General features: G+C 67.0%; 50 protein-coding genes and 1 tRNA gene (2 of these 51 running past the window's edge). 21 read left to right on the top strand and 30 right to left on the bottom strand.

Annotated features, from left to right (window positions below):
* The 12 genes from ACFOPO_RS09810 to ACFOPO_RS09755 form a co-directional block, all read right to left on the bottom strand.
* Positions 1–691: the beginning of a pyridoxal phosphate-dependent decarboxylase family protein gene (locus ACFOPO_RS09810; RefSeq protein WP_386703019.1), read on the bottom strand. It extends 728 nt beyond the left edge of the window; 691 of the gene's 1419 nt are visible here — the first part of the coding sequence; it begins with the start codon at positions 689–691; its stop codon lies off the left edge, out of view.
* Positions 692–750: 59 nt separating this feature from the next.
* Positions 751–1548, bottom strand: a complete 798-nt coding sequence (locus ACFOPO_RS09805) for an SDR family oxidoreductase (RefSeq protein ID WP_386703018.1) — start codon at positions 1546–1548, stop codon at positions 751–753.
* Between the two features lie 111 nt (positions 1549–1659).
* On the bottom strand, positions 1660–2589 hold the full coding sequence (locus ACFOPO_RS09800) for a dienelactone hydrolase family protein (RefSeq protein ID WP_386703017.1): 930 nt from the start codon (positions 2587–2589) through the stop codon (positions 1660–1662).
* A gap of 93 nt (positions 2590–2682) precedes the next feature.
* Entirely contained in the window at positions 2683–4539 is a 1857-nt protein-coding gene (locus ACFOPO_RS09795; RefSeq protein ID WP_386703016.1) for a CocE/NonD family hydrolase, read from the bottom strand.
* A gap of 141 nt (positions 4540–4680) precedes the next feature.
* A complete protein-coding gene (locus ACFOPO_RS09790) occupies positions 4681–5316 on the bottom strand; it encodes a DUF4124 domain-containing protein (protein WP_386703015.1) in 636 nt (211 codons plus the stop codon).
* Between the two features lie 38 nt (positions 5317–5354).
* On the bottom strand, positions 5355–6056 hold the full coding sequence (locus ACFOPO_RS09785) for a DUF4124 domain-containing protein (RefSeq protein ID WP_386703014.1): 702 nt from the start codon (positions 6054–6056) through the stop codon (positions 5355–5357).
* A gap of 107 nt (positions 6057–6163) precedes the next feature.
* Entirely contained in the window at positions 6164–6772 is a 609-nt protein-coding gene (locus ACFOPO_RS09780; RefSeq protein WP_386703013.1) for a DUF1579 domain-containing protein, read from the bottom strand.
* 101 nt (positions 6773–6873) lie between these two features.
* Entirely contained in the window at positions 6874–7434 is a 561-nt protein-coding gene (locus ACFOPO_RS09775; RefSeq protein ID WP_386703012.1) for a Sua5/YciO/YrdC/YwlC family protein, read from the bottom strand.
* Between the two features lie 123 nt (positions 7435–7557).
* The gene (locus ACFOPO_RS09770) at positions 7558–10068 is read right to left on the bottom strand and encodes a DNA topoisomerase I (protein WP_386703011.1); all 2511 of its coding nucleotides are present in this window, start codon (positions 10066–10068) and stop codon (positions 7558–7560) included.
* Positions 10069–10383: 315 nt separating this feature from the next.
* Positions 10384–10872 carry a DUF494 family protein gene (locus ACFOPO_RS09765; protein WP_200607559.1) on the bottom strand — a complete coding sequence of 163 codons (489 nt, stop codon included), beginning with the start codon at positions 10870–10872 and terminating at the stop codon, positions 10384–10386.
* A gap of 76 nt (positions 10873–10948) precedes the next feature.
* Positions 10949–12094, bottom strand: a complete 1146-nt coding sequence (gene dprA, locus ACFOPO_RS09760) for a DNA-processing protein DprA (RefSeq protein ID WP_386703010.1) — start codon at positions 12092–12094, stop codon at positions 10949–10951.
* Positions 12095–12168: 74 nt separating this feature from the next.
* Entirely contained in the window at positions 12169–13317 is a 1149-nt protein-coding gene (locus tag ACFOPO_RS09755) for a LysM peptidoglycan-binding domain-containing protein (RefSeq protein ID WP_386703294.1), read from the bottom strand.
* Between the two features lie 245 nt (positions 13318–13562).
* Between ACFOPO_RS09755 and def the strand changes: the two genes are divergently transcribed.
* From def to ACFOPO_RS09735, 4 genes are all read left to right on the top strand, one after another.
* Positions 13563–14078 (top strand): peptide deformylase, encoded by a 516-nt coding sequence (def, locus tag ACFOPO_RS09750; RefSeq protein WP_386703009.1) that lies wholly within the window; start codon positions 13563–13565, stop codon positions 14076–14078.
* An 81-nt stretch (positions 14079–14159) separates the two neighbouring features.
* Positions 14160–15074 (top strand): methionyl-tRNA formyltransferase, encoded by a 915-nt coding sequence (fmt, locus tag ACFOPO_RS09745; protein ID WP_386703007.1) that lies wholly within the window; start codon positions 14160–14162, stop codon positions 15072–15074.
* A gap of 8 nt (positions 15075–15082) precedes the next feature.
* On the top strand, positions 15083–16408 hold the full coding sequence (gene rsmB / locus ACFOPO_RS09740; protein WP_386703006.1) for a 16S rRNA (cytosine(967)-C(5))-methyltransferase RsmB: 1326 nt from the start codon (positions 15083–15085) through the stop codon (positions 16406–16408).
* A 177-nt stretch (positions 16409–16585) separates the two neighbouring features.
* Positions 16586–18271 (top strand): ArnT family glycosyltransferase, encoded by a 1686-nt coding sequence (locus ACFOPO_RS09735; RefSeq protein ID WP_386703005.1) that lies wholly within the window; start codon positions 16586–16588, stop codon positions 18269–18271.
* 233 nt (positions 18272–18504) lie between these two features.
* Here ACFOPO_RS09735 and ACFOPO_RS09730 read toward each other — a convergent pair whose 3' ends face one another.
* Positions 18505–19353, bottom strand: coding sequence for a glycosyltransferase family 2 protein (locus tag ACFOPO_RS09730; protein WP_386703004.1), 849 nt, complete (start codon positions 19351–19353; stop codon positions 18505–18507).
* Positions 19350–20117, bottom strand: a complete 768-nt coding sequence (locus ACFOPO_RS09725) for a glycosyltransferase family 2 protein (RefSeq protein WP_386703293.1) — start codon at positions 20115–20117, stop codon at positions 19350–19352. The genes ACFOPO_RS09730 and ACFOPO_RS09725 overlap by 4 nt, the downstream gene beginning before the upstream one ends.
* Positions 20118–20175: 58 nt before the next feature.
* Between ACFOPO_RS09725 and ACFOPO_RS09720 the strand changes: the two genes are divergently transcribed.
* A complete protein-coding gene (locus ACFOPO_RS09720; RefSeq protein WP_386703292.1) occupies positions 20176–21228 on the top strand; it encodes a CDP-glycerol glycerophosphotransferase family protein in 1053 nt (350 codons plus the stop codon).
* Positions 21229–21232: 4 nt separating this feature from the next.
* Here ACFOPO_RS09720 and ACFOPO_RS09715 read toward each other — a convergent pair whose 3' ends face one another.
* The 3 genes from ACFOPO_RS09715 to ACFOPO_RS09705 all read right to left on the bottom strand — a co-directional run bounded on the left by ACFOPO_RS09715 (position 21233) and on the right by ACFOPO_RS09705 (position 24264).
* Positions 21233–22711: a PH domain-containing protein gene (locus tag ACFOPO_RS09715; protein ID WP_386703003.1), complete on the bottom strand. Its 1479-nt coding sequence runs from the start codon at positions 22709–22711 to the stop codon at positions 21233–21235.
* Between the two features lie 27 nt (positions 22712–22738).
* Positions 22739–23260 (bottom strand): PH domain-containing protein, encoded by a 522-nt coding sequence (locus ACFOPO_RS09710; RefSeq protein WP_386703002.1) that lies wholly within the window; start codon positions 23258–23260, stop codon positions 22739–22741.
* Between the two features lie 65 nt (positions 23261–23325).
* On the bottom strand, positions 23326–24264 hold the full coding sequence (locus ACFOPO_RS09705; protein WP_386703001.1) for a lauroyl acyltransferase: 939 nt from the start codon (positions 24262–24264) through the stop codon (positions 23326–23328).
* A gap of 101 nt (positions 24265–24365) precedes the next feature.
* Between ACFOPO_RS09705 and dtd the strand changes: the two genes are divergently transcribed.
* From dtd to ACFOPO_RS09685, 4 genes are all read left to right on the top strand, one after another.
* On the top strand, positions 24366–24806 hold the full coding sequence (dtd, locus tag ACFOPO_RS09700) for a D-aminoacyl-tRNA deacylase (protein ID WP_386703000.1): 441 nt from the start codon (positions 24366–24368) through the stop codon (positions 24804–24806).
* A gap of 60 nt (positions 24807–24866) precedes the next feature.
* Positions 24867–26735, top strand: coding sequence for an RNA polymerase sigma factor RpoD (gene rpoD, locus ACFOPO_RS09695; protein WP_386702999.1), 1869 nt, complete (start codon positions 24867–24869; stop codon positions 26733–26735).
* Between the two features lie 151 nt (positions 26736–26886).
* Positions 26887–27606, top strand: a complete 720-nt coding sequence (locus ACFOPO_RS09690; RefSeq protein ID WP_386702998.1) for an IclR family transcriptional regulator — start codon at positions 26887–26889, stop codon at positions 27604–27606.
* A 92-nt stretch (positions 27607–27698) separates the two neighbouring features.
* The gene (locus ACFOPO_RS09685) at positions 27699–28988 is read left to right on the top strand and encodes an MFS transporter (protein WP_386702997.1); all 1290 of its coding nucleotides are present in this window, start codon (positions 27699–27701) and stop codon (positions 28986–28988) included.
* Here the strand turns inward: ACFOPO_RS09685 and ACFOPO_RS09680 are convergent.
* Both ACFOPO_RS09680 and ACFOPO_RS09675 read right to left on the bottom strand, forming a co-directional pair.
* Positions 28967–30136: a mandelate racemase/muconate lactonizing enzyme family protein gene (locus ACFOPO_RS09680; RefSeq protein WP_386702996.1), complete on the bottom strand. Its 1170-nt coding sequence runs from the start codon at positions 30134–30136 to the stop codon at positions 28967–28969. The two genes, ACFOPO_RS09685 and ACFOPO_RS09680, sit on opposite strands and share 22 nt — an antisense overlap.
* The gene (locus ACFOPO_RS09675; RefSeq protein WP_386702995.1) at positions 30133–31038 is read right to left on the bottom strand and encodes a dihydrodipicolinate synthase family protein; all 906 of its coding nucleotides are present in this window, start codon (positions 31036–31038) and stop codon (positions 30133–30135) included. Before ACFOPO_RS09675 ends, ACFOPO_RS09680 begins: the two co-directional genes overlap by 4 nt.
* A 64-nt stretch (positions 31039–31102) precedes the next feature.
* Here ACFOPO_RS09675 and ACFOPO_RS09670 point away from each other — a divergent pair, with 64 nt between their 5' ends.
* The 5 genes from ACFOPO_RS09670 to ACFOPO_RS09650 are packed head-to-tail and all read left to right on the top strand — an operon-like array spanning position 31103 to position 37233.
* The gene (locus tag ACFOPO_RS09670; protein WP_386702994.1) at positions 31103–31300 is read left to right on the top strand and encodes a hypothetical protein; all 198 of its coding nucleotides are present in this window, start codon (positions 31103–31105) and stop codon (positions 31298–31300) included.
* Positions 31301–31357: 57 nt separating this feature from the next.
* Complete coding sequence (locus ACFOPO_RS09665) at positions 31358–34009, top strand: TonB-dependent receptor (RefSeq protein WP_386702993.1); 2652 nt, start codon at positions 31358–31360, stop codon at positions 34007–34009.
* Positions 34010–34035: 26 nt separating this feature from the next.
* Positions 34036–34776 (top strand): SDR family NAD(P)-dependent oxidoreductase, encoded by a 741-nt coding sequence (locus ACFOPO_RS09660; protein WP_386702992.1) that lies wholly within the window; start codon positions 34036–34038, stop codon positions 34774–34776.
* A gap of 31 nt (positions 34777–34807) precedes the next feature.
* Complete coding sequence (locus ACFOPO_RS09655; RefSeq protein ID WP_386702991.1) at positions 34808–35743, top strand: 2-dehydro-3-deoxygalactonokinase; 936 nt, start codon at positions 34808–34810, stop codon at positions 35741–35743.
* Positions 35740–37233, top strand: a complete 1494-nt coding sequence (locus ACFOPO_RS09650) for a 2-dehydro-3-deoxy-6-phosphogalactonate aldolase (RefSeq protein ID WP_386702990.1) — start codon at positions 35740–35742, stop codon at positions 37231–37233. The genes ACFOPO_RS09655 and ACFOPO_RS09650 overlap by 4 nt, the downstream gene beginning before the upstream one ends.
* Here ACFOPO_RS09650 and ACFOPO_RS09645 read toward each other — a convergent pair.
* From ACFOPO_RS09645 to ACFOPO_RS09625, 5 genes are all read right to left on the bottom strand, one after another.
* Positions 37206–37589 carry a SnoaL-like domain-containing protein gene (locus tag ACFOPO_RS09645; RefSeq protein WP_386702989.1) on the bottom strand — a complete coding sequence of 128 codons (384 nt, stop codon included), beginning with the start codon at positions 37587–37589 and terminating at the stop codon, positions 37206–37208. The two genes, ACFOPO_RS09650 and ACFOPO_RS09645, sit on opposite strands and share 28 nt — an antisense overlap.
* 77 nt (positions 37590–37666) lie before the next feature.
* Positions 37667–39052 (bottom strand): glycoside hydrolase family 47 protein, encoded by a 1386-nt coding sequence (locus ACFOPO_RS09640; RefSeq protein ID WP_386702988.1) that lies wholly within the window; start codon positions 39050–39052, stop codon positions 37667–37669.
* Positions 39052–40290, bottom strand: coding sequence for an AGE family epimerase/isomerase (locus ACFOPO_RS09635; RefSeq protein ID WP_386702987.1), 1239 nt, complete (start codon positions 40288–40290; stop codon positions 39052–39054). Before ACFOPO_RS09635 ends, ACFOPO_RS09640 begins: the two co-directional genes overlap by 1 nt.
* Positions 40287–41294: a carbohydrate kinase gene (locus ACFOPO_RS09630; RefSeq protein WP_386702986.1), complete on the bottom strand. Its 1008-nt coding sequence runs from the start codon at positions 41292–41294 to the stop codon at positions 40287–40289. Before ACFOPO_RS09630 ends, ACFOPO_RS09635 begins: the two co-directional genes overlap by 4 nt.
* Positions 41291–42331, bottom strand: a complete 1041-nt coding sequence (locus ACFOPO_RS09625) for a LacI family DNA-binding transcriptional regulator (protein ID WP_386702985.1) — start codon at positions 42329–42331, stop codon at positions 41291–41293. The genes ACFOPO_RS09630 and ACFOPO_RS09625 overlap by 4 nt, the downstream gene beginning before the upstream one ends.
* A 162-nt stretch (positions 42332–42493) precedes the next feature.
* Between ACFOPO_RS09625 and ACFOPO_RS09620 the strand changes: the two genes are divergently transcribed.
* Positions 42494–44911 (top strand): GH92 family glycosyl hydrolase, encoded by a 2418-nt coding sequence (locus tag ACFOPO_RS09620; RefSeq protein WP_386702984.1) that lies wholly within the window; start codon positions 42494–42496, stop codon positions 44909–44911.
* A gap of 39 nt (positions 44912–44950) precedes the next feature.
* Positions 44951–45026 (top strand) — tRNA-Ile (locus ACFOPO_RS09615).
* 233 nt (positions 45027–45259) lie between these two features.
* Here ACFOPO_RS09615 and ACFOPO_RS09610 read toward each other — a convergent pair.
* The 4 genes from ACFOPO_RS09610 to ACFOPO_RS09595 all read right to left on the bottom strand — a co-directional run bounded on the left by ACFOPO_RS09610 (position 45260) and on the right by ACFOPO_RS09595 (position 51623).
* A complete protein-coding gene (locus ACFOPO_RS09610) occupies positions 45260–46573 on the bottom strand; it encodes a restriction endonuclease subunit S (RefSeq protein ID WP_386702983.1) in 1314 nt (437 codons plus the stop codon).
* Entirely contained in the window at positions 46570–48204 is a 1635-nt protein-coding gene (locus ACFOPO_RS09605; RefSeq protein ID WP_386702982.1) for a class I SAM-dependent DNA methyltransferase, read from the bottom strand. The genes ACFOPO_RS09610 and ACFOPO_RS09605 overlap by 4 nt, the downstream gene beginning before the upstream one ends.
* 13 nt (positions 48205–48217) lie before the next feature.
* Positions 48218–51301: a type I restriction endonuclease subunit R gene (locus tag ACFOPO_RS09600; RefSeq protein WP_386702981.1), complete on the bottom strand. Its 3084-nt coding sequence runs from the start codon at positions 51299–51301 to the stop codon at positions 48218–48220.
* 97 nt (positions 51302–51398) lie between these two features.
* Positions 51399–51623, bottom strand: a complete 225-nt coding sequence (locus ACFOPO_RS09595) for a helix-turn-helix domain-containing protein (protein WP_386703291.1) — start codon at positions 51621–51623, stop codon at positions 51399–51401.
* Between the two features lie 183 nt (positions 51624–51806).
* Here ACFOPO_RS09595 and ACFOPO_RS09590 point away from each other — a divergent pair, with 183 nt between their 5' ends.
* Positions 51807–52937: a hypothetical protein gene (locus ACFOPO_RS09590; protein WP_386702980.1), complete on the top strand. Its 1131-nt coding sequence runs from the start codon at positions 51807–51809 to the stop codon at positions 52935–52937.
* Positions 52938–52999: 62 nt separating this feature from the next.
* On the opposite strand, the gene ACFOPO_RS09585 is transcribed toward ACFOPO_RS09590, so the two are convergent.
* Together ACFOPO_RS09585 and ACFOPO_RS09580 are read right to left on the bottom strand one after the other, a co-directional pair.
* Complete coding sequence (locus tag ACFOPO_RS09585) at positions 53000–53452, bottom strand: DUF6010 family protein (protein WP_386702979.1); 453 nt, start codon at positions 53450–53452, stop codon at positions 53000–53002.
* A gap of 11 nt (positions 53453–53463) precedes the next feature.
* Positions 53464–53820 carry a helix-turn-helix domain-containing protein gene (locus ACFOPO_RS09580; protein WP_386702978.1) on the bottom strand — a complete coding sequence of 119 codons (357 nt, stop codon included), beginning with the start codon at positions 53818–53820 and terminating at the stop codon, positions 53464–53466.
* Between the two features lie 320 nt (positions 53821–54140).
* Between ACFOPO_RS09580 and ACFOPO_RS09575 the strand changes: the two genes are divergently transcribed.
* From ACFOPO_RS09575 to ACFOPO_RS09560, 4 genes are all read left to right on the top strand, one after another.
* Positions 54141–54824 (top strand): N-acetylmuramoyl-L-alanine amidase, encoded by a 684-nt coding sequence (locus ACFOPO_RS09575; RefSeq protein WP_386702977.1) that lies wholly within the window; start codon positions 54141–54143, stop codon positions 54822–54824.
* Positions 54825–54925: 101 nt separating this feature from the next.
* Complete coding sequence (locus ACFOPO_RS09570; RefSeq protein WP_386702976.1) at positions 54926–55324, top strand: DUF1801 domain-containing protein; 399 nt, start codon at positions 54926–54928, stop codon at positions 55322–55324.
* Between the two features lie 47 nt (positions 55325–55371).
* The gene (locus ACFOPO_RS09565; RefSeq protein ID WP_386702975.1) at positions 55372–56592 is read left to right on the top strand and encodes a helix-turn-helix domain-containing protein; all 1221 of its coding nucleotides are present in this window, start codon (positions 55372–55374) and stop codon (positions 56590–56592) included.
* 43 nt (positions 56593–56635) lie between these two features.
* On the top strand, positions 56636–57021 hold the 5' portion of the coding sequence (locus tag ACFOPO_RS09560) for a glutamine cyclotransferase (protein ID WP_386702974.1). The gene runs 289 nt beyond the window's last position; the window shows 386 of its 675 coding nt (coding positions 1–386); it begins with the start codon at positions 56636–56638; the stop codon falls past the right edge of the window.

Genomic DNA, 57021 nt, shown 5'->3' with positions numbered 1-57021 from the left:
GGCCGGTGAGCGAGGCCACCTTGTCGCGCAACGCATCGACGCGCATGCGCCCCTGCTCGTCGCTTTCCACGCGCTGCACGGCTCGCGTGCCCAGCCCCAGGTAGCGCATCGCCACGTCGATGGTGATGTGCGACTCGGCCGAGGCGATGACGTTGATGCGTGGCGCGCCGGCCAGGCCGTCGGCTTCGACATCCCAGCCGGCGCGCCGGAGCACGCCATGCCGGGCCGCGGCGAGGCAGGTGAAGTTGGCCATCTGGCAGCCGGTGACGAAGCCGACGCCGGAGTCGCGTGGCAGGTCGAACAGGTCCAGCAGCCACTGCGCGGCGACTTCCTCCACCACGGCCACCAGCGGCGAGATCGCATAGATGCCGGCGTTCTGGTCCCAGGTCGAGACCAGGCAGTCGGCGGCGAGGGCCACCGGGTAGGCGCCGCCGACCACGAAGCCGAAGTAGCGCGGCGAGTTGCAGGCCACCCCGCCGCGATCGACCTGGGATGCGAGCAGGTCGATGACGTCGCCGCCTTCGTCGCCACGGCGTGGCAATGGCACGCGCAGCGCCTGCAGCAGTTCATCGCGGGTGGCGCGCGCGCCGACGTGGCGGTCAGGCAGCTTGCGCAGGTACGACGACGCGTGCGCGACCGCCTTCTTCAGGTATTCGTCGAACACGGCGGACGCAAAGCGGTCGTTGGCCATGGCGCAGGATCCCTAGCGGAAACCGGGGGGACCGGCCAAGCATAAGGGCGGCTGGGCGGTCAGCGCGACAACGGGTTCGGGTGGTGGACGTGCGGCATCTCGACCGAGCCGTTGAGGTAGGCGTCGAGCCAGTCGCGGAAATGCGTGGGCGTCAGCCGCGCGCTGCCCGCGGGCGTGAGGGTGTCGTCATCCAGCAACGCGCCGTAGTAGCGCGCGGTCGGGTCGGCCAGCACCGGCCGGTCGTCCTGGTAGCTGTACATCACCCATTGCACGAGCTCGTTGAGCCGGTAGGTTTCGGGGCCGGCAATTTCAATCGTCGTGTTCGACGGCGGCTGCGCGACCAGGTCGGCCAGCTGCGCCGCTACGTCGCCGGCCGCCGCCGGCTGCACCAGCGCGGGCGGCAGGTGGACGATGTCCTTGCCGCCGCCGGGCGGAATGATGCTGGCCATGAACTCGAAGAACTGCGTCGCCTGCACCAACGTGTGCGGCAGCGACGAACGCTTCACCAGCCGCTCCTGCGCGTCCTTTGCGCGGAAGTCGCCGCTGCTCTGCAGGCGCTGCGTGCCGATCACCGAAAGCGCCAGGTGGTGGGCGACGCCGGCGCGCTCGCCGGCGGCGAGCAGTTGCTCGGTGGAGCGGGTGAAGAAGTCGGTGACCGCCGGCTCGTCGAACGAGGGCGCGTTGGTCACGTCGACGACGGTGTGTGCGCCGTCCAGCGCCGCTTGCAGGCCTTCACCGGTGACGGTGTTGACGCCGGTCCGGCGCGATGCGGCCACCACGTCGTGGCCGCGCTGCCTGAGCCGGGTCACCAGCCTGGATCCAACGAGGCCATGCCCGCCGGCAACAACTATCTTCATGGTCCGGACCCTCCGTGCGTGCTCGCATCACGGTAGGTCCGCGGTCACCTTCCCGGTAGACCTTGTCGCGGACACCCGGTGTTGTCGCGCGCGCAACAATCCGCTCGTGACCTATTGCTTGCCGCCTCCTGCGTGCTTGCCGCCCTCGCGCAACGTGCGATTGAACAGGACGAGCGTGCGCGCCCAGGCTTCCTTGGCCGCCAATTCGTCGTAGCGCGGCGTGGTGTCGTTGTTGAAGCCGTGCTGCGTGCCCGCTGGCTGGAACAGCGTGTAGCGGACGTTGGCCGCCTTCAGTGCCGCCTCGTAGGCCGGCCAGTTGGCGTTGATGCGCTCGTCGTTGGCGGCGAGCACCACCAGCAGCTCGGCCTTGATCTTCGGCACGTCTTCCAGCGGCGGCGGGGCGCCGTAGAACGGCGCGGCCGCAGCCAGATTGGGCAGGCGCGTGGCGAGGAAGTTGGCGATGCCGCCGCCGTAGCAGAAGCCGACCGCGCCGAGGCGGCCGTTGCCGCCCTCGATGCCGGCGAGCATGCCGGCGGCGGCGACGAAGTCCTCGCGGGTCTTGGCCTGGTCGAGCTGGCCGAACAGCGCGCGCGCCTTGTCCTCGTCGCCGGGATAACCGCCCAGCGGGAACAGTGCATCCGGTGCGAAGGCGATGAAGTCCGCCAGCGCCAGCCGCCGCGTGATGTCCTCGATGTGCGGGTTGAGGCCGCGGTTCTCGTGCGCCACCAGCACCACCGGCAGCGGGCCGTGCGCCTTGGCCGGTCGGGCCAGGTAGCCGCGCGCGGTGCCATAGCCCTGCGGCGACGCGAACTCGATGTACTTCGCCGACAGGCCCTTGTCGTCGGGCTTGACCTGCTGCGCGGCGGCGAACTGCGGACTCAGCGCGGCCAGCAACCCGGCTGCACCGGCGGCGCCCACCGCGAAGCGCGCCGCACCGGCAAGAAAACCGCGCCGATCGATCGCGCCGTGGACGTACTGGTCGAACAGGCGCAGCACCTCGGGATCGAAGTCACTGGCCTTCAAGCGTGGAGGACTGGGCATGGCGGTCTCCGCGGACGGTGGGCCGGCGGCGTCCACGCCACCAGCGCTTCGGGATGCCGAGCATACCGCCGCGTGGTTGCGTCGGCAGGACGGCTACGCCTGCGGCTCGGGCGTGGCCAGCACCGGCAACTCGAGGTAGGAGCCGGCATCGCCCCCGAGGTGGACGCGGTTGAGCGCCCGCGCCGGCACGGTCTCGTCGTAGTTGTTGCCGCCGGTGTTGAGGTTGCGTTCCAGGCGCGGGAAGCTGCTGCTGGTGATGTCGAGCCGCAGGCGATGGCCGCGCGGCACGAGGTAGGCGATCGAGCGCATGTCCACGGTCAGCTGGTAGGTCTGACCGGGCGTCATCCGGGTCGGGCAGAAGATGCCGTCGCGGTAGCGTGCGCGCAGTGCGCCTTCCTGGATGTTGGTGGCGCGTCCGTCCGGCCACACGTGCACCAGGCGGGCGACGAAGTCGGTGTCGGGCACCGAGGACGACACCGTCAGGTGCGCGCGCAGCGGTCCGACGATGCGCAGCGGCGCCTCCAGCGGCGCGGAGGTGTAGACCAGCACGTCGTCGCGGGTTTCGACATCGCGCTGGTCGACCGGTCCGGACAGCGCATGCGGATCGGCGCTGCAGCACAGCGGTCCGCCGCGCGAGGGCACCGGTTCGAGCGGGTCGTAAAGGTAACCGTCGGAATGCTCGCTGGCATCGGGTTGCGGGCCCAGCGTGCCGTCGCCGTCGCGGGTGTTGGCCTTGCCGCCGCTGCGCAGGTACCAGCGCTGGTGCCGCGCCTGCACCGGCGGCCAGGTGCTCGCCGTGAGCCAGCGCTGCTCGCCGACGACGTAGTAGAGGTACGGCGGCAGGTTCGCCAGGCCATCGCCCTTGCCGCGCAGCCAGTAGTCGAACCATTGCAGGTACCACTGCCGGTAGGGCTGGTCGGCATTGCGCACCGACAGCTCGCCGAAGTGGCCCATGCCGGCGATGGTTTCGTACTCGCAATGGTTGCCCGGGGCGATGACGACATGCTGGTGCGCCGCGGCCTGTGGCGATGCGCGGCGCATCGCCTCGCTGATTGCCAGCGTGCTTTCGATGGTGGGGTCGCCCCAGGTGTTGATCACCAGCGCCGGCGTGGTGATGCGGTCGGCATCGGTGACGTAGTCCAGGTCGTTCCAGCCGGCGTCACCGAGCGGCATCCCGATGAAGTCGTCGTAGGCGTTCGCGCCAGGCCGTGCGCGCCGCACCAGTTCCTGCACCGGCAGCTGCGACAGCACGCCGACCATGCCGGGAACGTCCGGCGACCCCGAGTGCGGCATCTTGCCGCCGTGCCGGGAGAACCAGCCCGCGGTGCCGGCCAGCTGCAGCACGCCGCCTTCGAATGCGCCGAAGTACTCGGCGTTGCCGGCGAGCAGCCCGGCCGCACCACCGGCGGCACCCGGGATCATCGCTGCGTGCGCGGGATGGTTGGCCCGCGCCAGCGAGTACTGCAGTTCACCGAGCGCGGAGCAACCGATCGTGCCGACCTTGCCGTTCGACCACGGCTGCTGCGTGATCCACTCCAGCGTCGCCACGCCGTCGCCGGTGGCATGGCGCCAGGGCACGAAGCCTTCGCCCTCGGATTCGAACTTGCCGCGCACGTCCTGCACCAGCACCGCATACCCGTTGCGCGCGAAGAACATCGCATCGCCCAGCGCCTCGCCGTAGCGCTTGCGGTTGTAGGGCAGGCGGATGAAGACGGTGGCCAGCGGGCCGCTGGCACCGCGCGGCCGGTACAGCGTGCCGGCGAGGCGGACGCCGTCGGGCATGGTGATCCAGACGCGGTCGTCGATGCGCACGTTGAACAGCAACGCCCGCGCCGGAACCTGCCAGTGCGCCGGGATGTAACCGCGCAGGGTGTAGACCAGGCCGGCGGCCACCGAAGCGACCATCAGGCTCGTGATGATCAGCAGCCACCAGAAGGAAGCGGGTCGCACCGCGGACAAATCCATCTCCAAGTCGGCGTTCCTTGCGGCGCGCGCATCAGCCGGACACGTTCAGTCGGGACTGTCGCCAGTCAGCGCGCGACGCTTCGGTAAACGCATGGAACCGTGCCTGACGGCCAGCCTGCCGGCCACTCAGGGGGCCGCGCAAGTGCTCCCGGCGATGATCGTGCGCAGGCGCTCGGCTTCGGCCTGGGCGTACGCGCGGTTGTCGCCGCCGCCCACCGACTGCGACTCGACATCGTTGAGCCGCTGCGTCCAGCCTTGGCACAGCAGGTTGTCGGGAACGGCCTGGCACTGGTCGTCGACCATCTGGCAGGCTGAGCCCGCGCCGGCGGTCGCATTGGTTCCGTCCAGGCCGGTCACCGCCAGCGGGATGCAGCGCGGCGGCGGCTGCGCCTCGTCGCCGAGGTAGCGGTGGCCTTCCCAGGTGCGGCACTCGAACAGCGGCGGCGGCGGTGTGCGCGCGCTGCGGTCAGGGGCCGGCGTCGCGGGTGTGTTTGGCGCGGGTGCGACTGCTGTCGGTGCGGGTGCGGCAGCCGGCGCTGCGGGCGAGGGTGCCGGCGGCGCGACGGGAGCGGTGCTGCCGGACAGGAACTGCTGGCGCGACTGCGCTGGCGCCGGCTCCACCACGCGCTTGACCTCCTTGCTGCCCTTCGGACACGGCGTGCCGTTCTGCAGCGTCACTGCGCCACTGGCATCCGTGCAGCGATAGATCGCCACCTGCGCCTGCGCGAGCGGCGCAACGGCCAGCAACAGCAGCAGAACCATCAGACGTCGACGCGCGACGCTCCCCCCGGTCAATCGCATCAGGCGCCACCGCAATCGTTGGCCAGGCGCGCATCGATGCCGCGCTGCTCCACGTCGATCTGCTGGCGTTCGCTCTGCAGGGCGCTGTTGTAGGAGCGCCCGAGGTCCCAGCGGCGATCGCGCAGGCGCGCGCAGACTTCCTGCTGCGGCAACTGCGTGCAGGTATCGCGAATCCAGCTGCCCGGGCCGTAGGGGTCATACACGAACTGCCCGCCCATCGGCGGCCCCGGCTGCGTGCCCGAAGGCCGTCCCGGTCGCCCGCCGATGTTGTCGCCGAGCGAGGTGCGCGAATCCACGACGGGGTAGCCCAGCGCCCACAGCGGCATCCAGCGCGGATTGCCCTCGCCGGTTTCGCTCATGTAGTTGGCGCCGTCGGGCGTGGTGCATTCGTACATCGGCTTGGGTGGGGTCATGACGATGTAGCGCGTCGTCGACACCGGCGCCGCGGCGGCGGCCGTTGCAGCGGTTCTTGACGCAGCGCGCGCGGTCGTCGCCTTGGCCTTGGCGCTCTTCGGCGGATCCTTCGGGCGTTGCATTTCCTTCGCCTGCTGGGTCTCGCCCTTGTGGCACGGGGTATCGCGCAGCGTCAGCTTGCCGTCGCCGCCGGTGCACCGGTAGATGGTGATGTCGCCGGCGCGAGCGGTCGCCGCCGCCATCAGCAGGGGCAACGAGGCGAGCAGCATGAGCTGGAGCGGCGACATGCGCGCAGCATGCGCCGTTGCCGCGCGCCGCGAAAGGCATGGATGTGAAAAGTGCGGATGTGAAAAGTCTGGATGCGCGTACATGGCCGCTGCTCCCGTTGCCGCCGTCACTTCTGCCGTGTGTAGTCGATCTGCATCGTCTTGGCTTCCTTGCCGTCACGGGTCTCGTACATCTCGAACACCTCGTGGTCGTTGTCGACGACGCGTACGACCTGGCGCACCGGGATCTTCGCGCCGTTCGACGCCGGGTCGGCCATCTCGCCCAGGTAGGTGTAGGTCTTCGTCGCCGGGTCGTAATCGCCGTGCGAGACGAAGATGCCGGTCGAGCCGCTGTCCATCCAGGTGCTGTAGTACTTGCCGATGACGTTGTCGTAGCCGATGTAGCCGACGCCTTCGAACGGCTGGCCCATCCACTTGCCGCGGAAGTCCTGGCGGATGTGACGGCCGCCGAGGACCAATGTGTTGGTCGCCGAACCGGTCTCGGTCATCGGCGGTGCGTTCGGATCCATCCACATCGTCTGCTTGGTGGTCCACTTGCCGACCATGGCGGCCAGCTGCTTGTGCTGCTCGCCCGGCTGCGCGGCTTTTCCCCACGCCTGCATCATGGCCTGCTGCTCGGGACTGAGTTGCGAGGGCTCGGTCTTCTGCTCCTGGGCCGCCAGCGGCAGTGCGGCGAACAACGCCAGCGCCAGCAGGGACATCTGCGCGATCTTCATGACGGCCTCCGGGGGTGGGCCTGGTCGGGGCGTTGCCGATCAACGCCCGGCGCCGGGACGCTACGACCTTGGCCGTTAAGCCGGCGTGCCGGCGGTGCTGGCTATGCGCGCAGCTGCGCGCCGCTGCGGGCGTCGCGGATGGTGGTGGGCGAGGCGAGGCCGCCGGTTTCGCCCTCGGTCACGCCGTCGAGTTGCACCAGCAAGCGCGGATCCAGCGCTTCGCGGGCGTGCACGGGCGGCTCGCCGCTGAGGTTGGCGCTGGTGGAGACCAGTGGGCCACCAAACGCAGCGCACAGGGCGATGACCGTGGGGTGGTCGCTGACGCGCACGGCGACGCCGTCGTGGGCGCCGGTGATCCAGCGCGGAACGCGCGCGGTGGTCGGCACGATCCAGGTGTTGGGGCCCGGCCAGGTCGCCAGCACGGCCTCGCGGCGCGGCGGCGGAAGCGACTCCCAGTCGAGCAGACCGTCGATCTGCCAGAGCGCGCCGACGATCAGGATGAGGCCTTTTTCGACCGGCCGTTGCTTGATCGCGAGCAGTCGCGTGACCGCGGCCTCGTCGAAAGGATCACACCCCAGGCCCCAGACGGCTTCGGTCGGGTAGGCGATGACGGCGCCACGGAGCAGGGCGTTGGCGGCTTCGGTGGGGGTCAGCTGCGGCATGGAGGAAGGATAACGGCAAGTGCTGCCCTCATCCGCCCTTCGGGCACCTTCTCCCGCAAGCGGGAGAAGTGAATCTGAGCCCCTCTCCCGCTTGCGGGAGAGGGGTTGGGGTGAGGGCTGCCCTCAGGCCTTGGCGACCTTCTTCACCGCTTTCTTCGCAGGCGCCTTCTTGGCCACGGCCTTCTTGGCAGGCGCCTTCTTTGCCGCCGTCTTCTTGGTGGCCTTCTTGGCAGCCTTCTTGGCCGGTGCCTTCTTCGCGACGGCCTTCTTCGCCACCGCCGTCTTGGCGACCTTCACTGCCGGTTCCTTCTTCGCCGCCGTCTTCTTCTTGCCGAAGCGGCCGCGCACCGGCTTGCCGGTATCGGCCAGCAGCTGGGTGACTTCCTCCAGCGTCAGCGATGCCGGCTCACGGTCCTTGGGAATCTTGCCGTTGAGCTTGCCGTCGCTGATGTACGGACCAAAGCGGCCGTTGAGGACCTGGATGTCGCTGTCGTCCCACTGCTTGATGATGCGGTTGCGGGCGATCTCTTCCTTCTCTTCGATCAGGAACACCGCGCGGTCGAAATCGATGGTGTGCGGGTCGTCTTCCTTCGGCAGCGAGGCGTACACGGTGCCGCGCTTGGCGAACGGACCGAAGCGGCCGATGCCGACGCTGACTTCATGGCCGTTGCTCTGGCCCAGCTTGCGCGGCAGCTTGAACAGCTCCAGCGCGTCGGCCAGCTCGATCGTGTGCATGCTCTGGCCCGGACGCAGCGAAGCGAATTCCGGCTTCTCCTCGTCCTCGACCGTGCCGATCTGCGCGTACGGCCCATAACGGCCCAGGCGCACGCTGACCGGCTTGCCGCTCTTGGGATCGGTGCCCAGCTCGCGCGCGCCAGTGGCTTCGCTGCGATCGACCGACTCGGTCTTGTCGAGCACCAGCTCCTTGAACGGCCCCCAGAACTTCTCCATCAGCGGCACCCATTCCTCTTCGCCACGCGACACCGCGTCGAGCTCGTCCTCGAGCTTGGCGGTGAAGTCGTAGTCGACGTACTGGGTGAAGTGGCTGGAGAGGAACTTGCTGACCGCACGACCGACATCGGACGGACGGAAGCTGCGGCCTTCCATCTCGACGTACTTGCGGAACAGCAGGGTCTGGATGATCGAGGCGTAGGTCGAGGGACGGCCGATGCCGTATTCCTCGAGCGCCTTCACCAGCGCCGCTTCGGTGAAGCGCGGCGGCGGCTGGGTGAAATGCTGGTCGGCGTGGATGCGTTCGAGCGGCACGCGATCGCCGATCTTCATCGCCGGCAGCTTGCGGCCTTCGTCCTCGTCCTCGCTGGTCTTGGTGTCCTTGCCTTCCTCGTAGACGGCGAGGAAGCCCGGGTCGACCACGGTGGTGCCCGAGGCGCGGAAGCTGTGTTCGCTGCCGGCAGCCAGGTCGACCGAAACGGTGTTGAGCGTGGCCGGGACCATCTGCGAAGCGACGGCGCGCTTCCAGATCAGTTCGTACAGGCGGCGCTCGTCGTCGCTGAGGAAGCGCGACACCTGCGCCGGCGTGCGCAGCGCCGAGGTCGGGCGAACCGCTTCGTGCGCTTCCTGAGCGTTCTTGGACTTGGTCTGGTAGGTGTTGGGCTTGTCCGGCAGCGCGCGCGTGCCGTAGTCGCGGGCGATCACGTCGCGGATCTCGCCCAGCGCTTCTTCCGACAGGCTCACCGAGTCGGTACGCATGTAGCTGATCAGGCCGACGGTGCCCTCGTCGCCGAGGGTCACGCCTTCGTACAGCTTCTGCGCGACCTGCATGGTCTTGCGCGTGGTGAAGCCGAGCTTGCGCGAGCCTTCCTGCTGCAGCGTGGAGGTGGTGAACGGCGGCGACGGGCGGCGCTTGCGCTCCTTGCTGGCGACGTCGGTGACGTGCAGGGCGCCATTGGCGGCCTTGACGATGCGCTGGCGCGCCGACTCGGCGGTGTCGCCGTCGGTGACGGTGAACTGCTCGAACTTCTTGCCGTCGAGCTTGTTGAGCTTGGCGGTGAAGGTCTGGGTCGGGTGCGCGCACTCGGCCTCGATCGACCAGTACTCGCGGGCGATGAAGGCTTCGATCTCTTCCTCGCGCTCGACGATCATGCGCAGTGCCGGCGACTGCACGCGGCCGGCGGACAGGCCGCGCTGCACCTTGCGCCACAGCACCGGCGACAGGTTGAAGCCGACCAGGTAGTCGAGCGCGCGGCGTGCCTGTTGCGCATCGACCAGGTCGGTGGCGATCTGCCGCGGCTGCGTCATCGCTTCCTTGATGGCGCGCGGGGTGATCTCGGTGAACACCACCCGCTGCAGGGTCTTGCCCTCGAGCAGGCCGCGCTCACGCAGGATCTCCGCGATGTGCCAGCTGATCGCCTCGCCCTCGCGGTCCGGGTCGGTCGCCAGGTAGAGCGCGTCGGCGCCCTTGGCGGCCTTGGCGATGGCGTCGACGTGCTTCTCGTTCTTCTCGATCAGGTCGTAGCGCATGGCGAAGCCGCGGTCGGGGTCGACTGCGCCTTCCTTCGGCACCAGGTCGCGGACGTGGCCATAGGAGGCCAGGACGGTGAAGTCCTTGCCTAGGTACTTGTTGATCGTCTTGGCCTTGGCAGGCGACTCGACGATTAGGAGATTCTTGGCCATGGGGGCTCCGCAGGACCTGTTCCGGCGCTGCTGGCGGTTGTAACGGTTGAGGTCTGAGGAAGGCTGGGCCGGCAATCAGGGCGGGCGCAGGGGGGCTTCCTTTTATTTATTGAGGGCATGCGCCTGCCACGGCTGTCAAGCGCGGCTGCGTGAAGTCGGGATCGCCAGCGCATGCGCGGCGGCTGCAGCGCGCCTGCATCGGGCGAGGAAGCGGTGGCGGTTTTTCCGCCGAAGGAGCGCGCGAGGCGCTCTGGCGAGGCCCCCGGGGAGGGGGCGGACGCTTGGACGATGGCGTGCCGGCTCAGTGCACCCGGCTCAGTGCACCGGCTCGGGCTCGTCCTCGAACATCTGGGTTTCCATCCAGGCGTAGGCCGCCTCGGAGCCGGGCTGGTTGAACAGGACCATCAGCACGACCCACTTCAGGTCGTCCAGGTCCAGTTCGTCCTGGTCCAGGGCCATGGCGCGGTCGAGCACCAGCTCGCGCTGGCCGGCATCGAGCACGCCGTGCTGCTCCAGGAACATCAGGAAGCCGCGGCATTCGACGTCGAGCCGGTCGAGCTCGGGGCCGAAGTAGATGCGGGTCGGGCCGTCGGCACGCGGGGCACTGGCACTGGGCCGTTGCTGGGCCAGCGCATCGAGCCACTCGAAGGCTTTGTTGATCTCGGCGGGGCTGAACCCGGCTTTGCCGAGCTCGTCGAAGAGAGGACCGCTGCGGAGCGAATCGTGGTCGCGGACGAGGTCCGCATCTTCAGTGAAGTAATGCTCGAACAGGTACAGCAGGACGTCCAGAATGCTCTCTTTCATTTCCCTCGGCCTGCGCCGCATGCGGCGCGGTGGGCAGAAACTTGCGGGTGACCCGCGGGTCGCTGACAAGACGCATTCAGCGATTGCGGAAGTACCGGCCGTGTTGTGCCTGAACACGACCATCAAGCTCCATGAGCAGCAGCATGGAGGACACTGCTGCGGCCGTCAATCCAGTCCGTGTGACAAGTTCATCCATAGTGGTGGGGTCGTGGCCCAAGGCCAGCCACAACTGCTGGTAGTCGGGGCCATCGGCGGCTGAATCACCCGCCCGGTGTCCAACGATTCCGTCACCGCGATGAATTGGGGCGTCCAGGCGCGTCCGCAAGTCCTGCGCCAGGGCCTGTGCCTGCGGCGCCAGGGCGGCGATGACCTCGTCCGGTTCCTCGACCAGGCCGGCGCCTTCGCGGATCAGCCGGTGGCAGCCGCGGGCGACCGGGTTGCGGATCGAGCCAGGCAATGCGAAGACATCGCGTCCGGCTTCGGCGGCGAGGCGGGCGGTGATCAGTGCGCCGGACTGCCAGGCAGCCTCGATCACCAGGGTCGCCAGCGACAGGCCGGCGATGATGCGGTTGCGGGTGGGGAAGTGGGATCTCAGTGCACCCGTGCCAGGCAGGTGCTCGCTGACCACCGCACCTTCGGCGGCGATGCGCGCGAGCAGGCGGGCATTGCTGCGCGGGTAGGCGACGTCAGGGCCGGTGCCGAGCACGGCGACGGTGACGCCGCCTGCGGCCAGCGCGGCTTCGTGCGCGGCCGTGTCGATGCCGGCGGCCAGCCCGCTGGTGACCCCCAGGCCCGATTGCGCCATCGCGCGGGCGAAGCTGGCGGCGTTGGCGGCGCCGGCCGGTGTCGGGCTGCGCGTGCCGACGATGGCGACCGAGGGATGCCAGAGCAGCGCCGGGTCGCCGGCGACGAACAGCGCCAGCGGCGGGTTTGGCCCGCGTCGAAGCAGTGCCGGATAGTCCGGGTGGCGACAGTCGATGAGATGGTGGCCGGGTTGCCGCAGCCACGCAGCGGCCTCGGCCAGGCGTGTCGCATCCGGCGTGCGCAGGCTGTGCACCTGGGCCGCCGTCAGGCCGCATTCGCGCCAGGACGCGGGCCCTGCCGCCAGTGCCTGTGCCGGGCTGGCTTGGCGTTCCAGCAGCCGTCGCCGCGGTTCGACCGCGCCGCCGGCGACCAGCAGCGTCAGGAGTGCGTGGGTGTCGTCATCGGCGGTGGCAGGCATCGCCCCAGCCTGGGCCGGAAACGACGACGGCGCCCTAGGGCGCCGTCGGCTTGGTTCGTAGGATCAGGCGGCGATCAGTTGGTCGCGTCCGGATGCTTCAGGCGATAGCCCAGGCGGGTCGGGCGGACGCCGTCCATGACCAGCGCGTAGCTGACCTTCTCGAAGGTGCGGAAGACCATCAGGTGGCTGGCGAACTCGTCGGGCAGCTTGACCTCGCCACCACGCGTGGTGGCGTCGTAGCTGCGATCGATGCCGGCCTTGACGCGGTCGATCTCGAGGCTGCCCTGGCGCCAGGCCGACAGCACGGTGCCGTTGTCGATGCCGTCGGCGGTGCCGACCGACAGTGCCACGACGTCACGATTGCCGCCGCTGGTGAGTGCGTCGGCAACGGCGATGACGCGGGCCTTGTCGAGCGGCAGCTCCTGGTTCGGGGCATGCGGCATGAACTGCAGGTCGTAGGCCTGCGCCTCGACCGGGATCAGGCGATCGCCGACGCGGACTTCGCGGCCGTTGCCGTCGATCACCAGCGTGGCGGCGTCACTGTCGCCGACGACGCCGCGGCTGATCGTGCCGGTGGTCTGCTTGGTCAGCTCGTAACCGAGGAACTCGCCGCCGCCGGCCGGCAGCTGGTAGTTCCACAGCGATTCCAGGCCGATGTTGCGCTTGCCGCGGAAGTCGAGGTCGGCGGCGCGGCGGCCGGAGTTGTCGCAGCAGCGATCCGGATCCATCGTCACGTAGCGGTGCGACGGACGGACGATGGCGTAGCGCTGGCCCGGCTGGGCGTCGGCCAGGCCCTTGATGTAGGCCACCTGGTCGAGGCTGCCGGCGAGGCGGTCTTCTTCCAGGCCGACCACGTAGGGCAGGCCCTCGAAGTCCTCGACCACGCGCATGTCCTTGAGGAAGGCCTCGACGTCGGACAGCGGGATGGCGTTGATCGGCGCCTCTTCACGCGGGCCTTCCTGCACCGCGACGCGGTCGAGGTAGGCCAGCGAGAGCACGTCGCCGGGGTAGATCAGGTGCGGATTCTTGACCTGCGGGTTGGCCTGCCAGATTTCCGGCCACAGCCAGGGCTTCTGCAGGAACTTGCCGGCGATGTCCCACAGGGTGTCGCCCTTCTTGACCACGTAGGTGTCAGGATGGTTGCCCGCGACCTCGGCGGCCACGCCGTAGGTGGCGACCGTCAGCAACGCAGCGGTCAGCACCGTGCGCAACGGTTTGAAAATGGTGACCATCTGGTTTTCCCCTAATGAGCCTGATCGACGGCCCCTTGACGTGCTGCCCCAAGGCAGCTTCCCCATCCGCCGGTAAAGGCGGGGCCCCGCGGCAATATAGCCCAGAAGAACCACACGGTTGCAAGCGTGGCAGCCCCCCAACGGGGTTACAATCGCACTACTTGTTGTGGTTGTGACACACGCCCCCATTTAGATCGCTGTCCGCAACGCGGTCCACCACGCCCTCCGAAATTGCCATGGCCCAGCTCCCGATTCTCGAATTCCCCGATCCGCGACTGCGCACCGTCGCCGTGCCGGTCGATCCTGCGCGCGTCACCAGCGCCGAGTTCCAGAAGCTGCTCGACGACATGTTCGAGACCATGTACGAGGCCCCGGGCATCGGCCTGGCGGCCAGCCAGGTCGACGTGCACCAGCGCTTCATGGTCATGGACATCAGCGAGGAGCACGACGAGCCGCGGGTGTTCATCAACCCGGAGATCACCGCCCGCGACGGCGAGCAGGTCTACCAGGAAGGCTGCCTGTCGGTCCCCGGCATCTTCGCCGACGTGACCCGCGCCGACCGCATCACCGTCAGCTTCCTCGACCGCGACGCCAAGCCGCAGACGATCGAGGCCGAAGGCCTGCTGGCGGTGTGCATCCAGCACGAGATGGACCACCTGGCCGGCAAGCTGTTCGTCGACTACCTCTCGCCGCTCAAGCGCGAAATGGTGCGCAAGAAGCTGGCCAAGCAGCGTCGCCAGGCCGCGGCCTGAGCCCTCCCTTCCCGCGGTGACAGGCAGGCCCCGGCCTGCCCGCCGGGATGACACCAACCCCCACTTGGCGCACATCCCCCGATGAGAATCGTCTTCGCCGGCACCCCCGACTTCGCCGTGCCGTGCCTGCGCGCGGCCTCGCAGCGCGGTGAGGTGGTCGCCGTCTACACCCAGCCCGATCGCCCGGCCGGGCGCGGCCGCGGGCTGACGCCGTCGCCGGTCAAGCGCGAGGCGCTGCTGCGCGGCATCGAGGTGTTCCAGCCGGAAAACTTCAAGTCGGCCGTGTCGAAGGACGCCCTGCGCGCGCTCAAGCCGGACCTGATGGTGGTGGTGGCCTACGGGCTGATCCTGCCGCAGTCGGTCCTCGACATCCCCACGTACGGCTGCTGGAACGTGCACGCATCGCTGCTGCCGCGCTGGCGCGGCGCGGCGCCGATCCAGCGTGCGATCGAAGCCGGCGACAGCGAGTCGGGCGTATGCCTGATGCAGATGGAGAAGGGCCTGGACACCGGCCCGGTGCTGCTCTCGCAATCGCTGCAGATCGGCGAGCAGGAAACCGGCGGCCAGCTGCACGATCGCCTGTCCGCGCTCGGCGCGCAGGTGCTGGCCGATGGCCTGGGCCTGCTGCGCGCCGACATCCGCCCGGTGCCGCAGCCGCAGCCAGAGGAAGGCGTCACCTACGCACACAAGCTCGACAAGGCCGAGGCCCGCCTCGACTGGTCGCAGCCGGCGACGGTGCTGGCCAACAAGGTGCGTGCGTTCAATCCGTGGCCGATGGCCGAAGCGGTCGTCGCCGGTGAACGCCTGCGCCTGCACGGCGCGGTTGCGCTGGACGAAGCCCACGGTGCCGAGCCGGGATTGCTGATTCGTGCCGGCCGCGATGGCCTCGATGTCGCCTGCGCCAGCGGCGTTTTGCGCATCCGCGTGCTGCAGCGCGAAGGCGGCAAGGCGATCACCGCGGCCGACTACCTCAACGGTCGCCCGGACCTGCGCTGAAGGCAGCCATGCCACGCCCTGACCAGACTTCCGGCACGAACCACAGCGGCGCCGCATCGCGCGCTGCCGCGGCGCGCGTGCTCGATGCGGTGCTCAATCACGGCCGTTCGCTGAAGGCCGAGCTGGCACTGGCCCTGCCGCGCATCGCCGATCCGCGCGATCGCGCGCTGGTCGAGGCCATCTGCTTTGCGGTGCTGCGCCATCCGGCGCGTTTCGAGTCGGCGCTGCAGGCCTGGGTGCCGCGGCCGCTTCCGAAACGCGACAGTGAACTCAAGGCGCTGCTGTTCGTCGGTTTCGCCCAGCTCGATCCGCTTGGCCTGCCGGCGCATGCCGCGGTGGCTGCCACGGTCGAAGCGGCGCGCACGCTCGGTCGCCGCCACCAGGCCGGACTGGTCAATGCGCTGCTGCGCCGCGCCCAGCGCGAAGGGCTGCCGGCAGGCGAACCGCACGCGCACTGGCCGAAGTGGCTGCGCGACCAGATCAATCGCGACTGGCCCGACGACGCCGAGGCCATCCTCGACGCCAGCGCCGCCGAACCGCCGATGTGGTTGCGCGTGAACCGTCGCCAGCAATCGCGTGATGACTACCGCGCACGGCTGCACGACGCCGGCATCGAAGCGCAGGTGGACGACCGCCTGCCAGACGCGCTGCGCCTGGATACGCCGGCCGCGGTCGCGGCACTGCCCGGCTTCGCCGAAGGCGCGGCATCGGTGCAGGACGCCTCCGCGCAGTTGGTGGTCGAGGCCTTGGCGGCGCTGCCGTCCGCGCGCGTGCTCGATGCCTGCGCCGCCCCTGGCGGCAAGACCGCGCACCTGCTCGAGCGTGATGCATCGCTGCAGCTCGTTGCGCTCGACATCGACGCACAACGCCTGGACCGCATGCGTTCGGGCTTCACCCGCCTGCGCCTGGGCGAACGCGTGCAGCTGCTCGCCGCCGATGCCGCCGACACGCAGGCATGGTGGGACGGCACGCCGTTCGACGCGGTGTTGCTGGATGCACCCTGTTCGGCCACCGGCATCATCCGCCGCCAGCCCGACGTGCTGCAGCACCGCCGCGCTTCCGACCTCACCGCGCTGGTGGCGACGCAGTCGCGCCTGCTCGATGCGCTATGGGCGACCGTCGTCCCGGGCGGCGTGCTGCTGTACGCGACGTGCTCGATCCTCAAGGCCGAGAACGAAGCGCAGGTCGATGCATTCCTGGCGCGCACGCCGGATGCCGTTGCCGAGCCGCTCGACGAGCGCTTTGGCCGCACCAGCGGCGCCGGCCGCCAGCGCCTGCCGGGCGAGCTGGGCTGCGACGGTTTCTTCTACGCACGTTTGCGCAGGAAGGGCTGAGGCCGCCCTCACTCCCGGCTCGTCCTTCACCGTCATCCCCGCGAAGGCGGGGATCCAAGGACGTTGATCCGGGCCGTCGCAATGAAGCCAGCGTCCATGGATCCCCGCCTGCGCGGGGATGACGGGGATGACGTTGTTCCGACATCGCGACGACGCCCGGCGGCTATCATCCGCGCCATGCTCAAGCCGATCGCCTCGCGCCCCAGCTGGCGCAACGACACCACGCTGTTCTGGATCATCGCCGTGCTCGTGCTCGGCGCTGGCCTGGGCCTTCGCGACCCCTGGCCGGCCGACGAGCCGCGCTTCACCCTCGTCGCCAAGCACATGATCGAAAGCGGCGACTGGCTGTTCCCGCATCGCGGCAGCGAGTTGTACTCCGACAAGCCGCCGTTGTTCATGTGGCTGCAGGCGATCGCATACACCGTGTTCGGCAACTGGCGCATCGCCTTCCTGCTGCCGTCGTTGCTGGCCGCGCTGGGCACGCTGTGGTGCGTGGTCGATCTCGGCCGCCGTCTGTGGACGCGTCGCGTCGGCCTCTATGCCGGTTACGCATTGCTGTTCGCGCTGCAGTTCACCTGGCAGGCGAAGAAGGCGCAGATCGATCCGCTGGTGGTGTTCTGGATCACGCTGGCCAATTACGGTTTGCTGCGGCATGTGCTGCAGGTCGCCAGGAACCAGGGACCGAACTGGCCGATGTGGATGCTCGGCTGGGCCGCGGCGGCGCTGGGCACGATCAGCAAGGGCGTGGGTTTCATCGCGCTGCTGATGCTGATTCCCGCCGGCATCGCCTCGTTGCGCGGCTGGAACGTCAAGGTGCACGCAGGTCGCGCGAAGTTCTGGCTCGGTCCGCTCGCGTTCGTGCTGGCCGCGTGCGTGTGGCTGGTGCCGATGCTGATCGCGGCGCTGGGCAATTCCGGTCCCGAGTACCGTGCCTACATCGACGACATCCTGATCCGGCAGACCGCCAAGCGTTACGGCGCGTCGTGGGACCACGGCCAGCCGGTCTGGTACTTCCTCGAAGTGATGGCGACGATGTGGTTGCCGACGGTGCTGGTGCTGCCGTGGGCGATCCCGGCGTGGTGGCGGCGGCTTCGCCGTCGTGATCCGCGCTACCTGTTGCCGCTGGCGTGGTGGGCACTGGTGCTGGTGTTCTTCACCCTGCCCAACGGCAAGCGCGACATGTACATCCTGCCGGCGCTGCCGATGATGGCGCTGGCGCTGGGGCCGTTGCTGCCCGGCCTGGTCCGGCGCAAGGGCGTGCGCCGGCTCGCGTTCGGCTTCAGCGTGGTGCTGGCTGTCGGCTTGCTGGTGGGTGGACTGGCGATGCTGCTGGGCGATCCGGGCTTCGAGCGCCGCTTCGTTGCCGAGCGATCGCTCGAGGACGTATCCACCGCACTCGCCGCCAGCATCACCGCACTGGGATTCTTCTGCGTTGGCTGCGTGCTGTGGTTCGGTCGCGCCCGCCCGATCGCGGCGATGCTGGCGACACTGACCGGCCTTTGGGTGTGTTTCGGCCTGGCGCTGGCACCGTTGCTCAACGACTCCTCTTCGGCACGCGGACTGATGACCGAAGTCGGCCGTCGCATTGGCCCGCAGGCCGAGCTGGGCCTGGTCGCCTGGCGTGAGCAGAACCTGCTGATGGCCGACCGCCGCGTCGCCGAGTTCGGCTTCAAGGTCGACTTCGACGAACAGATGCAGCGCGGCCTGGCCTGGCAGCGGCAGTCGCCGGCGACGCGCTGGCTGCTGGTGCAGGACGTGGCGCTGGCCGAGTGCATCGACAGTGGCAAGGCGCAGCACCTGGGCAACGCCAACCGGCGTGGATGGACGCTGGTGCCTGGCGCTGCCGCGGTGGGGTGCCGTTGACCCCGGGTGCGCTTCGCTTACCCGGGCTACGGTCGGGCCGCCGTCGGGCGTAGGGATCAACGGTCGGGCCGCCGTCGCGCGTAGCCCGGGTAAGGCCGCAGGCCGCACCCGGGGATCAACGATCGGGTCGGCGTCAGGCGTAGCCCGGGTAAGGCCGTAGGCCGCACCCGGGGATCAACGATCGAGCCGGCGTCGGGCGTAGCCCGGGTAAGGCCGCAGGCCGCACCCGGGGATCAGGCGACGGAATCCCGCAGATCGCGCAGGTCGGGCAGGGGATGGCTGGCGAACTCGGCAATGTGCCGGTCCAGGCCCTGCGGGCTGCGCACACGGCCGCTGGCGCGGGTTTCTGCGAGCAGACCGTCGTTGGGACTGGCGCCTTCCTCGTGCCGCTCCGGGTGGTACAGGTGCGTGGCCAGCCCGGCGAAGCGCAATGATCGACGCTCCAGCCCGGCGTGGAACGCGCGCACGGCGAGGTCCTTGTCCTCGCGACCCCAGCCCTCGAAACGCTCGTCGAAGCCGTTGAGCATCACCAGATCGTCGCGCCACCAGCCCTGGTTGCAGGTCTTGATGGCGCCTTCGCTCTGGCCGCGCGTGCTGCGCAGCGACAGCGCCGCCAGCGGCGGGATCCGCAGCGTGTGGCGGCGACGGGTGAGGCCGCGGTCGAAGAAACCCAGCGACGACACTTCGCGCTTGAGCAGGCGGTCACGGCCTTCCTCGTCGGTCAGCACGCGCATGCCCTGGACGAAGCTGCCGCGTTCGGCGGCGTGCAAGTGGTCGGCGACGAACATCGGGTGCGGCAGCATGTCGCCGTCGAGCAGCAGCACGTAATCGCCGCTGGTGGCGGCAATGGCGCGGTTGCGCGCGAGCGAGACGCGGAACCCGCGGTCCTCGATCCAGCTGTGCTTGAGCGGCACGGGAAAAGCAGGCGCCACGCGCTCCAGCATTGCGCGCGTGTCGTCGCGCGAGCCGTCGTCGGCGACCACGACTTCGTGCGGCAGCGTGTGCTGGTGCGCCAGCGCGTCCAGCGCCAGTTCCAGCGCCTGCGGCCAGTTGTAGGTGGTGATGACGACGCTGGCATTCATCGGTCTGGCCCGCTCACGCGCTGCCCGTTCTGCAGCATCCACAACATGATCGTCTTCTGGCGCACGTAGTTGGCGCGGACGTAGGCGTAGACCAGCCCGTGCCAGCCGTCGCGGAAACCGCCGCGCAGCAGGTAACCGCGCCAGAACCGCCACGCCGGCGACAGCACCAGGCCGGTCAGCGTTGCGCGCTTGCCGCGGGCGAAGTCGTGCTCGGCCATCATCCGTGCGTAGCGCTGGGTCTTGAGCAGCTGCTGCTCGAGTGAGCGGTAGGGGTAATGGATCAGGTCACCGGCAATGGTCCGCACCGGGCCGTCGACGCTGGCCGCCTCGTGCACCTCGCGCGTGCCGCGCCAGCCGCCACGACGACGATCGAACAGGCGCAGCACCCGGTCGGGGTAGGCGTTGCCGTGGCGCAGGAACTTGCCGAAGTACTCGCTGAGGCGCGCAAAGCGGAAGCCTGCGGCATCGCCGAACGAGGTCGCGCGTTCGGCCTCGATCGACGTGCGCAGGGCGTCGCTGACGCGCTCGTCGGCGTCCAGGCACAGCACCCAGTCGTGCGTGGCCTGCTCGATGGCGAACTGCTTCTGGCTGCGGAAACCCTCGAACGGGCGCTGGATCACGCGGGCGCCGAGGTCGCGGGCGATCTGCGCGGTGGCGTCGGTGGAATGCGAGTCGACCACGACGATCTCGTCGCAGAACGCCAGGGAGGCGATGCAGTCGCCGATGCGGTCGGCCTCGTTGAACGCGATAATGCAGGCTGACAGCGGGCAAGCCCGTGTCGTGCCCGTGGTGCCCTGCGTCGATGGCGTATTCGAGGAAGCGTTGATGGCCGATTACCTGTTGTTCGCGAGCGAACGCTATGCGCTGCCCATCCTGCAACCGCTGGCGCAGGCGCTGCAAGCAGCGGGGCACGGCGTGCACGCCTGGTTCGTCGACGGCGCCGCCGGCGCCGAACTGCCGGCGCCGGTGCGAATGATAGGCCTGCACGAGGCGGTCGCGCTGAAACCGCGCGCGGTGTTCAGTGCCGCCAACTGGGTGCCGCCCTTCGTGTCCGGCGCCAAGGTGCAGCTGTTCCATGGCTTCAACGTCGAGAAACGCTCGGACGAGCGTGGCCATTTCCGCGTGCGCGGGCTGTTCGACCTGTACTGCACGCAGGGCCCGGCGACTACGGCGCCATTCAAGGCATTGGCGGCGCAGGCCGGGCACTTCGCCGTGGTCGAGACCGGCTGGCCCAAGCTCGATCCGCTGTTTGGCGACGACGATGGCGCCTCGGCGGCCATGCGCGCGCCGGCCGGCTCGCGGCCCGTGGTGATGTTCGCCTCGACCTTCACCGAGCGCCTGAGCGCGGCACCGCACCTGTTCGATGCGATCGCCGCGGAAGTCGCCAAGGGCGACCGCTACTGGCTGCTGACACTGCACCCGAAGTGCCCGCCGGAACTGTTCATGCGCTATCGCTCGCTGGCTGGCGCCAACGCCGCGTTCTTCGAGACCGAACAGCTGGTCACCGCGCAGCGTGCGGCCGATGTGCTGCTCGCCGATACGACGTCGGTGGTGTCGGAGTTCGTCGTGCAGCGCAAGCCGGTGGTGACGTTCCGCAACCGCGCGCCGAAGCCGCACATGCTCGACTTCGACGATCCGGCGCAGTTGCCGCAGATGCTGGAGCGCGCGTTTGCGCCGGAGCCGGCACTCATCGCCGCGCTGTCGGCGTATGCCGACGCGATCCATCCCTACCGCGACGGACGCTCTTCCCAGCGCGTCATGGCCGCGACCGAATCGCTGCTGGCTGGCGAACTGGGCACGCTGCGACGCAAGCCGCTGTCGTCGCTATGGCGCGCGCTGCAGATCCGCCGCGAGCTGGGTTACTGGCGACCCTGAGAAATCACCAGCGCAACGGCCGCCGCGCGAGCGTGGCCGCCAGGCGCGCATACAGCGCCTGCGCGTCCGCCTCGGGCAGGAAGCGCACCCGCAGCGACGGTGCCATCGCGCCGGCGCCGCTGGTATCCAGCCACAGCGTGGCGGTGCCGCAACGGCGGTCGATCGGCGACCGGGTCAGCTGCAGTGCCTGCAGCTTGTCGATCTCGGCAAAGCGCCAGTGTCGCGTCCACCAGCCCTCGCGCACGGCGATCACTTCCTCGCCCACCGCATAAGCAGCCCGCTGCGCACGTCGCCGCGCCTTGAACGCCGACCACGGCAGCCACAGCAGCGCCAGCAGGCCCCAGGCGCCGAAGCGCGCGCACAGCACCACCGTCGCGATCAGCACGAACGGCAGCGACGGCACGAACAAGCGCCACCAGCTCGATGGCGGCAGCGGCTGCCATGCCAGCTGCGACCAGGTCGCGCGCGGCAGCAGGTGTTCGATCAGCGCATCGCAGGCGGCCGGCGTGGCGATCGGCGCCAGTTCGCGCAAGGCGCGCTGCTGGCGGCCGTCCTCGGCCACGGCGGTGTCGACTTCGAGGCTGCGCCGCTTCATCCAGCGGTGCAGCACGCCTTCGCGCAGCGTCCAGGCCTGGATGCGACGGCGCGAGGCACTGGTGCGCCAGCGCGCCAGCAGGCCGCGTTCGACGGTGAGGCGGCGGTCCTGCTCAGTCAGGGTGAAGCCGTAGTACTGCAGCAGCGCCAGCAGCATCGACAGCAGCCGCAACGCGCCGACGATCACGGCGAACACCGCCATGCCGGCGGCGGCGTACTCGACCGGGCCGAAGCCATGCTCGCCGGCGTAGCCGAACATGCGCATGCCGACGGCTTCGAACAGATTCGGGATGAGCTTCGGGCTGAACTGCGCCGAGCCGGCGAAGGCCGCGCCGACGACCAGCATGCCGCGATTGGAGACGATGCCCAGGCGCAGCACTTCGCCGAACGGCAGCGTCAGCAGGGTATCGGCCGCGGGCTCTTCGACCACCACGTCGGAAGCCGCGCCGCGACGGCGAACCAGTGCTTCCAGCGCGAGCGCATCATCGAGCTTGAGCACGCGCATCTGCGCTTCGGGCTTGGCACCACCGGCGGATTCCAGGCGCACTTCGGCCACGCCGAACAGGCGGTGCAGCAGCGACTGCTGCAAGGCGACGTTGTGGATGCGCGCAAACGGGATCACGCGCAGGCTGCGTTCCAGCAACCCGCTGCGCACCACCAGGTGGTCGCCGGCCACGCCGTAGCGGTAGGTGAAGTACTGCCACAGCGAGGTGATCACCAGCACGGCGACGCCGATCAGCGGCCACAGTTCGTTGCGGTCGCCACGACCGAAGAACAGCAGCACCGCCAACGGCACGATGAACTGCTTGAGCTGCTGCACCAGCACGAACAGCCACGACATCGGATGCAGCCGGCGCTCGGGCTCGATGGCGGTCACGGGTCCGTTCATCGCGTCAGCTCGCGCGAAAGACCACGGTTACTGGTCGTCATCGTGGTCGATCTGGCGGCCGAGGCGGTCGCGCAGGCGCTCGGCGTCGCCGGCATCCAGGTGCGGCACGGCCACCGAGCTGTGGCGGGTGCCGGCGGTGTGCACGACCAGCGTCGCCAGGTTGCGCCGGCGCTGCAGCGGTCCGCGCTTGAGGTCCAGGTGCTGCACGCGCGTGGCCGGGACCCGCGTCTCGCGCTGCCACATGCGGCCGCGGCGGATCGCCAGGCCGTCCTCGTCGAGGCGCCAGAAGGTGTAGCGGTACTGCTTCAGCCCGATCCAGAGGCCCAGCGCCAGACCGACGATGAGCCCCAGCGGCGCCAGCAACGGCGACAGGTCGAGGACGCGGGTGAAGATGAACCCGCCGAACGCGAACGGGATGGCCACCGGCGCCGTGCCCAGCAGGAACAGCGTGCGTGCACGGGCGGGCAGGGGTTGCCATTCGGCGGCGGAATCGACGCCCGTGGGCGGCGGAACTTGCGGCGCAGTGTTCGGCGAGTCGGGCGTGAGCATGGGCATCCGTCAGCTGTCAGGCGTCGGCCGCGCCAGCGATGCCCGTGTTTGACGGCGTCGCCCGGTCAGCGGTTCCAGTACGGATTCTCTTCCCCAGAACCCGGCGGTCGCAGCGTATAGCGTTTGTAGGTCCACTGGTATTGCGCCGGGTCACGGCGGGCGATGTGCTCGACCGCGGCGTTGAGCGCGGCCACGGCCACTTTCGGATCCGGATCGGACATCGCCGCCGGTGCCGCCTCGATGTGCAGGGCGAAACCGGGGTGGCCGGTATGCGTGTCCACGCGCTCGCACCAGGCGAACAGCACGGTGGCACCGGTGCGCGAAGCCAGGCGGCCGAGCAGGGTCATCGTCAATGCCTGCACGCCGAAGAACGGCGCGAACTCGCCATCGCCGGCCTTGGGTTGCTGGTCGGGCAGGATGCCGACCACGCCACCGTCGTTGAGGCGCTTGAACAGCTGGCGGATCGCCGGGCCTTCGGCGCGCACCTGGGTGACGCGCTCGCCTTCGCCGTTGTCGCCGTGGCCAGCGTCAGCGCGAACCAGGTTGAGGAACGCCTCCACCACTGCCGACTCCGGCGGCCGGTACAGGATCGCCAGCGGCGTGCGCCAGGCCAGCCACTGGTTGAGCAGCTCCCAGTTGCCATGGTGGGGCGCGGCGATGATCACGCCACGGCCGGCGGCGATCGCCGCATCCATAAGGTCGGTGCCGTGCTGCTCGCGCAGCAGGCCCAGGTTCTCGGCGTGCGGACGGGTCCACAGGCGCACGGTTTCCAGCACCTGGCGCGCCGTGGTGCGCAGGATCGCGCGGTGCAGTTCATCGCGCTGCGCCGGCAGCAGGTCCGGGTAGGCCAGCTCGAGGTTGATCCTTGCGACCCGGCTTTCGCGCACGTCGCGCCAGCGCCACCACGCCGCCAATGCATCGCCCAGGCCCAGCAGCCACGACCAGGGCAGGCGGCCGAGCAGGGCGGCGGAGGCGTAGAGCAGGCGGGCGGCGAAGCCGGTCATGGCAGGGTTCGGCGAGGAGGGGGGGAAGCGCGCCGGGGTTCCGCCCGGAGCGCGCATTAGGCTACAACAGCCCCCGAATCCTGCTTGGACCGACCAACCGCATGCTGGCCCTGATCCAACGCGTCACCGAAGCGGCCGTCCGGGTCGAAGGCGAAACCATCGGCGCCATCGGCCCCGGCCTGCTGGCCCTGGTGGGCGTTGAGCCGGGCGACGGCGAGGCCCAGGCGCAGCGGATGGCCGAACGGCTGCTCGGATACCGTGTATTTGCCGACGAGGCCGGCCGAATGAACCTCGGCCTGGCGGACACCGGCGGCGGGTTGCTGCTGGTCAGCCAGTTCACCCTGGCGGCCGATACCCGCAGCGGCATGCGTCCGGGCTTCAGTACCGCCGCCGCGCCCGAGCTGGCTGAACCTTTGTTCAGCAGGCTGGTCGAAATCTGCAGGCAAAAACACACAGGGGGGCTGGAAACGGGGCGCTTCGGTGCCCATATGGTGATCAGCCTGGTCAACGACGGCCCGGTCACCTTCCTTCTTCGTTCCTGAGTCCGGCCCCGACCCCTCCGGCCTGATATACTGGAACGTTCCCAACCCTCTCATAGCGCGGTGGCGCAGCACATGGCCAACGAACGTCAGCCCCCCTCCTCCGATATCAAGCAGTTGATCAGCAAGGGCCTGGAGCAGGGCTACCTGACCTATGCCGAGGTCAACGATCACCTGCCCGACGACCTCGTCGATGCCGAGCAGATCGAAGACATCATCGGCATGATCAACGGCATGGGTATCGAGGTCCACGAAGTGGCCCCCGATGCCGAAACCCTGCTGCTCGCAGACGGCGGCACGGGCAACCGTGAAGTCGACGACACCGCTGCCGAAGAAGCTGCCGCAGCGCTGACCGCGCTCGACGGCGAAGGCGGCCGCACCACCGACCCGGTGCGCATGTACATGCGCGAGATGGGCACGGTCGAGCTGCTGACCCGCGAAGGCGAAATCGCCATCGCCAAGCGCATCGAAGAAGGCCTGGGCCAGGTCCAGGCATCGCTGGGTATCTTCCCCGCGACCATCGCCTCGATCCTCGAAGACTACGAGCAGCACAAGGCGGGCAAGAAGCGCCTGGCTGAGATCATTGTTGGCTTCAACGATCACCTCGACGACGTGCCGGAACCGCCGGCGCCGGTCGTGGTGGCCGATGCCGATGCCGAAGTCGATGACGACGAGGAAGAAGCGCCGGTCGCCGAAGAAGCCGAAGAAGTCGTCAGCGGCCCCGATCCGGTCGAGGTCGCCACGCGCATGGAAGCGTTGGCCGACCACTACAACAAGTTCCTCAAGGCGCATGCCAAGCACGGTGCCGGCCACAAGACCGCGCTGAAGCTGCGCGAGGACATGGCCGCGGTGTTCGTCACCTTCAAGCTGCCGCTGCCGCTGACCGACGTGCTGGTGCGCAACCTGCGCGAGGTCGTCAACAAGATCAAGGACCACGAGCGCCGCATCCTCGACCTGTCCACGCGCGTCGCCAAGATGCCGCGCAAGGACTTCATCCGCGCCTGGGAAGGCAACCAGACCAACCTGGAGTGGGTGGACGAGCTGCTCAAGCGCAAGCAGAAGTGGTCGTCGGGCCTGCGTGACGTCAAGGACCAGATCATCTCCGAGCAGGAAGCCACGATCGCGGTCGAGACCGCATCGCTGCTGACCCTGGCCGACATCAAGGACATCTCCCGCCAGATGGCCTATGGCGAAGCCAAGGCGCGCAAGGCCAAGAAGGAAATGGTCGAGGCCAACCTGCGCCTGGTGATCTCGATCGCCAAGAAGTACACCAACCGTGGCCTGCAGTTCCTCGACCTGATCCAGGAAGGCAACATCGGCCTGATGAAGGCGGTCGACAAGTTCGAGTTCCGTCGCGGCTTCAAGTTCTCGACCTATGCGACCTGGTGGATCCGCCAGGCGATCACCCGTTCGATCGCCGACCAGGCGCGCACCATCCGTATCCCGGTGCACATGATCGAGACGATCAACAAGCTCAACCGCATCAGCCGCCAGATGCTGCAGCAGTACGGCCGCGAAGCGACTCCGGAAGAGCTGGCGAAAGAAATGGACATGCCGGAGGACAAGATCCGGAAGGTCATGAAGATCGCCAAGGAACCGATCTCGATGGAAACCCCGATCGGCGACGACGAGGATTCGCATCTGGGCGATTTCATCGAGGACACGAACATCGAGTCCCCGGTCGAGGCCACCACCAACATCAACCTGACCGAGACGGTCCGCGACGTGCTCGCCGGCCTGACCCCGAGGGAAGCCAAGGTGCTGCGCATGCGCTTCGGCATCGACATGAACACCGACCACACCCTCGAGGAAGTCGGCAAGCAGTTCGATGTGACGCGTGAGCGCATCCGCCAGATCGAGGCGAAGGCGCTGCGCAAGCTGCGTCACCCGAGCCGTTCGGAACAGCTGCGCAGCTTCCTCGATATCGATTGATTGGTTTTCGAGAGCTGTGACGAAAAAGCCCCGCATCCGCGGGGCTTTTTTGTGGCCCGTCATTCCCGCGAAGGCGTGGACCCAAGGGCGTTTTCGTTGCGCATATAGCAGCCATCTGTCCGTCAGCGCCGTTCGCGTTTACCCTGAACGCATGAAAGCCAAGCCAAACGCGCAGCCCAACCAGAGCCTGATCGACGGGATCGCCACGCTGCAGGCGCTGGCGTCCTCGCCCGAGCCCGTGGGCTGCCGGGAGTTGGCGCGCCAGCTCGATGCGAACCCGACCCGGGTCAATCGCCTGCTCAAGACGCTGGCCTACCTGGGCATTGCGCGCCAGACCGCCAACCGCAAGTACACCGCCGGTCCCGGCATGCATGTGCTGGCGGCGCAGAGCCTGTTCGCCTCCGGCCTGATCCGGCGCGCGCTGCCGGTGCTGGAAGAGCTGCGCCGGTTCGGCCACACCGTCGCCCTGGGCGTGCTGTGGAACCACAGCGTCAGCTACCTGTTCCATGCGCCGCCGGGCATCGAGGCCGCGCGTGGCCTGGGCCGCATCGGTCTGCTGCCGGCGACCACCAGCGGCATCGGCATCGTCCTGCTCGCGCAGATGACCGACGAGGAGGTCCGCGATCTTTATGCAGGTCACGAGATCCCGAACTTCCCCGAGGGCATCGATTCGCTGCTGGCCACGTTGCAGGTGACCCGCGCGCAGGGCTATGCCCGCATCCACGTGGCCGATGACCGCGACCACCACATCGTCGCCGTGCCCATGGGCGACCCGGTGCATGCGGGCATCGCCATGTCGGGCTGGATCCCCGAGTCGGCGACCGACGATCTGGTCGCTGCGCTGCGCGAGGCGGTCAAGGCAATCGGGTGATCAGGGACGGCTGGCGTGGTGCAGTGCGGATTGACGTGTTGCTAAATTAGCAATACCGTCCAGCGACACCTTGGGGAGCGGGCGGTAACTTCGTGAACTGGAAAGGATCGGCCCGCGTCCGCTGGGCACTGCTCGCCCTGCTGTTTGTTTCCACCGTAATCAACTATCTCGACCGCCAGGCGCTGTCGATCCTGGCGACGACCATCCAGCGCGACCTGGGCATGGACGATCCTGCCTATGCGCGAGTGGTGCAGCTGTTCCTTTTCGCCTACACCATCGCCTACCTGCTGGCCGGGCGCATCACCGACTGGCTCGGGTCGAAGGTGGCGCTGGCGCTGTTCGTCGGCTGGTGGTCGATCGCCAACCTGTTCACCGGACTGGTGCGCACCGCCGGCGAACTCGGCGCGGCCCGTTTCGCGCTCGGTCTCGGCGAGCCGGGCAACTACACGGTTGGTTCGAAGGTCGTCTCCGAGCATTTCCCGCCGCAGGAGCGCGGCCTGGCGCTGGGCATCTACACCGCCGGCGCGATGGTCGGGGCAACGATCGCGCCGCCATTGATCGGCGGCATCGCGGTGGTGTTCGGCTGGCGCTGGGCGTTCATCACCACCGGTGCGGTCGGCCTGCTCTGGATCATCGCGTGGTGGTGGATCTTTCCGTCGAAGCCGCGCGGCGAGACGGCCGCGGCGGTACCGGCAAGCGCCGATGCGGCGCCGATCAAGAGCGAGGGCTCGCTGTGGCGCAACCTGTTGCGCGACCGCACGATGTGGCTGCTGGTGCTGTCGCGCGCGGTGGCCGATCCGGTCTGGTACTTCTATCTGTTCTGGTTCCCCAAGTACCTCAACGACCAGCGCGGCATGACACTGGTGGCGGTCGCGTCGCTGGCATGGCTGGTGTACCTGGCAGCCGACGTCGGCAGCATCGGCGGCGGTGCGATTTCCAGTGGCCTGATCAAGCGTGGGATGACGCCGGTGCGCAGTCGCCTGGTGGCGATGACCGGCGCGGCGATTCTGGCGCCGTTGGGCTTGATCGCCGCGTTCCATCCGCCGCTGACCATCCTGTTCGCGATCGCCTCGCTGGTGGCATTTGCCCACCTGGTGTTCCAGATCAACATCAGCACGCTGGTGGTGGATCTGTACCCGAGCCGCTACATCGCCACCGTATTCGGTTTCATCGGTGCCGGCAGTGGCCTGGGCGGGATGCTGTCAACGCAGGTAGTGGGCAAGCTCGTCGCCGGGCACCAGTTCGACCGCACCTTCGTGCTGATGGCGATGCTGCATCCCATCGCGATGCTGCTGGCGTGGCTGGCCGTGCGTCAGGCGCGGCATTCGCGCCTGATCCAGTCACTCGATGGCAATGCCGTTCAGGCGACGCCTTCGGCGTAATTCCAGAAGCGCTGGCCCGGTGTCACGCCCAGGCCGGGTCCGCTCGGCAGGTGGTAATGGCGATCGGCGTAGTTCATGTCGGTGTCGAGCAGTTCCAGCGAGCGGGCGAACACCGAGTGCTGCCATTCGTGGCGCCACAGGCCGCTGACCACCGTTGATGCGTGCAGGCTGGCCGCGAGGAAGATGCCCGTGCCGATGGTCGCGTGCGGTGCGATCTCCACGCCGGCCGCCTGCGCCAGTCGTGAGATGCGCAGGAACTGGGTGATGCCGGTGTGGCCCATCTCAGGCTGGATGTAGCGCACCGCGTTGGCATCCAGTCGCAGCCGTGCCTCGTACTCGGTGTGCCATTCCTCACCGGCGGCGACGGCGATCGCGCCTTCGCGCGCGACACGCGCCAGGCCACTGACATCCTCCGGTTTCACCGGCGCCTCGATGAACTGCAGGCGGTACGGCGCCAGCTGGTCGATCAGTGCGAGGGCCTGGTCGGCGTCGAACTTCCAGTGCAGGTCGACCATCAGTTCGGCTTCGTCGCCCAGCGCCGCGCGCAGCGCGGCGGTCTCTTCGACGATCCCTTCGCTGCTGACCACGGCGTGGATCTTGAACGCATCGTGGCCCTGCTGCTGGAACTCGCGCGCCATCTGCACGCGGCCGGCGACGGTCGCGGCAGGCAGGCCCGACAGGTAGCCGGGCACCTGTTCGCGCTGGCGTTCGCCGAGCAACCGCCAGAGCGGACTGCCCAGGGCGCGTGCGCGAAGATCCCACAGGGCGATATCGAGCGCGGCGATGGCGTCGACATAGAAGCCGCCGAAGCTGCCGCGCACGCGCATCAGACCGTACAGGTCGTCCCAGATCTGCTCCACGTCTTCCGGCTCGCGGCCGATCAGTTCCGGCGCGAGCAGGTCGTTGACGATCTCGCACACCGCCCGTGGCGCGCAGATGCCATAGGTTTCACCCCAGCCGACTGCACCATCCTCGGTGGTGATCCGCACGACGACCGACCGGTCGACGGAGGGATAGATCGTGCCGTTGCCCTTGCGCACGACATAGCCACGCTCATTGACGCGCTCGCCGGGGCCGAGCGGGCCCAGGTAGGGCGTGTCGCGCGGCACGGTGACGATGAAGGTTTCGACGCGGTGGACCTTGCTCATGCCGATGCTGCTCCCGGCACGCGGTCGAGCGGGATCAGGTCGGAGATGCGTGCAAGCAGCGCGTCGACTTCACGCTGGTCGAACGCATCCAGTGCCGGACCCGGTGCACGCACGTGATCGCTGCCGATGATGCCGCGGCGCTTGAGCACCGCCTTGGTCAGGCGCCAGCGGAATACCGCCTGCACGCTGAGCAGCGGCAGGCTGCGTTCGAACAGGTCGCGCGCGCCTTCGATGTCGCCCTCGGCGAAACGCTTGAGCATGGCCACGTGGACCTCGGTGACTTCGCAAGCCGGCATCGTACCCTTGGCCCCGCGCACGAGCTCGTCGATCACGTAGCGCGCGCCGGCACCGCCGAACACGGCGTCGAGGGCGTCGCCCGCACGTTCGCTCAGCTGGGTGATGCGCTGGCCCGACGGTTGCGTCTCTTCCTTGACGTAGCGGATGCCCGGCACCTGTTCGGCGAGCCAGGCGACTTCGTCGACGGCCAGCCCCACGCCCATCGGCGCGGGAGCGTTCTGCAGCATCACCGGAATGCCGCTGGCGGCATGGATCGCCGAGAAGTAATCGGCCATCGCCTGCGGATCCTTGGCGTGGCGGTGCGGCGTGAGCACCATCGAGGCGACCGCGCCGGCATCGGCGCCTGCGCGCGCGAACTGCATCGCAAGTTCCGGATCCGGGCTGCTGGCGCCGATCACCAGCGGCACGCGTCCTGCGATCCATTCGCCCAGGCGCGCGGTCATCTGCAGGCGCTCGTCGCTGCTGAGCATGTCGTACTCGCTGGCCAGGCCGGGGAACACGATTCCGTCGGCGCCCGCGGCGAGGATGTACTCGAGAACGGCACGGGTGCCGGCGTAGTCGATTGCACCGCTGTCTTCAAAGATGGTCGGAAGGATCGGGAACACGCCTGTAAGTCCGGCACCTGCAAGTGCAGCTGCGCCCGTCGTTGCCTTCCCTGTGGATTCGCTCATGGCTTCCCCGTTTCGTAACGCCTGCGTGGTGTGGCTGGACGTTGCTACCACGGCAACAGGCCAACCGATTGAAATCTGGCATTTATTGCGCTGCAGCAACGATTTATCTGAAAAAACCCTTGCTTTGCGCAGAACATATATTGCTATATTAGCCACACAACGCAAGCAGTTCGTATCGCAACAGACCCAGCAATGACTTCGGGGGGAGGCCCGGTTCATGCGCAAGCTTCGTCGAACGATTCTGTCCACACTGATGACACCCGCGCTGTTGGCATCCATGGCCGCAGCCGCGCAGACCACCACCGCCGCAACCGAAGCGGCGACCCCGGCTCCCCAAAGCACCACCAGCGCCAGCGACGAACCGCGCACGCTCGACCAGGTCACGGTCGTCGGCATCCGCGGCAGCCTGGAAGCGGCCAAGGACATCAAGCGCGACTCGACCCAGATCGTCGACGCGATCGTCGCCGACGACATCGGCAAGCTGCCCGACACCAACGTCGCCGAATCGCTGGGCCGCGTCGCCGGCGTCCAGCTCGAGCGCGGCATGGGCGAGGGCAGCGACATCCTGGTGCGCGGCCTGCGCGAGAACGTGATCCTCTACAACGGCCGCCAGATCGTCGATGCGACCGGACGTGGCGGCAACGGCCTGGACCAGCTCAACACCTCGACCTACGGCCTGCTGACGCTGGTGCCGTCGGAACTCATCTCGCGCCTGTCAGTCACCAAGCTGGCCGGTTCCGACCAGATCGCCGGTGCACTGGGTGGCATCATCGACATCGAGACGCGCAAGCCGCTGGCCGGCGACGCGTCGCAGAACGTGGTCACGGCCGAAGCCGGCTACGACGAACTCGGTGGCAACGGCGGCGGCGGACTGTTCACGCTGCTGTCGGGTCGCAACAGCGACAACACCTTCGGTGGCCTGCTCTCGGCGACCTACAGCAAGTACGACGTGGTCCAGCAGGGCCTGGACACGTTCTCCGGCTACGCCCGCTTCAACGACACCACGGTGACGCCGGCGCGCACGCGCTTCGGCAGCACCGACATGCGCGCGCAGGACATCAACGACGATCGCGAGAAGTACGGCATCAGCGCGGTGCTGCAGTGGCGCCCGACCGATGGCGTCGAGCTGACCGCCGACACCTTCTATTCCAAGCAGGACGCCGAGCGCGACCGCTACTGGATCGCCTTCAACCCCAGCGCCGCACTGTCGAACGCGGTGTACTCGCCGCACGACATTCTGATCAAGGGCACCTCGGCCGGCCCGGTGCTGGTCAACACCGAGATCGCCGACATCGACGCCGAGGTCTGGTCGAGCGCACTGCGCGCGACGTTCCGCGGCGAGGGCCACCTGGGTGGTTCGGCGGAAGTGTCCTACGGCAGCTCCAGTGCCGAGTACCACCAGAACTACATGCGCCTGCAGCCGGTCGTCGGCCGCACCTCGCTGGTCGACTTCGACCTGACCAATGGCGATTTCGGCAGCTTCAACGTCCGCGGCGTCGACCTCACCGATCCCAACCAACTGCGCCTGTCGATCCTGTTCGACAACCGCTATCGCGCCGAGACCGACACCACCGCGGCGCGCACCGACTGGACCTGGGACTTCGACGATTCGGCGATCCGCGCACTCAACTTTGGTGCCCGTTACAGCTCGCTCGACACCACCCAGAACCCGTCGCGCGCCGACATCCGTCCAGCCGGCGGCATTCCCGCCAACCAGCTCGGCGACTTCCTCGAAGTCCACAGCAACAACGACTTCATGGACGGCGAGTTCGCCGGCCTGCCGCGCAGCTTCCTGGCCGCCACGCGCAACGCCTTCACCGGTTGCGCGGCGTTCACTGCGTTCCCGTCGATCTCGCAGAACCCGCAGTGCCTGGACGGAACCAACAACACGCTGGCCTACGCCGGCACGTTCAACATCGCCGAGGACTTCACCGAGGCCTACGCCAAGCTCGACCTCAATACCGCTGTCGGTGAAATGCAGCTGGCGGGCAACGTCGGCCTGCGCTACGTCGGTCGCGACATGGACTCCACCGGCAACCTGATCAATCCCAACGGCTCGCCGCAGCCGACGGTGTTCAGCCGCAATGACGACTACTGGCTGCCCTCGGGCATCGCCAAGCTCGACATCAATGACAGCCTGGTGCTGCGTGGCGGTGCGGCCCGCGTGGTCGCGTTCCCGAACACCGAAGACCTCAACAACGGCGTCTCGCTCAACAACAACGCGGTGTTCGACAACGGCGTGCAGATCACTCCCGGCACCGGCACCGGGGGTGCACCGGGCCTGGATCCGTTCGAGGCCGACCAGTACGACCTGTCGCTGGAGTGGTACTACAGCGACGAGGGCATGCTCTCGGCCGGCCTGTTCTACAAGGACGTGTCGACGTTCATCGTCCAGCGCCAGAGCGCGGAAACCTACGGCGGCGTCAACTTCCTGATCAACCGCAAGGTCAACGGCGACAGCGCCACCATCCAGGGCCTGGAGCTGCTGGCGCAGGTGCCGATCGCCGGCGGCTTCGGCATCGTCGCCACCTACACCTACATCGACTCCAAGACCCCGATCACCGACATCAACGGCAACGAGATGGCCTTCCCGGGTCTGTCGAAGAACAACGCCAACCTGATCGGCTACTACGAGCAGGGACCGTTCAGTGCACGCCTTGCCTACAACTGGCGCGACGAGTACCTGGTCGCGCTGTCGGCGGCGGCCACCGGCATCTACAACGACACCTACTCGGACCTGTCGGCCACGGTAAGCTACGACCTCAACGACCGCATCACCTTCCAGCTCGACGGCATCAACCTGCTCGACAGCCAGCAGAAGACCTTCGATGGGTATGACGAGGGCCTGCGCACCAACGTGGTGTTCGGTCGCGGTTACAAGGCGACGGTGACCTTCCGCTTCTGAGGCACCGGCAGGCGGAGAATCGCGGAATGAGCGAAGGCAGCATGGCGGGTCGGGTGGCCCTGGTGACCGGGGCCGCCGGCGGGATCGGCGCAGCCGTCACCCGCCGATTGCAGGAGGACGGGGCACGCGTCGCGGCGCTGGACCTGCATCGCGCACCGGCGGCCGACGCCTCGGCCGTCGCCGACCTGCGCTCGGCCCCAGCGATCGACGCGGCCGTGGCCGAACTGGAGGCGGCGCTTGGGCCGGCCGAGGTGCTGATCCACTGCGCCGCGATCTGTCCGCCCGGCACGCTGATGGACTCGGCCGACGAAGTGTTCGCCGACACCTACGCGGTCAACGTCATCGCCGCCGCGCGCCTGATGCGGCACTGCGCCGTGCGCATGCGCGAACGCGGCGGCGGTTCCATCGTGCTGCTGACTTCGATCAATGCCCGCTTCGCCACGCCCACGCTCGCCGCCTATGCCAGTTCCAAGGCGGCGCTGGAGGAACTGGCACGAACCGCGGCGCTGGAACTGGCACCGTGGCAGATCCGCGTCAACGCCATCGCGCCGGCCTCCATAGATACCGCGATGCTGCAGTCTTCGTTCGACCGTGAGCCCGATCCGGCGCAGGCGCGCGAACGCAACATCCAGCGCCATCCACTCGGACGCCTCGGCACGCCGCAGGACATTGCCGAGCTGGCGTGGTTCCTCGCCAGCGATCGCAGCGGCTGGATCACCGGCGGCGTCTTCCCCGTTGACGGCGGTGCCGGCGTGACCAGGCGCTGAGCATCGCCACCCCACCCACGCCAAGAAACAGATGAATCAAAAGCACACGCAAGGCTGCATCGTCGGCATCAACTGGGGTAGCTCGAATTTCCGCGCCTATCTGATCGATCCCGACGCACGGGTGGTGGACGCGATGGAGGCGCCGGCCGGCATCGCCGGCCTCGACCGCGACGGGATGATCCGACACATGGCCAGCGTGGCCGTGCGCTGGCCCGGCGTTTCCCATGTCTATGCCTGCGGCATGATCGGTTCGAACATCGGCTGGATCGACGCCGGTTATGTCGAATGCCCGGTCGCACCCGGCGGCCTGGCACAGGGACTGCGCGAGACGCGCATCGGCGAGGTCGAGGTGCGGATCGTGCCCGGCTTGGCCTGCCGCCGCACCCACGACAACGCCTCCGACATCATGCGCGGCGAGGAAACCGAACTGTTCGGCCTGCTCGTTTCGCGGCGCCTGCCGCAGTCGGGCATCGTCGCGCTGCCCGGCACGCACACCAAGTGGGTGCGGATGGACGGTGGCCGCGTGCGCGAATTCTCGACGGCGATGTCGGGCGAGATCTTCGACCGGCTCACCGCCGCCGGGCTGCTGGCATCGATCGTCGACGGACCGGCCCACGCCAGCCCGGCGTTCTTCGACGGCGTGCATGCCGGCGTGCGTCGCGACACGGGCCTGGGGACCTTGCTGTTCGGCGCGCGTGCCGCGGTGATTCGCGGTGACATCAAGCGCAGTGAAGGCGCCTCCTATCTGCGCGGCCTGCTGATCGGTTCGGAGATCGCCGATGCGCGCGCGCTGTTCCCCGAGCTTGCAGACGCCAGCATTCCGCTCGTCGGTTCCGCGCCGGTCTGCGCCTTGTACGCAGCCGCGCTGAGCCATCTCGGCATCGACAGCCACGCCGTGGACTCGCGCGAGGCAAGCGCGGAGGGTTTTGCGGCGATGCACCTGTTGCACCTTGGATCGCCGGCATGAAGACTGACCTCGCGGCGTTCACTGCGCAGTTCGACGAACGCCTGCGGCGCTCGCCGATCATCGCGATCCTGCGAGGGATCTCCACGCAGGAGTCGATCGCGGTGGTGAGTGCCTTGCTGGAGGCCGGCGTGACGCTGGCGGAGGTCCCGCTGAACTCGCCGGATCCTTTCACCACCATCGGCGTGCTGCGCAAGCACTTCGGTGATCGCATGGCCATAGGCGCCGGCACGGTGCTGACCGTGGCCGATGTCGAACGATTGGTCGATACCGGCTGCCAGTTCTGCGTCGCGCCAAACACCGATGCCGCCGTGATCCGCGCGAGCCTGGCGCACGGCATGCTGCCGCTGCCAGGCTTCGCCACCGCGAGCGAGGCGTTCGCGGCCATCGCCGCGGGCGCTCGCCATCTCAAGGCGTTCCCGGCCAATGCCGCCACGCTTTCCGCGATCAAGGCGGTGATGCCCGCGGGCGCGCAACTGATTGCTGTCGGTGGCGTCACGCCGGAAGCGGTGCCGTCGCTGGTCGCGGCCGGTGCGGTCGCGTTCGGCACCGGTTCGGATCTGTACAAGCCTGGTCGCAGCGCCGACGCCGTGGGCGCGCGTGCGCGCGAATGGGTGGCGGCAGTCGCACGAACCACGGCACCGCAGGTGACACTGGTCTGCAATCCGCAAGCCACGGTTGGGGAAGGCCCGGCGGTGCTGGGCGAGCGGATCGCATGGGTGGATCCGGTCGGCCGTCGGCTGCTCGTGTGCACGCCGGCGAATGGCGAGTGGTCGCAGGCCTCGATGCCCGAGCCGGTGTGGTCGCTGGGCGTGCTGCCCGACGGCGCTCTGGTGGGCAATGGTGAAGACGCGTTTTTGCGGATCGATGCGTCCAGCGGCGCGGTGCTCTCGCGCGGACCGGTGATCGACACCGGGGCCGGCTGCCGGCTCAATGACCTGATCGTCGACAGTCGCGGCGGCCTGTGGGCCAGCAGCATGCACCGTGGTGTGCTGGCCGGACGCGGCGGCGTGTTCCATGCCGCATCGCCGGATGCGCCGGTGCGCAAGGTCGCCGACGATCTCGGCGTTGCCAACGGCATGGCGTTCTCGGAAGACGAGCGCACGCTGTTCGTGGTCGACACGCTCGCCCGCACGCTGCTCGCTTACCCGGTCGATGTTGTGTCCGGGGTTCTCGACGAGCCCGTGATCGTCACCGACTTCCTCGGCCTGCCCGGCAAGCCTGACGGCATGGCGATCACGCCCGACGGCAGCTTCTGGGTGGCGATGTGGGGCGCAGGCGAAGTCGTGCGGATCGCTCCCAACGGAGCGTGCGTCCAGCGTGTTCGTGTGCCGGCGCCGCATGTCGGTAGCGTGTGCATCGGCGCCGATGGTGCGTTGTACGTCACCACGGCGCGTGCCCGGCTCAGCGACGAAACGCTGGCTGCCTCATCCGGGTCGGGCGGGCTCTTCAGGGTGCGGGCGCATCAAGCCGCGGGCGCCTCGACATCGTAGAAGAACTGCTCGTGCACGACCTTGCCGTCGCGCACCTGGTACACGCAGACCTCACTCATGGCGATGCGACCTGCGCCCTTGTAGGTCGCATCCACGCCCATGACGAGGCTGAACCATCCCCCGGCAACGACGGGATCGGTGCAGGTAACGCCGTGGAATGCTTCCACGCTTTCGTGGAACTGCTGGCTCTTCTTCTGGATCGCCGCCAGTCCCTTGACGTTGCCACCTGCGCCCTGCGGGGAGCCCTCCGGCTCGAGGCTCACCGCGTCGTCGGCATAAAGCTCTTGTTGGGCCTCTGCGAACTTGCCAGCCCTGCACAACTCGACCAGCCTTGCGGCCACCTGTTCGGTATTCATCGTTCGTCTCCGGGGGGGAAGGAGACGAAAGACTACGCCCGGCCACTGTCAGCGTTGTGTCAGCAACGTGAGGGCGGCTACTTCCAGGTCTTTCGCAGCGGATGCGCCTCGGTGTTCAGCACCACCTTGCCCGGGTCCAGCGTCTGCGCCGGCGCGAACAGCAGGTAGAAATACTTGAACGTCTCCGCCAGCACGAAGCTCTCCATGTCGTCCTCCTTCTCCTTGGTCACCACGCTCTTGAGCGTGGCGAAGCCGGAGTCGGTGCGCGTGTAGCGGACGAAGTCCTCGAACATCTCCTGGCCCATCGCCTGGTACTGCTTGTCGCCGGTCAGGCGGTGCAGGTACCACGACGATTCGATGATCTCCGGCCGCAGCGGGTAACCGGCATGCGTGACCTCGCCCTTGCGGTAGTCGTACTGCTCCGGCTCGATGCCGTGCACGCGCCACATCGCGAACGACGATGCCTGCAGGCGGCGCGCGCGGTCGACGTCACCCGAGTACGCCAGCAGGCCCGGGTAGAACGCGTCGAGCGCGCCGTACAGGCTGCCGGTGCGCTTGCCGGTGTTCATGTCGACGTGGCCGACCCACATCGCGCCGTTGACCTCTTCCGGGTAATAGCGGTTGGCCGCGGCGATGCTGGTCTTCCACATCGCCAGGCAGTCGCGGTCGCCGAACAGCTTCCAGCACTTCCACAGGTACTCGTAGTACGAGTCGATGCGGGCGCCGACGTGGCTGCGAGTCTGCGTCCACTTGCCGCTCTCGACATCGAAGCGCTCGCCGACCAGGCCGATCTTCGAGCGGCGCTCGTACGTGGCGACCAGCGCACGCTTGGCCTTCTGGTAGAACACCGGGTTGCCGGTGAGTTTGCTGAGCGTGCCGTACTCGAGCAGCAGCGTGCCGGCCTCGGCGGGATTGCTGTCGTTGCCGTGGGCCTTGCCGGTGCGCAGGTTGACGTAGACGTAGGGCAGGCCGGTCGGTGAATCGAACGCCGGCAGCATGCGCTTGCCGAGGTTTTCGGCCAGCTTGAGCAGGCGCTCGTCGCCGCTGAGCTGGTAGCCCGACAGCAAACCGCCGAGCAGGCGGATCGTGATCTCGAAGTGCTTGACGTCGATGTCGCGATCGAACGACAGCTGCGTGGCGATCAGTTCGCGCGCATCGCGGGCTTCGTCGTCCAGGCCCATCAGGATCATCGTGTCGAGCGCGTCGACCGGCGTCATCAGCAGCGACTGGCCGTACCAGTCGTGCGGCGCATTGCTCAGCGGCTTGAGGCCGTCATGGCCCCAGGCGTACTGGCGGTAGCCGCGCCAGGCGTGCAGGAACTCGGCCTTGACGCGCTCGGCGCTCTGCGCAGCCTGTTCCTGGGTAAGTACGGGCGGCGTCGCGGGTTTCTTCAGGGAGGGAGTTGCCGCGACGCCGACCGTGGGGAGCAACAGAACGCTCAAAAGCAAAGGACGAAGATTCATCAGGCAACAGGCTCCGGCGCATGCGCGCGCAAAAGGTGCAGGACGTCGTAGCACGCGCCCATGGTGTGGTAGTCGGTCTTGCCGGCCGGGCTCTTCTCGTCGCTGTACTTGCGGTTGTTGCGATCGAGGATGCGGTACCAGGCGCCGTGGTCGTGGTCGATGAAGAAGCGCCACGCGTATTCCCACAGGCGCTGGTACCAGTCCCAGTAGCGCTCGTCGCCAGTGGCCTGCGCCAGGCGCGCGGCCGCAGCCAGCGACTCGGCCTGCACCCAGAAATACTTGTCGTGGTCGCAGACCGGGTAGCCGGCTTCGGGCGAGAAGCCGTAGAACAGACCGCCCTGGCGCGTGTCCCAGGAGGCGTTGACCGCGGTGTCGAACAGATGCGCCGCGCGCTCGCTCAGCCACGCAACGACAACGCCGCGCTCGCGAAGGTGGCTATCAAGAACCAGCAGCAGCTTGCTCCACTCGGTCTGGTGACCCGGCTGGAATCCCCACGGGCGGAACAGGTGCTTGGGATCATCGCGGTGGTAGTCCCAGTCGATGTTCCAATCGCGGTCGTAGTGCTCCCAGACCAGGCCACCCGCGTGCGCGGCCTGGCGACGGGTCATGTGGTCGGCCAGCATCAGTGCGCGCTCGAGGTAGCGCGACTGGCCGCTGGCCTCGAACGCCGCGAGCATCGCTTCGCACATGTGCATGTTGGCGTTCTGGCCGCGGTAGCCGGAGAAGTTCCAGTCGGCGTCGGCCTCGTCGCGGTAAAGACCGTGCGCGGGCTCCCAGAAGCGTGCCTCCAGCAGGTCCCAGGTCTCGTCCATCCACGGCGCGGCCTCGCTGATGCCGGCCTTGAATGCGGTGGAGTACGCGAGCAGCACGAAGGCGACGCCGTAGCAATGGTTGGTGCGGTCCTCGGCGACGCCGTCGCGAATGGTCCAGGCGTAGCCGCCGCTGCGCGCGTCGCGATGGACCTCGCGCAGGTAGCGCAGGCCATGGCGCGCCACGTCCAGGTAGCCGGCATCGCCAAACTCGCGCGCGGCCATCGCGTAGTTGAAGACGAAGCGCGTGCTGCTCACCAGGTGCCGATGCGACGCGTCGTAGACGCTGCCGTCGTCGCGGAAGTAATGGAAGAAGCCGCCCTTCGGATCGATCGCACGCGGGTGGTAGAACGCCATCGTGTCGGCGATGTGCGCGCGCAGGAAGTCCTGGCTGCGGAAGTCGGGGAGGGCAGGGGGGATGCGGCTCATGGGTCCGTCCGTGAAATGGGGCGCAGCAGTTGATCGAGGTCGTCGCGGCCGGGCATGGCGGCGAAGGCACCATGTCGTGTGGTCGCCAGCGCGCCGCCAGCAGCGGCATGGCGGAGTGCATCGGTGAGCGCGACGCGGTCGTCGAGCAGCGTCACCAGCGAGTCGACGCCGGCGCCGCGTTCGACCAGCCGATGCAGCAGCGCGCCAACGAATGCATCGCCGGCCGCCGTGGTGTCGATCACGGTGACGGCGAACGTGGGCGCCACGCCCTCGGCATCGCGCGTGAACCAGCGCACCGGCTGGCCGCCGTCAGTGATGAGCACGCACTTGGCGTGGCCCTGCCACAGGCGGCGCAGCATCGCCTTCTCGTCTCCGGCGCGGCGGATCAGGAAGTCGGCCTCGCTGCGGCACAGCTTCACCAGGTCTGCCTCGGCGAGGGCGTCCCACAGGCGCGGTGCCGGGTCGATGCCTTCCGGCCACAGCGACGGGCGCAGGTTGAGGTCCATGCTTACCATCGCGCCGGCCTCGCGCGCCAGGCGCATGCCGGCGACCGTGGTGGCGGCGATGTCGTCCTCGGTGAGGCTGTTGGAGCAGACGTGCAGCACGGCGGCGTCGTCGAAGCAGGCCGGGTCGAAGTGCTCCTCGCGGAACAGCAGGTCGGCGGCCGGCGGGCGGTAGAAGCTGAAGCTGCGTTCGCCATCGGCATCGAGCGACACGAACGCCAGCGCCGTGCGCGCCGCCGACGTGTGCACGGTGAAGCGCGTGTCCACGCCCATCGCGCGCAGCTGCGACATCAGGAACTCGCCGAACATGTCGGCGCCGAGCATGCCGACGAAGCGCGCGTTGCCGCCGAGCTTTGCCACGGCTGCGGCAACGTTGGCGGGCGCGCCGCCGGCGTACTCGGCGAACTGGCGCGGCTGCCCGGCAACTGCCGGCACCGCGAGGAAATCGATCAGCGCTTCGCCGAAGCACGCGATCGCGGTGCGGCCTTGTGTGGTGCTCATGGCGTGGCCTCCGCCGTGGTGGTGCTGCTGGCGCGGACCTGCAACTGCACGGGTGCGACCACGGTGGCGACCGTCGCCGACGGGTCGCGCAAGCGCTGCAGGATGAGTTCGGCCGCCTGGCGACCGCGTGCACGCGGGTCGACGGCGATGGTGGTCAGCGGCGGCGCGCTGACGGCGGCTTCGGGGATGTCGTCGAAACCGGTGAGGGCGAAGTCCTGCCCGGCGCGACGGCCGCGGGTGGCCAGGCCGGCCATCAGGCCGAGCGCGACCGCGTCGTTGTAGCAGACCGCCGCGGTCGGCGCGGGATCGCGCACGAACAACGCGCCGGTCTGGCGTGCCGCCTCAAGACGCGTCGGCGCGCATTCCACCAGCCACTGCGGCTCGGGCGTGATGCCGGCGGCGATAAGCGCATCGCGATAGCCCTCGCGACGCTGGTGGCACGAGCTGGAATCCTGGTGCCCGCCGAAGAAGGCGATGCGGCGGTGGCCCTGCGCCAACAGGTGTTCCGTCGCCATGCGCGCACCGCGCACGTTGTCGAGCGAGAGGAAATCCCAATCGGTGCCGAGTTCGCGGTTGAACACCAGCGTAGGCGTGTGCACGCCGAGCAAGCCGCGCAGTCGCGCACCGTCGCTGCCCTCGGCGGGCGAGAGGATGATGCCGGCCGGGTCGTGCTCGAGCAGGGAGGCCAGCACCGTCTGCTGGCGTTCGGCCGATTCGCCGGTGCTGCCGAGCAGCGTGACGTAGCCGGCCGCACCGAGCGCCTCGTCGACACCCGCCGCGAACTCGGCGAAGAACGGGTTGGACAGGTCGTTGATCACCAGCGCTACGGTCGAGGACACGTTGCGGCGCAGGTTGGCGGCGCCGCGGTGATAGACGTAGCGCTGGCGCTTGAGCTCGGCCTCCACCCGCGCCCGCGTCTCGGCGTTGACCAGCGGGCTACCGCGCAGGACCAGCGAGATCGTCGCCCGCGACAGGTCGCAGGCACTGGCGATGTCGGCCAGGGTCACCCGGGCGCGGGCACGCACGGGTGGGGTCATCGCGGGAGTCCGTAGGGCATCGGGCAGGAATTTGGATCGTTCTAAATTATGCACATCCTGACCCCGGGGCCGGGGTAGCGCATTCTGCACCGCAACATGAACTTGGCGCCGGTCGCGTGCTAGGTTGCCGCGGTTTAGAACGATCCAAATCCAGGAGCGACCATGCCCCGCCTTGCCCGCCAGACCCCCCCATCACCTGCACCAGTTCGCCGCCTGATCCTGCTGTCGGCGCTGTGCACCTGGGCGATGGCCGGCATGGTCGTCGCCGCTCCCAAGCCCGATGCGGCCGCCGCCCGCGCCTATGCCTCGGTCGACCCCTTCATCGGCACCGGCGGCGAAGGCCACACCTTCCCGGGCGCGGTGGTGCCGTTCGGCATGGTCCAGCTCAGCCCGGACACCCAGATCAAGTCGCGCAAGGAAGGCTACGGCTGGGCCGCCGGCTACCGTTACGACGACACCACGATCACCGGCTTCTCGCACACGCACTTCTCCGGCACCGGCCACTCTGATCTTGGCGATGTGCTGGTGATGCCGATCGCCGGCGAGGTGAAGCTTGAGCGCGGCGACGTCGCCAAGCCCGGCAGCGGCTACATGTCGCGCTTCAGCCACGACGGCGAGATCGCACAGCCCGGTTACTACGCCGTGACGTTGCAGGACTACGGCATCCGCGCCGAACTCACCGCCAGCCCGCGCGTTGGCGTGCACCGCTATCAGTTCCCGAAGGGCAAGCCGGCACACGTGCTGGTCGACCTTCGCACCAGCATGTACGACTACCCGGGCAAGGTGCAGTGGTCGCGCATGCGTCTGCGCGCGGACGGCACCGTCACTGGCTTTCGCGAAACCCGCGGCTGGGCGCCGGGCCGGCAGCTGTACTTCGCCATGCGCTTCTCGCAGCCGGTCAGTGGCCACCAGTTCAACGACACCGAGCAGGACGTTCCCTACAAGGGCTTCCCGCCGCCGGGTGAGAAGGACCCGCGCCAGCGTGCGCAGATCGAAGGCCGCCAGCTGGTCGGCGCGTTCGACTTCGACGGCGCCGCTGGCAAGTCGATGGTGGTGAAGGTCGCGATCTCGCCGGTGAGCGAGGACAGCGCGATCGCCAACCTCGACGCCGAAGTGCCGGGCTTCGATTTCGACGGCGTGCGCAACGCCGCGAAAGCGCAGTGGATGCAGGCGCTCGGCGCGGTAGATGTCGACGCCCCCGAAGCCCAACGCCGCAGCTTCTACACCGCGCTGTACCACACGCTGATGGGCCCCAGCCTCTTCATGGACAGCGACGGCCGTTACCGCGGCCCCGACAATGCCGTCCACCAGGCCAAGGGCTTCACCAACTACTCGACGTTCTCGCTGTGGGACACCTACCGCGCGCTGCATCCGCTGCTGACGCTGGTGCAGCCCGAGCAACGCAACAACGACTTCATCAACTCGCTGCTGGCTTCGCACGAACACAGCCCGTACGGCGTGCTACCGGTGTGGGCGTTCCACGGCCAGGAGACGTGGTGCATGATCGGCTACCACGCCGTGCCGGTGATCGCCGATGCCTACATGAAGGGCATCCGTGGCTACGACACCGACAAGGCGCTCAAGGCCATGGTCGACAGCGCCAGCTACGGCCCCTACGACGGCATCGCCCAGTACATGCAGCTGGGTTACGTGCCGATCGACGAGGAAGGCGAAGCCGCCTCGAAGACGCTCGAGTACGCCTTCGACGACTGGACCATCGCGCGCATGGCCGAGTCGATGGGCAACAAGGACGTCGCGAACCAGTTCAGCAAGCGCGCCGCCAACTGGCGCCACGCCTTCGACGACAAGACCGGCTTCATGCGCGCACGCAAGCGCGACGGCAGTTTCCGCGAACCCTTCGACGCCACTGCCAGCGGCTACGGCAGCGACTACACCGAAGGCAACGCCTGGCAGTACTCGTGGTACGTCCCGCAGGACGTCGCCGGCCTGGCCGCCGCGCACGGCGGCGAGGACAAGCTGGTCGCGCGCCTGGATGCGGTGTTTGACGCCAAGGTCGACCCGAAGATCTTCGAGCACATGGAAGACATCACCGGCCTGATCGGCTGGTACGCGCACGGCAACGAACCCAGCCACCACGTCGCGTACCTGTATGCGTATGCCGGCCAGCCTTGGCGCACCCAGGAACGCCTGGGGCAGATCATGGCGACGCAGTACGCGGCGCGGCCGGATGGGCTGGCGGGCAATGACGACCTGGGGCAGATGTCGGCCTGGTATGTGTTCACCGCGCTGGGGTTCTACCCGGTGGCGCCGGGCAGCAACGAGTACATCATCGGCCGGCCGTTCCTGCCGCGCGCGAGCCTCAACCTGCCCAATGGCAAGCGCTTCACCGTGGTGGCCGAAGGGCTTGATGCGGCGCATCCGTATATCGGCCGGGCGATGCTCAATGGCAAGCCGCTGGAGCGGGCTTTCATCCGGCATGAGGAGATCATGGCGGGTGGGGAGCTGCACTTCACGATGCAGGCGGGGGCGGATAAGAAGTGGGCGACGGGGGCGGCGGAGCGGCCGTATTCGATGTCGGGTCTGGGCGCTGAGGCTGCGGTGGGCTCGTCCGACCGGTGAGCCGCCTGAAAGCGTGGGCTGGTAAGATGCGCGGCCCACGGGCCTATAGCTCAACGGTTAGAGCAGGGGACTCATAATCCCTTGGTTCCAGGTTCGAATCCTGGTGGGCCCACCAGATAGCTGCCGCCTACTCACAAGCAGACGGACACCAAAGCTCTGTGCGTTCAAGCTGAAAGGCAAGCTGTACCGGCTTGCTGATTCGAATAGAAGCCCATTGAGGCTAGCGCAGGGGTGGAGGGACTGGAGGACAGCCCAAGTCAGCGCGCTTCGCCAGTGTGACGGCCCCGAGCCTGGTGCGGCACACGCTCCTAGGGCTCTGGTATCTATCTCGCGGCTCTCGGATGCGCGTTACCTGTCATGGGCGTGGACTTGGCCGTTCATCAAAAGGGGGAGGAGCCAATCACGAAGCTGGGTAAGCGTGCGGTTCTCCACATCTAGGTCATTCGCCTTCCGCAGCAACGGTCTCAAAACGGTGGACCAATCGTCCACAAGCTTCTTGCCCGGGTAAGGAAGCTTGAAGGATTTCAGGACGGCGTGTCGAATGCCCTTGTGAATACTCCCCGCAGACGAGTTCTTAGTAAACGCTCTCATTTCTGAAGAAGAAAGCAACATCAACAGGTATTCCGATGAAATGGCATTCATGTTTGGCCGAATCGTGAATACGGATTCGTTGATGTTCCAGTTGGTAGGTTTCTCATGGATCAGGTAGGTGACGCCTACGGGTTCGATGCTCGTGAAAAGTACATCCCCCGCTTGCAACTGGGATCGGCGATCAATGACTGCCATTGACGCGTCATCAATCCGATCGCATTTGTCATCAAGGATGACACGCCCGTTTGTGACGTTCTTTATGGTTACGTAGTAATTGCTTCCCTTGCCGAGTACAAAGTTATCGCGCGGGTTTAGACCCGTACCGGTGCGAGATACCACTTCATCGAGAGTGCGCGCCGTCCACCCTTCGGGAATTTCCCGCTTTAGCGCGTCGTTCCAGACCATACTGCCGCCGCTGGATCGATAGGGGCGGCCCTTCGCATCTGGGAAGTCGAATTGCACAAACCAGTAGTCGTAGAGCGTCCTGGAAAGCGCATCCAGCTCGGAGCTGACGCGATTGTTGAGGTCAATCTTTGCGTCGAGCGACGCCAGCACGCCTGAGATTCTCTTCTGCGCGCTCTTGTCGCCAAGCAACGGAATTGCCAGCTTCCTAAGCAGCGGAATCCGCAAGTTGCTAACGGTTGATCCCGTATCATCACTCGCGCCTACTTGCTTTTGCACGAACTCTGATTGCATCGCATACAGAAGGTAGTGCTTGTCCACCTTTGTCGCGTCCGGCTTAATCAGTACGAGCCGTTGCCCCAGGCAGCAGGTCACCCCCTCGGGAATCATCCCGATCTCACCCATGGGCGCTTCGCGCGTGATGATGAGATCGCCAGGCTCCGGTTTGCTGCGCGAAATTCGCTCACGAAACGTCGCTTCGTCTGTAAATGAAGTGCTGTTAAGCGAGATCTTGCCGTTCTTGATGTTCTCGCTTCGAACAACAATCCACCCTTCATTCGTCCAATTTGGCGTGGAGTGATGGCAGTCGGAAATCGCCACGCACAGCGTATGCAACTCGGTCGAATCACCGTCAAACGTTCGCCTGGTGACTGCATTACTGGTGGTCATGAACTAAGCCCCGCCAGTACCGTCTTGATCTTTTTCTCCAGCCTCGACGACTCCGCGAACATGGCATCGAGTCTCGACTGGAAACCCTCAATCTTCCTTGCGAACTGTTTCGGCGTGATGGCCTCATATGCGATCTTCACATCGAAATACTGACCGGCGCTCAGCGAGTAGCTCTTAGCGGCAATCGCCGCGTAATCCACTACCGCGGAAAAGTCCTCAACTGTCTCGCGGGCATTGAATGTATCGACGATCCGCTGTTCCTCGGGGCGGCTGAGTAGAGTCTTCTGGCTCTTGCCTTCCTTGACTTTCTCTCCCAGTGCTGATGCATCAATCAGTACCACGCTGTCGTGCGCTTCCCGATCTAGGAACAGGATGGAGACGTTCGTACCGGTGGTGGCAAAGATATTGCTTGGCATCGACACGACACCGGCGATCATTCTCTCATCCACCAGCTTCTGGCGGATGCGAAGCTCTATGCCGCTAGCGGCGGTAATGAAACCGGTGGGTACGACGATTGCGGCTTTCCCCCCCGGTTTGAGGCTGGCAATAATGTGCTGGATGAACAGCAAGTAGATCGCCATCTTGTCCTTTGCCTTGCTCGGCACCTTGGGGATGCCGGCGAAGAAGCGAGTGGCGTTGGCGTCGCTGTCAAGATCGTCGCGGAAATCGCTGAAATCCATCTTGAACGGCGGATTGGAAACGATATAGTCGAACGTCTTCAGCGCCTTCCCATCTTTGTGTACCGGGTGCAGGATGGTGTTGCCCTGAGTGATATTGGGAATGGAGTGCACCAACCTGTTCAGCACCAGGTTCAGGCGCAGCAGGCTGGACGATTTCTGCGAGATGTCCTGTGACCAGATGCTGCATCGTCTCTCGCCGACGGCATGGGCCAACGACATCAGCAGCGTGCCGGAGCCGCTAGCCGGGTCATAGCAGGTGACGTTCTTCACCTTTCCACGCTGATCCTGAGGCACCAGGATATCGGCCATGATGGTGGCCACCGCGTGTGGAGTGTAGTACTCGGCGTACTTGCCGCCGTTGTCCTTGTTGTAGTCCTTGATCAGGTACTCGAACAGGGCAGCGTAGAAATCGTACTTTTGCTCGAACAGGCGCTCGAAGCTAACCCCGACCAACTTGTTGAACATCGCGCGGCAGAATTGGTCTCGCTTGTCGGCGCTGCCGGTGACGTACTCACTGAGGCGATCGAACAGTGGCACTTTCTCGCCGTCGTCCGTCTTCACCGCGAAGATGTCACTGTTAGCGGCGGCGATGGCGATCAAGGTGTCGTCGAACAGCTTGGCGAAACCGGGCTCGCCCTGGCGGTTAAACAGACTGGGAATCAGCTGCTCGGCGGTCAGGCGCGGCGTTTCCGCCGACAGTCCGTCTTCCAGATCCCGCTGCTTGCCCTTGGGCAGCTTCTTCCAGGCGGAGATCCAGTCGGCGGCGTCGGTGAGCTTCGAATCCAGGTTCTTCATCTCGTGCGCGAACTTGTCGCACAGCAGTTTGTACAGGAAGGTCTGGACAATGATCTTGTACTCGTTGCCATCGTTTCCGAGGCCGTTGCTCGCGCAGACCGCCTTGAGGCCGTCAATCAGATCGCGGGTCTGTTGCTGATAGCTTGTGTGCTTCATGGACTAATGACGCTCAGAAGGGCAGGTGGCCCTGGGATTCGTTGAGGTATTCGCCGACCAGCAACTGCTGGATCAGGCGGCGGGTGTCGGCATCCGGCTCGGGGGGGCTGTCGCGGAAGTGGCGCACTACCATCGGCATAACGCTACGCTCGAAGAAGGCCGGATTGCCCAGCAGCTCGCGGTTGCCGAGCACGGCGTCGTCCACGTCGTGCTTGATGCCGCTCAGTGCAGCGTGCAACCGAGTCTGGCTGTCGCCAATTCGGCGCGACTCGAACAGCCGCTTATGCACGCGCATCAGCTTCGTGTCACCGTCGTAGCGGGCGGCTAAGTTGGCGTTGGAATTGTTCAGCTCCCGCGTGCGCTGTTCGATCCCGCGCAGTGCGGTAATGTTGGTCAGCATTTCATGCTGGCTCACTTCGCTCAGCTTCTTGGCTTTGAAGAGGCGTTCCAGTTCTTCCTTGAGCACGATCCATGCCGGATCTCGCGGATCTTGCGTTGAAGCGAGCGCCTCGCGTGTACGGCGCAGGATATCCTTCAGCTCGTCGGCCAGCTTCAGTTCGGCTTCGCCGATCTTCTCGAACTTGAAGATCACGTCCTCCAGCGCTTGGTTGAGCAAGGTGGAGGTGTCGTGAGCGTCGTCAAGTTGCTGCTTGAGGTTGAGCGCGGCCAGCGCGTTCTGTGCTTCAATGTGCAGAACGCGCAGCTTGTGGAAATCCAGCAACTCGGCGAGTTCTGCATGGCCACCAAGGCGGATCAGGTTGTGCAGTTCGCGCGCCAGTCCAAGCGCCTTGACGATGGCGAGCAACTTGTCGCGGTCCTCAATGACGCCGACCTGCTGTGAGAATAGTTCGGCGTCATCCAGCGCATAGTCGAACAGCGCTTCCCGGATGGCCTCGATATCCGTGCGGATCTCGCTCTCGGCCTTGAACAGGCTGCTGTAGTGATGCATCTCGTCGCCGAGTTCGGCGGTGAGCTCGTCGTAGTAGTCACGGTTGGCTTGGTCGAACTCGTGCTGGATGTCGGCGAAGTCGACGACGTAGCCGTAGCGGAACTTGCGGTAGCGGCGGTTGACCCGGGTCAGCGCCTGCAGCAGGTTGTGGTCCTTGATGACGCGGCCGAAATAAAGCTTCTTGAGCCGCGGTGCGTCAAAGCCGGTGAGCAACATGTTGTAGACGAACAACAGATCGATCTCGCCCCGCTTGAATGCCTTAACCTCGTCCTCGCGGGATTTCTTGTCGCCTTCGTCGTGCAGGATCAGCGCAGCGTAGAGTGGCTTCCCGTAGCCTGGTCGCGCCTCAGCCACGCGCTTCTGCCGATACTCCTCGTCGTTGGCCGGTTCGGAGGCCGCCTCCGGCGCAGGTGGCGTCATCCGCTGCAGGAACTGACGATATAGCTCACGCGCCTGCTCGGCGCTGTCACAGATCACCATGCCGCCGATGCTTTCATCGCCAAAGGTGACGCGCGATTGCGTGAAGTCGTCGAGGATGTAGTCCAGCATCGCGCCGGCAAAACGCGGGTGCGCGTACAGGGCCTTCTTCTCGATGCCACCCTGCTGCACTTTGATGTCCGCCAGCGCCTGCTGCAGCTGCATCTTGTAGCGGGTGGCGATTTCCTCCCGGATCAGGCGAAGGGTGTAGCCGTCGGCGATGGAGGCGTTGTAGTAGTACTTGTGGAAATAGTCGCCGAACAGGGCCTTGGACTGTAGTTGCTCGCCGATCAGCGGCGTGCCGGTGAGGCCGATCTTGATGGCGTTGCGGTCGGACTGTTCGAGGTTGGCGAGGAAGCTGCCCTTGGGGTTGTAGCTGCGATGGACCTCGTCGAGGAAGTACACGCGCTGGACATTCAGGGCATAGTCCCCAGCAGCAGTGATCTCTGGGTCGTCCTTGAACTTCTGGATGTTGACTACGGTGATTTCCGGCTCGCCACGGTCGTTGTCCACCGCCACAGCCTTCTTGATGTCGCGGGCGAAGGCTTCCCGGCTTTCGATGACGTTGACACTGAGCCCACGCATGCGGAACTCATCGCGCGCCTGCCTCAGCAGGTCGAGTCGGTCGACGATGAAGTAGAAGCGCGCCACTTCGCCGCGCTGCTGGAACCAGTCGGTCAGAAAGCGCACGTTGTAGTAGGCAAGCGCGGTCTTGCCGCTGCCCTGGGTGTGCCAGATGATGCCCCTGCGAGCACCTGCTTCCAGGCGATCCGCGATGGCCCGGGTCGCGAATAGCTGCGGATAGCGCATGACGTGCTTTTCGATGCCATGCTCGGTTGTCAGCCAGGCAAAGGCATAGCGCAGGGCGAAGGCTAGACGCGGTCGGCAGAACAGTGAGGTTAGCAGGCAATTTGTCGGAGTGTCCGCCGACTTGTTGCGCTCGAACTCTAGCGTGTTCTTGATGGCGACAAGGTTGGTGTCGGTGAGGACGAAATTCTCGACGTCGCCGTCCGGCGCGCCAATTTCATCGGCCAGTTCGCTGGCGCGCTCCTCGCGAAAATAGTTGAAGTGCGCCTCGCCATAGGTGGAGGCGGCGTAGAACGCGCCTTGGATCGGCTCGAACTGCCCGCCGTCGTACTCCATGTTGTTGGAGAAAGCCATCAGCTGGACGAGATTGAAGAAGTGCCGAAACTTCAGATTGGCATGGCGACGATTCATCCGACTGCGTTCTTCCAGCACGCCGCCAGGGTTCATGCGCTTCTTCACTTCGACAAACGCGATTGGAAGGCCATTGACGAGCAGGGTGATGTCGGGGCGAAAGTTGTCCTCACCGTTCTCGAACGTCAGTTCGGTAACGACGTGCCAGCTGTTGTTGTCGAGGTTCTCGAGATCGATCAGGCGAACGCCTGCGCGGGCGGTCAGACGTTGATGGAAGCTGCGGCCAATATCGTCGCCCGCGAGCTTCAGGTGAAGCTCGTCAAGTAGGGCGGGAACATCCTCGTGACGCAACTCGGGATTGATGCGCAGGATGGCCTCCTCGAAAAGCTCGGGGAAGATGTTGTTGCGCGTATCCCATTTCGCTTGCTTCAAGGAGAGGTATGTATAGCCAAGCCGGGCCAGGTGCAGAATCGCCGGGACCTTGACGCGGGAGTCCTCGTTGAACGTGGTCACTTGGAGCTTTCCTGCCTGGCAGAGCGGAAGGTGGCAGGAAAGGTCGTGACCGACTCGCGGCAGTCCTCGATATGAACAGAGGTGGTTCTGCTGGCGCTCATACCGCCCCCTCGGTAGCAGTCGCATTCGCCTTGCCAATACGACCTGCTATCCAATGATTCAGATCGCTACGGCGGAAGCGCCACGAGCCCCCGACCTTGAACGCCGGAATGCCTTCGCAGGCAGCTAACCGATAAATCGTGCGCTCAGTTACCTGCAGGTACAGGGCGACCTGTCTTATGGTCAGGATCTCCGCCTCATCATTTGATGTCGATCGTGCCATCATGTCCCCCGCCCGGGCGGAAAGATAGTACAAAATTTTCAAAGGGATGTGGTCCCGGTCGGATCCGGTGTATCAGCCGTAACTCGGCGGAAGTCGTCGGATCAGGCGTGGCGAGGTTGGACGATGCCGCGTCTGCGATGTTGACTTGAAGGTCGGAATCGTTGAGGCGATTGAGAGGTATTTATGGCTTTCTACGAGGTCGAAAGCGGTCGATTGGCGCGTGTTTCGCGGATCAGTCTCGCGCGCGCGGAGGTTCGCGAACGACGCGATCTTCAGGCTCTTCTGCGGGAGCAGATCTCCGATCTCATTCCTGACCTCCTTGTGATTGCCGAAGAATTCGGAGATTGGGACGAGTCGAAGCGGCGAATCGACCTGCTGGCGCTGGATCGCAAGGCAAACTTGGTCGTCATTGAGCTGAAGCGCGGTGACACGGGAAGTCATATGGAGCTCCAAGCGATTCGCTACGCATCGATGGTTTCGACTATGACCTTCGATCAGGCGATTACCACGTTTGAAGGATTCCTCGGGTCAGAGGAAGCGCGATTTGCCCGCGAGCGAATCCTCGAGTTTCTCGGGTGGGCTGAGCCGAATGAAGACGATTTTGCGGCAGATGTAAGGGTCATCCTGTTCTCTGAAGACTACTCTAGGGAACTAACGTCATCGATCCTATGGCTGAATCAGAAGGGGCTCGATATCACCTGCTTCCGGATGGGTGCGTACAAGCTCGACGAGCGGCTACTCCTGGAGTTTCAACAGATTATTCCGCTGAAGGAAGCCGAGGAATACCAGGTCAAGGTTCGCAACAAGCAGCATGAAGTCCAGACTGCGCGGCGTGAGCGCGTGCCCTGGAATGGCGAGCTGTACGCGAACTATGGCGACAGCCAGCGATCTTGGGATGACGCGCAGAAGTACGGGTTCATCAGTGCGGGCGGCAGCGAGTGGTACAGCCGCACACTGCGCTTGCTTGTCCCCGGCCGACGGGTCTGGGTCAATCGCCCCGGCACTGGATATCTTGGCGTCGGAATCGTCACCGGCGAGCCTGTCATTGCCGCGGATTTCTTGGTTGAAACGCCGGACGGGCCGAAGAAGTACTTGGACGTTGGCAGTATTCACGCGGATATCCGGGCGGACGCGCACGATCCGGTTCGAGCTGACAGATTCGTACCGATCAAGTGGTTGGCGACAGTCCCGCTGACCAAGGCCATTCGTGAAGCCGGGCTATTCGGAAATCAGAACTCCGCCGCTCAGCCGACGACTCCTCTTTGGCCTGAGACCGTAAAGAGGCTGAAGGTGGCGTTCCGAATCGAAGACTAGGCTTCGCCTCCGACGGTACCTTGACGGGCCTGCATAGCACCGGCGACCGCCGCCTCACGCGCTCAGATCAACCCGTTGCGGCTCCAGATCACCAGCAACCCGATACCCACGATTACGTCGATCACCACGCACCACGGCACATACCAGCTCGGGATCCTCACCAGCGACAGGCGCGAGCGGTTGTGGTGGGCGAAGTCCCAGGCCGCGTGCGCGAAGTACGCGATCGCCACCAGCACTGGCCACAGCAACAGGCCCAGCAGCCCCGTGACCGCGAACAGGCCGGCGACGTTGAACTCCACCATCTGATCGCGGCTGGAGCCGTTCATGACGGCGAAGCCGAAGTAGATGCCGGCGATCAGGGCGATCAGGATGGCGGCGAAGCCGAGCGATGCCTGCGGTGTCAGGAACAGATGGGGCAACAGCGAGCCGACGCCGACAGCAACACCCGTTGCCAGCGGGCGCCGGGCGAAGACCGATGTGTTCGCTCGTTCGTGGGCATGCGGTGTCGTCGACATGGGGCCTCCACTCAGCGCAGCGTCGCGAACATCTCGACGATCCTTACCGCCGCCTCGCGATCGCGGGTATGCACTTGCCGCAGTCCCAGCAGCACCCGGCTTTCCAGTTCGTCGCGGGCGTAGTCCTGGGCGATCACCGCGGTGTCCAGCTCACCCGTGCTGGGATGGCTTTCGCCGCGGCCGGTGGCCAGCCATTCGAAGTGCACCTGCGTTTCGCAGGCGATCTGGGTGAGGTGCGACAGGCTGGGGTGGGTGCCGCTTTCGCGCTCCCACTGGGTGACCGCGCTGCGCTGCACGTTCAGGCGGCGCGCAAGCTCGGCCTGGGTCAGGCGGGCCGCGACCCGGGCCCGTCGTATTCGCGACGACATGGAGAACACAGCGGCTTTCCTCGGGGGATCCTTTCCTGTTCCAACGTAAGTTGCGCTAACGGGCAGCCATGCGCTTCGTGTCGCTTCATGGGCGAGGACGGTACGGAAGGCCTCCAGGGGCCTCGTGGCGGCGATCCGGACAGCCGGCCTGCCCGGGCAGCATGGCTGGCCCCATCTGGGACAGCCGCGCTAACCAGGTCCCGCTATCGTTGGCCGGCCCGCTGCCCGTGGCACCCTTGCAAGCGCAGCTAAGCGGTGGCCGCTGACCGCGGCGCCGGCGGTGGGCACGTTGCCCCTCACTCGCCTCGCGGAGAACGAGCATGGCCGATCCCAAGACCTTCCAGTTCAAGCTCTCCTCGGACCGCCCACCGTTCTTGCCGCTCGCCGAACGGCTCCATCCGGAATTCCACTGGCTCACCCGGAATCGCGCGCGCTCGCGCGGTCGCGACGTGTTCGAGGTCATCGACACGGTCGTGATTCATGCGACTGCCGGCTTCGCGACCGGGCACGCCATCGACACGTGGAAAAAGGTGAAGGCCAGCGCGCATTGGATCATTCCGGACGAAGCCGAAGCGGCGCATGGGCAATTCGCATGGGCCACCGTTGGCGAAGCGAAGGCCGCGTTCCATGTCCGCGATAACGTCAACGCATCCACGCACCTGGGCGCCGGGCCGAACGTCAACAATCGCAGCCTCGGCATCGAGATCGTCAATTCCCAGGGCATCCGTGGCCGCGACCCGTACTCGCCCTGGCAGTTGGAAGCCTGCGCGCGCATCGTGCTGTACGCGTGTGCGAAGTACCCGAACCTGAAGCATGTCATCTCCCACGCGCGACTCGATCCGGGACGCAGGACGGACCCGGGCGCCGAGTTCCCCTGGGATCGCTTCAAGGACATGGTGCTGACGCATTCAGCGCTTCCGCCGGGCACCATCGCGCTGCCGCCGACGCCGTCAACGCCGCGCTCGCCGCCCAACCCGCAACCGGGCAACTGCTGCGAACCGTGACCACGCTCCAGTCCGGTCCTTCACATGCGCCGCCTATAATCCCGGCTCTTCTTGTGGGGCGGTCTGTCGACGAACCCCCACACTCAAGGAGCGATGACCCCATGAAGAGCGGTGCGAAGGAAGCGAAGGAAGGATCGGTCTCCGAGCAGATCGATGCGCAGATCCGGGATCTCGGCGGCTGGCGCGGCGAAACGCTCGCCAAGGTGCGTGCCATCGTCAAGCAGGCCGATCCCGACGTGGTCGAAGAGCTGAAGTGGGGCGGTGTTCCGACCTGGTCGCACGACGGCATCATCTGCACCGGGGAGACGTACAAGAGCGCGGTCAAGATGACCTTCGCCAAGGGCGCGTCGCTGGACGATCCGACCGGGCTGTTCAACTCCAGCCTCGACGGCAACACCCGCCGCGCCATCGACATCCACGAAGGCGACGACATCGACGAGAAGGCGTTGAAAGCGCTCATCCGAGCCGCCGTGGCATTGAACAAGAGCAAGAAGAAGTGATCGTGGCCGGCTATCGCGAGCGCTTGATGGCGCGGTAGCCTGCCGCGATGGACTCCCTGATAGCCGCGGCCGGTCGCGCGCTGGTCGCCGGCGACGCGCTCGGCGCGCTCAAGCGCGTGGCCCTGCGCGACGACCCGCCGGCGCTCGCGCTGCGCGGCATCGCCATGGCCCAGCTGGGCGACTATCCACGCGCCCGCGAACTGCTGCGCCGCGCGGCGCGCGGCTTTGGTGTCCGCGAGGAACTGGCCCGGGCCCGATGCGTCGTCGCCGAGGCCGAGGTGGCGCTGGCCATGCGCGACCTGGGCGGATCGCCGCGCACGCTCGCCGAGGCGGCGACGGCCCTCGACGCACGCGATGATCGCGCCAACGCGCTGCAGGCCCGGCTGATCGCGGTGCGCAGGTTGCTGCTGCTCGGCCGTCTCGACGAAGCCGGTTCTGCGTTGAAGCAACTGGAAACCGACGGGCTGCCGCCATCGCTCGCGGCCGTGGCCAGTCTGGCGACGGCGGAGGTTGCGCTGCGTTCGCTGCGCACGGCAGAGGCGAAGGTGGCGCTCGATGATGCCAGCCGTGCCGCCGAACGCGCCCGCGTCCCCGCGTTGCTTGCCGAGGTGGCCGAAGCGCGGGCCGCACTTGAACGCAGTGCCGCGCGCAGCCTCCATGCCGGCCACGAGGAGCCGTTGCGCCTGGAGGACGTCGAAGCCCTGATCGCGTCTGGCGTGCTCGTCGTCGATGCCTGCCGGCGCGGGCTGCGTCACGGTGATGCCTGGCTGCCGCTGGCGCGACGGCCCATCCTGTTTGCCTTGTTGCGCGCGCTTGCCGAAGGCTGGCCCGGCGACGTCGATCGCAATGCCCTCATCGCTCGCGTGTTCCGCACGCGGCATCCGGACGAAACGCATCGCGCGCGCCTGCGCGTCGAGATCGGTCGCCTGCGCAAGCTGGTAGCGCCATGGCTCGACATCGAGGCCAGTGCGCGCGGCTTCGCATTGGCGCCCCGCGATGGCCGCGCCGTGGTCGTGCTGGTGCCGCCCATCGACGGCGAACAGGCGTCGCTGCTGGCACTGCTGGCCGACGGCGCCGCGTGGTCGACGTCGGCACTCGCGCTGGCACTGGGCGACAGCCAGCGCACCGTCCAGCGCGCACTGGCCGAACTGGAGTCCGCCGGGCAAGTGCGCTCGATCGGTCGTACACGCGCGCAACGCTGGCTGTCTCCGCCGCTGGTCGGTTTCACGACGACCTTGTTACTCCCTGCCGCGCTGCCCGCTGAGTAGATTGACCCTACGCGCCGGCAACGGCGCCAACAGGAGCCAGCAAATGCCCACGTTAGTCACCATCGACAAGACAGAAGAGAAGGTGCCGGCGCGCGCCGCGGAAATCGTGCGCGAGTTCGGCCCCTTCGAAGGCGCCGACAACATCGGCGGCGTCACCTACGACGGCAGTCGCGTGTGGGCCGCAGGCGGTTCGAAGATGCTTGCGATCGACCCCGCCAGCGGCCAGGTCGATCGCACGCTCGAACATGCCGCCCACGCCGGTACGGCCTTCGACGGCAAGCATCTGTACCAGATCGCCGAGGCCCGCATCGACAAGATCGATCCGGCTACCGGCAACGTGCTGGCGTCGATCCCCGCACCCGGTGCAGGCGGCGACTCGGGCCTGGCCTGGGCCGAAGGCAGCCTGTGGGTCGGCCAGTACCGCGACCG

The organism is Lysobacter sp. GCM10012299 (assembly GCF_042649405.1).
Taxonomy (GTDB): domain Bacteria; phylum Pseudomonadota; class Gammaproteobacteria; order Xanthomonadales; family Xanthomonadaceae; genus Lysobacter_J.
Note: the sequence above shows the minus strand (reverse complement) of the source record. Positions and strands in the feature narration are given on the sequence as shown.

Bases quoted from the DNA above. Each gene is read 5' to 3' on its own strand.
- ACFOPO_RS09805 (WP_386703018.1), bottom strand. From the start codon at position 1,548: ATGAAGATAGTTGTTGCCGGCGGGCATGGCCTCGTTGGATCCAGGCTG.
- ACFOPO_RS09800 (WP_386703017.1), bottom strand. From the start codon at position 2,589: ATGCCCAGTCCTCCACGCTTGAAGGCCAGTGACTTCGATCCCGAGGTG.
- ACFOPO_RS09790 (WP_386703015.1), bottom strand. From the start codon at position 5,316: ATGGTTCTGCTGCTGTTGCTGGCCGTTGCGCCGCTCGCGCAGGCGCAG.
- ACFOPO_RS09785 (WP_386703014.1), bottom strand. From the start codon at position 6,056: ATGTCGCCGCTCCAGCTCATGCTGCTCGCCTCGTTGCCCCTGCTGATG.
- ACFOPO_RS09780 (WP_386703013.1), bottom strand. From the start codon at position 6,772: ATGAAGATCGCGCAGATGTCCCTGCTGGCGCTGGCGTTGTTCGCCGCA.
- ACFOPO_RS09775 (WP_386703012.1), bottom strand. From the start codon at position 7,434: ATGCCGCAGCTGACCCCCACCGAAGCCGCCAACGCCCTGCTCCGTGGC.
- ACFOPO_RS09770 (WP_386703011.1), bottom strand. From the start codon at position 10,068: ATGGCCAAGAATCTCCTAATCGTCGAGTCGCCTGCCAAGGCCAAGACG.
- ACFOPO_RS09765 (WP_200607559.1), bottom strand. From the start codon at position 10,872: ATGAAAGAGAGCATTCTGGACGTCCTGCTGTACCTGTTCGAGCATTAC.
- dprA (WP_386703010.1), bottom strand. From the start codon at position 12,094: ATGCCTGCCACCGCCGATGACGACACCCACGCACTCCTGACGCTGCTG.
- def (WP_386703009.1), top strand. From the start codon at position 13,563: ATGGCCCAGCTCCCGATTCTCGAATTCCCCGATCCGCGACTGCGCACC.
- fmt (WP_386703007.1), top strand. From the start codon at position 14,160: ATGAGAATCGTCTTCGCCGGCACCCCCGACTTCGCCGTGCCGTGCCTG.
- rsmB (WP_386703006.1), top strand. From the start codon at position 15,083: ATGCCACGCCCTGACCAGACTTCCGGCACGAACCACAGCGGCGCCGCA.
- ACFOPO_RS09735 (WP_386703005.1), top strand. From the start codon at position 16,586: ATGCTCAAGCCGATCGCCTCGCGCCCCAGCTGGCGCAACGACACCACG.
- ACFOPO_RS09730 (WP_386703004.1), bottom strand. From the start codon at position 19,353: ATGAATGCCAGCGTCGTCATCACCACCTACAACTGGCCGCAGGCGCTG.
- ACFOPO_RS09715 (WP_386703003.1), bottom strand. From the start codon at position 22,711: ATGAACGGACCCGTGACCGCCATCGAGCCCGAGCGCCGGCTGCATCCG.
- ACFOPO_RS09710 (WP_386703002.1), bottom strand. From the start codon at position 23,260: ATGCTCACGCCCGACTCGCCGAACACTGCGCCGCAAGTTCCGCCGCCC.
- ACFOPO_RS09705 (WP_386703001.1), bottom strand. From the start codon at position 24,264: ATGACCGGCTTCGCCGCCCGCCTGCTCTACGCCTCCGCCGCCCTGCTC.
- dtd (WP_386703000.1), top strand. From the start codon at position 24,366: ATGCTGGCCCTGATCCAACGCGTCACCGAAGCGGCCGTCCGGGTCGAA.
- ACFOPO_RS09690 (WP_386702998.1), top strand. From the start codon at position 26,887: ATGAAAGCCAAGCCAAACGCGCAGCCCAACCAGAGCCTGATCGACGGG.
- ACFOPO_RS09680 (WP_386702996.1), bottom strand. From the start codon at position 30,136: ATGAGCAAGGTCCACCGCGTCGAAACCTTCATCGTCACCGTGCCGCGC.
- ACFOPO_RS09670 (WP_386702994.1), top strand. From the start codon at position 31,103: ATGGCTTCCCCGTTTCGTAACGCCTGCGTGGTGTGGCTGGACGTTGCT.
- ACFOPO_RS09665 (WP_386702993.1), top strand. From the start codon at position 31,358: ATGACACCCGCGCTGTTGGCATCCATGGCCGCAGCCGCGCAGACCACC.
- ACFOPO_RS09660 (WP_386702992.1), top strand. From the start codon at position 34,036: ATGAGCGAAGGCAGCATGGCGGGTCGGGTGGCCCTGGTGACCGGGGCC.
- ACFOPO_RS09655 (WP_386702991.1), top strand. From the start codon at position 34,808: ATGAATCAAAAGCACACGCAAGGCTGCATCGTCGGCATCAACTGGGGT.
- ACFOPO_RS09650 (WP_386702990.1), top strand. From the start codon at position 35,740: ATGAAGACTGACCTCGCGGCGTTCACTGCGCAGTTCGACGAACGCCTG.
- ACFOPO_RS09645 (WP_386702989.1), bottom strand. From the start codon at position 37,589: ATGAATACCGAACAGGTGGCCGCAAGGCTGGTCGAGTTGTGCAGGGCT.
- ACFOPO_RS09640 (WP_386702988.1), bottom strand. From the start codon at position 39,052: ATGAATCTTCGTCCTTTGCTTTTGAGCGTTCTGTTGCTCCCCACGGTC.
- ACFOPO_RS09635 (WP_386702987.1), bottom strand. From the start codon at position 40,290: ATGAGCCGCATCCCCCCTGCCCTCCCCGACTTCCGCAGCCAGGACTTC.
- ACFOPO_RS09630 (WP_386702986.1), bottom strand. From the start codon at position 41,294: ATGAGCACCACACAAGGCCGCACCGCGATCGCGTGCTTCGGCGAAGCG.
- ACFOPO_RS09625 (WP_386702985.1), bottom strand. From the start codon at position 42,331: ATGACCCCACCCGTGCGTGCCCGCGCCCGGGTGACCCTGGCCGACATC.
- ACFOPO_RS09620 (WP_386702984.1), top strand. From the start codon at position 42,494: ATGCCCCGCCTTGCCCGCCAGACCCCCCCATCACCTGCACCAGTTCGC.
- ACFOPO_RS09610 (WP_386702983.1), bottom strand. From the start codon at position 46,573: ATGACCACCAGTAATGCAGTCACCAGGCGAACGTTTGACGGTGATTCG.
- ACFOPO_RS09605 (WP_386702982.1), bottom strand. From the start codon at position 48,204: ATGAAGCACACAAGCTATCAGCAACAGACCCGCGATCTGATTGACGGC.
- ACFOPO_RS09595 (WP_386703291.1), bottom strand. From the start codon at position 51,623: ATGGCACGATCGACATCAAATGATGAGGCGGAGATCCTGACCATAAGA.
- ACFOPO_RS09590 (WP_386702980.1), top strand. From the start codon at position 51,807: ATGGCTTTCTACGAGGTCGAAAGCGGTCGATTGGCGCGTGTTTCGCGG.
- ACFOPO_RS09585 (WP_386702979.1), bottom strand. From the start codon at position 53,452: ATGTCGACGACACCGCATGCCCACGAACGAGCGAACACATCGGTCTTC.
- ACFOPO_RS09580 (WP_386702978.1), bottom strand. From the start codon at position 53,820: ATGTCGTCGCGAATACGACGGGCCCGGGTCGCGGCCCGCCTGACCCAG.
- ACFOPO_RS09575 (WP_386702977.1), top strand. From the start codon at position 54,141: ATGGCCGATCCCAAGACCTTCCAGTTCAAGCTCTCCTCGGACCGCCCA.
- ACFOPO_RS09570 (WP_386702976.1), top strand. From the start codon at position 54,926: ATGAAGAGCGGTGCGAAGGAAGCGAAGGAAGGATCGGTCTCCGAGCAG.
- ACFOPO_RS09565 (WP_386702975.1), top strand. From the start codon at position 55,372: ATGGACTCCCTGATAGCCGCGGCCGGTCGCGCGCTGGTCGCCGGCGAC.